The following is a 57,671-nucleotide window of genomic DNA, read 5'->3' on the forward strand; positions in this document are numbered from 1 at the left end:
CGACATGCCAGTAGCAGTGCTGCACCGCGCGGGTCACCGCCACGTAGGCCAGGCGCTGCACTTCTTCCTTCTGCGCCGTATCGAACGGTTGGGCATCCCCGGCCTTGCCCAGACCGGCCTGGCGATACACCTGGTTCTTGTAGGGTGAGCTGGTCATGTACTGGCAGTCACCCAGCATGAACACCGCATCGGCCTGCAAACCCTTGGCACTGTGATAGGTCAGCTGGCGCAGCCGGCGCTGTTCGGCCGGTAGCGCCGCCTCGGCGTGCAGCACGCTTTGCAGGTGCTCGTTCATCAACGCTCGGTCACTGCCCTTGCGGTACAGCATCATGACCGTCTCACCCCGCTGGTAATGCTCGACAAGCGTTTCGCCCAACGCAGCCTCGTCACGGTCGAACACCTTGACCGGCGAGCCGGGCAACTCGGCCGCCGGGCCACTGGCGCGGGCTTTCTTGCCGGCAATCGCCGGGGTGCCCTTGACCAGGTGCTCGGCCGCATCGATCACCTGTTGCTGGCAGCGGTAGTTGTCGACCAGCATCACCCGCGTGTTGGCCGGCGACGGGAACGCCTTGGTGAACTCCATGAAATACCTGGGCGAACTGCCACGCCAACCGTAGATCGATTGCCAGTCGTCACCCACGCACAGCAACGACGAATGCTGCGCATGGCGCCCGGTGTGCATGGCCGGGCCGCGGCGCCGTATTTCAGCGAGGCTGGCACGCAACCAGCTGACGATCTGCGGCGACACGTCCTGAAACTCGTCGATCAGCAGGTGCGCCAGCGGCCGCAGCAACGGATCGGGCAGCAGGTGCAGGTTTTCCGGGTTGTTCTCGCCAAACAGGGCGAACATGCGGTTGTAGCTCATCACCGGCGGCGACTGGTCCAGCAGGTGCGCCTCCAGGGCTTTCCAGTACAGGGCCAGGGCCTCGAAGAACAGCGCGTCGCTATCGCCGGCCGGGAAGCTCATCGCCGCCACTGCCGTGTTCACATCCAGCCCGAGGTTTTCGATGAAACTGGCCGCGGCGACGAATGCATCCAGCAGCGGCGCCGCCGCCAGCTCGCCCTTGACCTTGTATTCGAAACCCGGCCCCGCCACCGCATCACCGGCCAGCGATGCCGCCAGCCGCCGGGCCATGGCGTAGTTGTCGAGCCAGATCAGCGGCCTGTCGCAAAACGCCTGCAGCAAGGTGCGCTTGACCGCCCACTCGCCGCGTACCGCCAGCTTGGCGCCAGGGCGCTGATACTGCGCGCTTTCTGCCGGGTCGAAACCCAACACCACCCATGGCCCACCATTGGCCAGGCGCCCGTGCACATGGAAGCGGCTGCCACGGATCTCGACAGTTTCGCGGCACGGCTCGATGCCCTTGATCGGCCAGGCGCCAGCGGCAAACCACAGGTCCTCGATCACGTCGCACAGTTCTTCGTCGCGCTGGGCGGCAAGCTGGGTTACCTGGGCGCGCTTCTGCACATCAGGGTTGTTCGGGTCCAGTGGCTTGAGTTGCAAGGCTTCACTGCGCAACAGACCGATCAGCTCGGCAAACCGCGGGCTCTCGCCCAACACCTGGCTGTAACATTGGTTCAGCTGCTGACGCTGGGCATCGTTCAGGCGCAGGTCGAACGGGTTGCTGTCGGCCTCGGCCTCGCGCCCGGCAGGCATTTCGGCGCCCAGCGTCTCGAAGGCGCGCACCTGGTCGAAACCCGGCAGGCTGCGTACCAGTGGCAGAATGCGCGAATGAAAGGTACGTACCAGCTCGCGGGCTTGTGGCGGTTGCAGGTTGATCTGCCACAGGGCGAAGACCTGGAGCAGGCGCTTGATGAAATCCTTGCGCGATTCGCGGGTGAAGGTGACCACGGTCATCGCATCCAGCTCGTAGCCCAGATAATGACGCAGCAGCAGGATCCGCAGCACCAGCGAGGTGGACTTGCCCGCCCCGGCCCCGGCCACCACGCAGGTGGACGGCGTGTCGCTGAAAATCAGTTTCCATTGCGCGGCGCTGGGCTGCGCCTCGGCGGGCAGGCGCTGGGCGACATCGGCCTTGAAGCGCTTTTTTAGCTCGGCAGTCAGCGGCAGGCGCCAGTCATCGAACAGCTTGTCATCCTGGCCCGGTACAGCGGCAGTGTCGGGGCGGGTGTCGCGAATCACCAGCACCTGGCGCCCAGCCTCGTACCCCTCCTCCCGCCCACGCTCGAAGCCGTCACGCAAACCTTCGGCGTGGCCATTGCGCTGGCCGGTGGCGTGGCCAAGAAACCAGGATTCGCGGTGCTGCGCTTGCAGGCGGGTCAAGCCACGCCCCAGCAAGCGGGCGACCAGGCGGCGAAACCAGGGCAACTGGGCAGGTGGGGTAAGGTTGGCGGGGGCCTGGGGTTGCTCGTGGGCCACGGTCACTCCGTTGTAAAACCAAATCAGCGGGCATGTTCGCCGCATCGAGAAAAAATCGCCAGCGAATGCTTGCAGATCAGTGGATTAGGCGATGAAACGGGTAAAAACCCGCAGCAAAACACATCGATCATATAGATAGTTTTAAGCCGATATTTACGCTTATTTTCGATCTATCATTGGCGCATCATGGCGTCATTCCACTGATTGAAGGAGCACGACCATGCTGCAACTGCGACCGTTCGACAGCCTCGGCCACGCCAACCACGGCTGGCTCGACGCCCACCACCATTTTTCGTTCGCCGAGTACTACGACCCGGCGCGCATGCACTGGGGCAACCTGCGGGTCTGGAACGATGACCTGATCGCGGCCGGCAGCGGTTTCCCGCCGCACCCGCACCGCGACATGGAAATCATCACCTATGTACGGGAAGGTGCCATCAGTCACCAGGACAGCCTGGGTAACAAAGGCCGTACCGAGGCCGGTGATGTGCAGGTCATGAGTGCCGGTACCGGCATCGTGCACAGCGAGTACAACCTGGAAGACGTCGATACCCGCATCTTCCAGATCTGGATCGTGCCGGAGCGCACCGGTGAAGCGCCGCAGTGGGGTAGCCGGCCGTTTCCCAAAGGTGAGCGTGGCGAAGGCTTCGTGACCCTGGCCAGCGGCCGTGCCGGCGACCAGGACAGCTTGCAGATTCGCACCGATGCGCGCCTGGTGGCTGCCACCCTGAAGGCGGGTGAAACCGCCGAGTACCGCTTCGATAGCGCACGCCGGGGTTACCTGGTGCCGGCCAAGGGCCTGGTGGACGTCAACGGGCTGCGGGCCAATGCACGTGATGGTGTGGCGATCGAACAGGAGGAAGTGCTGCGGGTGACCGCCCTTGAAGACAGCGAGATCGTGCTGGTGGATGTGGCCTGATCGATCGGCCAACGCAGGCCACCTCGTCCGGCTTGCACCGATCTCATCGCCGGCACGCCAGCGCCCACAGTGTCCCGTGCAGGCCAAGATCGACATAAAGCCTGCGCGGCCCCTGTGGGGGCCGCATTACCGGCGATGAGCTGCACAGCAGCCCCATTCCGAACCCGTCTGAGAAACCAGGTGCCTACCCCGGCCATCGCACGGCCAGCATTCTTGTTGGCGCCTGCGCGCTCCCTGCACTAGCGTTGTGCTACCAGCCAGCCCAAACGTTCATGCGGAGCCCCCACCCATCATGCCGGACCTGCGCCCGAACCCCACGCTGCGCCTGGAATACCGTACCGGGCAACCGATTTACCAGGCCTTTCTGGAACACGCCAGCCGCTGCCCCGATGGCACCGCGATCATTGCCGCGCACACCACTTGCAGCTACGCCCAGTTAGAGCAGGTAAGCCGGGGTATTGCCGCCTTCCTGCTTCAGAATATAGATAACACCTCCGATCGCGTGTTGATCGTCGCCGACCGTTGCGCCGCCCTGGTCTACGCCATGCTCGGGTGCCTGCGCGCCGGGCTGGCGTTCAGCGTGGCAGACGCCGCGTACCCTGCCACCCGCATCCAGCAACTCGTCAACACCCTGGCGCCTGCCGTCATCCTGCGCTGTGGCAAGGCCACCGTCGACGCCACGCAGCGCCTCGTCGTACCGGTGCCGGAAGCCCCCGCCGAGGCACTGCACGCGTTCCCCCAAGCGATCGCACTGCCAGCTGTCAGCCCCGAACAACCGGCCTACATCACCTTCACCTCGGGCAGCACCGGCGAGCCCAAGGGCATCATCACTCACCATGCGCCGTTGGTGCACTTTATCGACTGGCATGTGCAGCAGCACGGTTTCACCCAGGCCGACACCTTCTCGCTGCTTTCCGGCCTGGGCCATGACCCGGTGTACCGCGACGTGTTCACCCCCCTGTCGCTAGGCGCAACCATCGCCTGCCCGGCCCCGTCGACCCTGACCGATCCGGCGCAACTGGCCAACTGGATTCACCAACATGCCGTTAGCGTGATTCATCTCACGCCGCCACTGGGCAAGCTGATCCAAACCGGTGCGCAAGCGAATGGCCAGGTATTCGAACAACTGCGCTACCTGTTCTGGGGCGGCGACGCGCTCAACCCGGCGCTTTACCAGCAGATCAGGGTCATCGCGCCGAATGCCGTTAACGTCAATTTCTACGGCACCACCGAAACCCCGCAAGCCATGGCTTTCCATACCCTCGACCCGGCCATGGACACTGCCCGGGTGCCGTTGGGCAAAGGCATCGCCGAGGCACAGTTGCTGGTGGTCAACCCTGCCAATCAGCTGGTCAGCACGGGCGAAACCGGCGAAATCCTGATTCGCAGCCCGTACCTGTCGCTGGGCTACTGGGGCGACCCGGCGCTGACCGAGGCCAAGTTCATCGCCAACCCGTTCAACGGCCTGGCTAGCGACCGTTGCTACCGCACCGGCGACCTGGGCACCTACCTGGCCGATGGCAGCGCCAGCTTCCTGGGCCGTGCGGACAGCCAGGTAAAAATCCGTGGCCATCGGATCGAACTGGCGGAAATCGAGAACACGCTGAACCGCCACCCGCATATCGAGCAATGTGCAGTGCTGGCCAATCACGACAGTGCATCGACCCGCCTGGTGGCCTATTGCGTCGCACGTCAGGCCACCTCCGCTGATGAACTGCGCCAGGCCCTCGCCGGACAACTGCCGGACTACATGGTGCCGGCGCTGTTCATAATGCTCGATGCCCTGCCACTTACCCCTAATGGCAAGCTCGACAAACGCGCCCTTCCCGCGCCATTTGACGACAGCACGGGCCAAACCTTGTCACCGCTGGCGGAAAAACTGAGCTCAGCCTGGGCACGCATCCTTCAGGTACCGCACCTGGATGCAAGGTTGAGTTTTGTCGAGCTTGGCGGCGACTCTTTGTCGTTCGTCCAGGCTTCGCGCGTGCTGGAGGAGCTGATCGGCCACCTTCCGGGCCGTTGGGAAACCCTGCCGGTGTACCAGCTGGCCGAGCTGAGCGCGCCAGCCAAGAGCGCCTGGCGGGTGATGGAAATGCCGGTGTTCATCCGCATGCTCGCCATCATCCTGATCGTGGTCGGCCACCTGAGCGAGCTCGACCACTGGCTGATCGTCGGCGAAACCTCGGTACTGTTCCTGGTCTCTGGCATCAGCCTGGCGCGCTTCCAGCTCAAGGCCATCGAAGAACGCGGCGATGCACGTACGCTGATCAGGTCGCTGGCGGCGATCGTCGTGCCGACGCTGTTGTACACCGCGCTGCTGCAACTGGTGTTCGACCAGCTGCACTGGCAATCACTGCTGCTGGTGGCCAACTGGTTCCCGGTCAACCAGGTTGGCCTGTTCAACTACTGGTACATCGAAGTGCTGGTGCAGATGATCGTGATCATTGGCCTGGTACTGTCGATCAGGCGCGTGCGCCAGCGCGTCAGCGCCGACCCGTTCCGTTGCCTGACCATCGCCGCCTGTGCATTGGTGGCGCTGGATGTGCTGCTCAACCGCTTCGTGTTCGATGCCGGCCCCCTGCTCAACCGGGTACCGCAACATTTCCTGGCGGTCATGGTATTGGGGATGGCCGTTCACCACGCCGATACCATGGCGCGCAAATGGATAGCCAGTGCGGTGGCCGTGCTGGTGGTGGGTGAGCTGGACCTGATGGCGGTGGCCGGTGTTGGCTGGGAGGCCTTCACACGCTATGTCGACATTGCCCTGCCGGCGATGCTGGCGCTTATCTGGTTCCGTTCGCTACCCGTACCCGCGCTGGTGGCCCGGGCGGGTGCGGTGATCGCGTCGTCAACCCTGTATATCTACCTGACACACTTCCAGTTCCAGTCGCTGGCGGACCATTTTTTCCATCACCCGCTGTTCGAGGTCGCCGTGGCCATAACCGGTGGCGTGGCCGTCAGCTATGCCTGGACCACAGCGACGCGCTGGCTGCTCGCACGCATCAATACCGGCAACAAGCCACGCGGCGGTGATGATCCCGTGCAGCGTGCGGCCTGAACCCACCCGTACCGCCGCTAGGAGCGCCCGGCCAATTCAGCCAGCACTTCCGCCGAGGTGGTGACCTGGCGGAAATGGTGCTGCCACAGCTGAATGCCCAATTTGCCCGAGCGGTCCAGCGAAGAACCGACCGTCATATCGGTGACCAGGGTTGGCGTCAGCCCGGCATCGAACAGGGCGAAGCCGGCGGCCAGCACGCAGGTTTCGGTCTGCAGGCCACACACCAGCACACGCTCGACACCCAACTGGCGGATGTACTCGAGCGCTTCGGCGCTCTGCCCGTAGCCATGCTTGACGAACACCTGGTCAGCCTCGACCAGGCTCTCATCCTCGGCTGCCGGGTGCCAGCCGAGCTGCCGATCGAACGGCGTGGCCTGCTCGTCGTGCAACTCGACCGAGGCGATGGTGGGGATGTTCGCCGATAACCGGCGCAGGCCATCGACCAGCCACTCGGGAGGGCTGAAGGTGGACTGGACATCGACGATGAGCAAAACCTGGCGCATGGGCGGATTCCGGCACGGGCAAAAAGCGCGGAGTATAGCGCGCAGCCGCTGCGCGGGTCGCTAGGCACGCCAGGGTAGAATTTCGGCGACTCCTTTCGCGGCAAAAGGGGCTGCTGCGCAGCCCCCCTGCAGTACCCGCAACAGCTAACCCCTGCGCCCCTCAACCGGCCAGGATGAAGTCTGCGGCAGTCACCGTGGTTGCATCCGCCACCCCCACCAAGCGTATGGAGTCGGCAGCACCGATGCTTACCAAGGTGTCCGCCCCCACATCGGCGATGGTCACGCTGGCGCCAAAGGTGGCTGCGGTGATGTTGAGGGCGGTGATATCCAGCCGGTCCTGGCCACCCGCGACAATGGCATCGAAGTTGATGATCAGGTCGTTGCCAAAGCCTGCAGCGAACTGGAACACATCGTTGCCATCGATGGCCATCATGGTGTCGTTACCGGCACCGCCCACCACCGTATCGTTACCCGCCGCACCGTTGAGGAAGTCACTGCCGGCTCCCCCGATCAGGGTGTCGGTACCCACGTCGCCGAACAGGGTGTCGTTACCATCGCCGCCCTGCAGGGTGTCATTGCCGTTGCCGCCATCCAGGCTGTCATCGCCAGTACCCCCCGTCAGGTTATCGTTACCGGCCTCCCCGAGCACCGTGTCGTTGCCGTCACCGGCATCGAGGCTGTCGTCACCCCCGCCTCCGCTCAGTCGGTCAGCACCCAGGCCACCGAACAGCTGATCGTTCCCGGCATCGCCATTGAGGGTATCGTTGCCGGCATTGCCGTTGAGCACATCGTTACCGCCGTCACCGCTGAGCGTGTCATTACCTGCCCCGCCGTTGATGATGTTGGCCAGCCCGTTACCCGTGCCGGCGAAGTTGCTCGCCCCGGTATAGGTCAGGTTGTCGACGTTGGCGGCCATGGTGTGGCTGGCCAGCGTGGTAAGTACAAGGTCCGTACCGGCCCCCGTAGCCTCGACCACCACATCCCCGGCGTCATCCACCACATAGGTGTCGTTGCCCACGCCACCCACCAAGCGGTCGGCACCCACACCGCCGTTCAGGAGGTCGTTGCCCGCCCCACCCGTGAGGGTGTTGGCCAGCGCGTTACCGGTACCGGTAAAGGCGCTGCTGCCGGTATAGGTCAGGTTCTCGACGTTGGCGCCGAGGGTGTAGCTGGCCAGGCTGGTCTGCACCTGGTCGGTGCCGCCGTTGAGAGCCTCGGTGACCGTATCCCCGGCGTTGTCGACCACGAAGGTATCGTTGCCGGCACCGCCGTTCATGGCATCTGCGCCAAGCCCGCCGCTGAGGGTGTCGTTGCCGTCCTCGCCATTGAGGAAGTCGGGGTCGTCACCGCCATTGAGGATGTCGTTGCCAATACCACCGAACAGCTGGTCGCTGCCGCCCAGGCCGTTGAGCGTATCGTTGCCGCCCAAGCCCGAGATCACGTCATTGCCTGCACCACCGGTCAGGGTGTTGGCCGCATTGGTACCGACCAGTACTACACCCGGTGGCACGGTGACTGCGGCGGTCGCCGCCGAGGTCAGCGACTCCAGGGTGCCGAAGCCGTCGGTGTAACGCACGATCACCCGCAGCTGCTGGTTACCCTGGGCGAAGCCGGGGGTGAAGGTGGCCGCCGTAGCCCCGGCAATATTGGCGAAGGTGCCGCCGGTACCTTGCTGCCACTGGAAGCTGAAGGCCCCCAGGCCGTCGATATCGGCAATTGCGCCGGTGAGCGCGGTCAACGTCTGGCCCTGGTCAGGTGTGGTGTCGCTGATCAGCAACGCACCGGTCGGCGCATCGTTGACGTTGGCCACCGGGTCCAGAATGTCGGAGGCGACGCTTTCCTGCACGCCAAAGTCATCCACGTAGCTGACCACCACCCGCATGTTCTGCCCCACTTGCGCCTGGGTCAGGACGAACGTGCTGCTGATGGCGCCGGCGATGTTGACCCATCCGACACCCCGGTTGGACTGCCACTGGAAGGTGAACTGAGGGTTGCTCAGGCCGTCGGCGTCGACGATGGTTGCCGGGTTGGCGGTGAGCGTTTGATTCTGCACCAGCAGCCCGGTCACGGTAGGCCCGGCGCTCGGCGCGCTGTTCGGCGTCGAATCGACGATTTCCAGCGTGCCCTTGGCATCCTGGTACACCGCACGCACGCGGATGTTCAGGCCGGCGACGTCGTCCGTGACGCGGTAGGTCGTACCGGTGACCCGTGTCGCTTCACCAGCGGCCACTACCGTGATGTCTTCATAAACCCCGGAACCCGGCAGCGCCTCCACCTGCCAGTAGTAGGCCACAGGGCCGTTCACCGCACCGGTCGCATTGGTTGCACTGACATTGTCTGCGTCATGCACAGCGAGGTTGCTTACCCTCAGCAGCTGGCCACTGACCGGTGTATCGTCGCGTAGCCCGGTGCTAGCGTCGAGAATCGCCAGGTGGCCGGTGGGGCCGGCGTTGACTGCCGTACCCACGCCAGAGGCCTGCGAACTGTCAGAGAACTGCAGGCGCTCGATGCCGGTCAGGTGGTCGACGCCATCACGCCCGGCCACCAGGTCGGTGACGGTCACCGAGTTGCCATCGACCACCACGCTGTAGTCAGTGGACACCCCAGAGTACACCGCCGTGTCGTAGTGGTCGGTGCCGCTGAGGATCTCTCGCACGATCACCAGCTGGCCCGGCTTGTAGGTGCCATTGAGCATATACGGCACCATCGGCTCCATGCTGTTGAAGCTGGCGATTTCCGGGCCGGTGCCATCAGGGTTGGCGCGTACGCTGATGCGCACGTTCAGCCACTTGTCGCCGTCGAGGATATCGTCGCCACCCCGGCCTTCGAGCAGATCGCTGCCGCTGCCGCCGAGGATGATGTTGCCGCCGTCATAGAAGGTCGCCCCGGCCGCCAGCAGGCCGGCCAGGCCGTCGATCAGGCTGATGTTGGTCAGCACGCTGCCGTTGGCACCTGCAGTAGGCAACGAGGTGGCGTCTTCGCTGTCGCCGCGCAGGAAGTCGCCATGCGCCGAGCCCGACAGGCCTTCCATGATGTCGAAGCGCACCAGCGTCGAAGCGCCCGAACCCGGTACCAGTGGCACATCGAAGAAGCGGTCGCTCATGTCGATGGACACGCCCTGGGCCAAGTCCTTGAAGGTGGCCCAGTCGTAGCCTGAGCCACCAATGTAGCGGTCACCAAACCCCAGGCTGCCGACCATGATGTCGTCGCCGCCTTCACCGTTGAACTTGTCGTTCTCGTTGCCGCCGATGTATACGTCATTACCGATGATCGGGTCGTTGCCGAGCGGGTCGAAGTTGTCGCCAGGCGCGCCGTCCGAGGTGCCCTTCTCGATCCAGTCGTCACCTTCGTTGCCCATGTCCTGCTCGTTGGCCTTGCTGCCGAGGATGAAGTCATTGCCCTGGCCGCCAATGGCTTCGGAGGCATCCTCACCGGTGACGATGAAGTCATTGCCGAAACCGCCGATGATCAGGTTGATGCCATTACCGCCGTGCAACACATCGTTGCCGTCGCCGCCCTGGATGTTGTCGTCACCGCCCATGTCGCTGATGATGTCGTCCCCGGCGCCACCGCGCAGCTGGTCGTTGCCGTCACCCCCCTCGATGCGGTCGTTGCCGGCATCACCCCAGACCGTGTCGTCGCCTTCGCTGGAGACCAGAATATCGTCCCCGTTGGTGCCGCCCAGCACGATGTGCTCGGCACCGGCATAGCGGATGTAGTTAGTGTCTGGCCCAGCCGTCAGCGGGCTGTCGCGGAACACCACCTGCTCGCCGTTTTCGCCCAGCGGGTCGGCGCTGCCAAGGCCCTCGTTGTACTGCTTGGTCTGGTCCAGTTCCAGGTAGAAGCCAGGGTCGGAGAACACCAGGCCTGGCAGGTGGGTAGCTGAGCTGTTGGCCATGATCAGCTTGGCGAACGAGTTGCTTTCCAGCTCGGCGTTCATCGACAGGCCCGCGGTGCGCTCCAGATAGTAGAAGCGGTCGCCGTCCTGCAGTTTCTCCATCTGGTTCTCGAACACAAAGTTGAAGGTGCTGCCGAGCATGCCGCCAAATGGCGCTTTTGCTTCCGCCAGGCCGCCGATCCACAGGTCGATGGCATCGACACCGGTCACGGTAACTGCCTTCAGGTCATCGGCAGTACCCGGTACACCGTCCTTGCCGGGCAGGGTCACGTTGGCCCAGGCGCCGCTGCTGTTGAGGAAGTCCATGCGGTCGGCGGGTGCGCCATCGCCGCCGAATACCAAGGCCATGGCCGCGGCGCGTTTTTCCAGCAGGGTGGTGGCAGCGGTAATGGTGCTGTGGGTGCCGTAGGCCGCGATGAAGTTGATCAGCGACTCTGGATGCTTCAGGTGTTGCACCAGGTCGACCCAGCTGCTGTACGGTTTGAGCTGGGTATCGCCGGTTTGCCCGTAGATTTCCCGGCGCACAGCGTTCAGCGAAGGGATACCGACGTCGCGGCCACGGGCGATGTTGATCGCTGGCAGGTCCAGTGGCAGGCCGAGCAGGTTGTTGCGCAGCGCCTCGGTGACGAACTCGTCGATTTCGTTACCGGCCTGGCGGGTGACCCCGCGCACGATGGCGCTGGTGGCGTCCTCGGGGGTTACGCCACTGGCGGCATAAGCCAGCGGGTTGAGGAAGGCCGCGATCAGCCCCAGTTGCTGGTCGGGGTTGGCGCTGGCCGGGTCCTGGATGACATTGAAGTCGATGTCGAAGCGGTCGACAGTCTCGGTCAGCATCGAGTGGCCAAAGCGGTACACGGTGTGGGCGAACTCGGCCACGATCGAGGCATCGAGGTCGACGTCGTACACCTGGGTCGGGGCAAAGAACAGGTCGACCCGAGGTTGCACGGTGCGGGCGAACTCCTCGAACACCAGGTGCTGGTACTGCATTTCGGTGCCGAACTTGGCCGCCTGGAACAGCCGCTCGCCATTCCACACCAGGGCATCGATCTCGGCCGGGGTGACCGGCAAGGCGCTGACCGGGTTGAGCAGCCACTCGTTGAGGAAGGCCAGGTCACCCGAGTCGAGCACGGTGTCCATGGTCTGCGCCACCAGCCGGTTGTGCTCGGAGTGGAAAATCGCATGCACGGCGGTGAGGCCGATGTTCTCGTTGACCCGGCCGTCACCGGCGATGTAGTGCGCGTCCAGCAGCTCGTTGTCGTAGGCCAGGTTGGCACCGGTCTGCGGGTTGACCGGCACGGCATTGCCGGCAACGTTGTCGGCATCCGGCGCCAGCACGCCGCCACTGAACACCGGCACGGCATTGTGGGCGATGTCGGCAAGGAACTGGTGCCCGGTACGCACGGCGTTGGTCAGGTCGAGCGGTGCCAGCGGGTTGCCTTCGACTTCCTGGTCATCAGCGGTGCCGGCAATACCGTCGAGCCCCTTCATCACCACCATCGGGTAGCCGTTGGGCCCTTTGATGAAGTTGCCGTAGGCGTCGGTGGCCAGCAGCGGCACGTTGTCGACGTCGGCATCGGTCAGGTTGATGCCGAGCAGGTCGCGGGCCTGGGCCTTGACCACCTTCCAGGTGGCCATGCCGCCGATCTCGGTGTCGTCGGCCGTGCCGAACCTGCCATCAGCGCCCAGGTCGCGATTGGTGATCAACCGGCCCGTGGCGACCGGGCCGTCGTCAGTCATTACATACGCGCGCAGGAACACCTGGTGCGAGGGATGCGAGCTGTAGGTCTGGTTCTGGTCGACGAACGGCGTGGTGGTGTTGGTGTGTTCGCGGATGTCGTCGGCGTTGCCAAGGATGCCGTCCGGCCCAGGCAGGTTGGTGGCACGGGTTACCACCATGAAGTTGGTGAAGCCACCCTCCACGTACAGCGGGTCATCCGGTTGCAGCGGGATGTAGATGGTACCGGAGCCGCCCTTGGTGACCAGGTCCAGGCCATGGTCGAAGAACTGCCCGAAGAAGGTCATCCACGCGTTGAACGGCGCAGACAGCCCGGCATCGGCAGCAGTGTTCTCGAACAGGTACACGTCATGGTCGTCGGTGGTGCCGAACTGGCCGTCCATACCTGGGCTGGCGACGATGCGCACGCCATCCTTGAGCACGTCGTCGTTGCCTGCGGCGCCGAAGTTGAGCACGCCATCGGCACCCGGGTCATACGCGGTGGCATAGGCTGCCGGGTTGTTGGAGGTCTGGTCGACGATCAGGTTGCTGATGGTACGTGGCTGCGAATCGAACACCGGCCCGCTGGTCTGCTGGTACGACGAACCCGGGATCGCGGGGGAACCTGGGCCGAAGAACCCGGCTGGCGCACCTTCAGCCGGGTTGAATACCGGGTCGGTCACGCGCGGGAAGACGTTGTCGGCGGCACCGTATTGGGTGTTGTTGTTGCCGTTCAGGTTCATCAGGTTGTTGTTCGAGCCATCCACCGCACGCAGGCCCATGGCTGCGCGGACGTTGGGGATCAGCGAGAGGATGTCCTGCCCGGCGGCATCGGCCTCGGCAATCTTGATTTGCGCGAGGATGAAGTTCAGGTCGGAGCGCACCATGTGCAGGCCGGCACCGCCGTCACTGGCATCCACCACCGGGGTGGCCGCTGTCGGCACCACGGGTGCGCCAGGTTGCACCACGGTGGTAGGCTGCGAGTACAGCACTTCGGTGGTGCCATGGGCATCCTGATAGATCGCCTTGACCCGCAGGCTCAGCCCGGCCAGGTCTGGCGACACCTTGAACGAAGTGCCATCGGCGCTCTGGAAGGCCAGGTCACCGGCCGGCAGCAGGATGATGTCCTGGAACACACCGCTGCCCGGGTCGGCCTCGAACTGCCAGTAGTAAGACACCGACCGGTCGGCGAGCGAGCCAGTCGGGTTGCCCGCACTGATATTGTCGGCGTCGAGCACGGCGGCCACGCTCACCGTCAGCATGTCACCCACGGTAATCGTCCCGCCGTTGCCGTCGAGCAGGGTCGGGCTGCCGGTGGGTTGTGCGTTCACCCCCTCCACCAGTACGCGCTGGCTATCGGCAAACTGCAGACGCTCGATGTGCAACAGGGTATCGACGCCATCGCGGCCGGCCACGGTGTCGGTGACAGTCCAGACGTCATCGGCAACATCGGCGGTGCCCTTGGTGTTCTGGGTCACCACGTACTCGTTCTGTAGCCCAGAGAATGTCGCCGTGTCGAAGGCGGCCCCGCCGGTCGAAGTCCCGGGCAGGATTTCGCGCACAGCCTTGAGTTGGCCGGGGTTGTAAGTGCGGTCAAGCATGAACGGAATCATGTCGGCCATGCTGTCGAAGCTGGCGATTTCCGGGCCGGTGTGGTCGACGTCGCCAGGGGCATACACGGCGATGCGCACGTTGAGCCACTTGTCACCATCGATCAGGTCATCGCCACCCCGGCCTTCGATCAGGTCACTGCCATTGCCGCCGAGCATGATGTTGCCGGTGGCAAAGCCGGTGGTGGGCAGGCCGGCATCGGCCAGGAACTGCTGCAGCCCCCGTATCAGCGCCACGTTGGTCAGCGCACTGCCGGTGGCGCCGCCATGGTTGAGAATGGTCACGGCGTCGACGTCGTCACCCTTGAGCACATCGGCGTAGGCCGAACCGGACACCCCTTCGACCTCGGCGAACCGGTCCAGAATCGATGCAGGCGAAGCGCCCACCGGGTTGAACACGCCAGCGTTCTGGTTAGGTGCGTTGCCATGGGGCTGAGCCAAGGCGGCCAGGCTGAGGTCCACGGTGACACCTACGCGGTCATTCTTGTTGGTGACCCAGTCGAAACCGGACATACCGTCCATTTTGTCTTGGGCATCGCTGCCGACGAAGATATCGTCGCCGCCCTCACCGATCATTTCGTCGAAGCCGCCGCCCCCGACGAAAATGTCGTTGCCAATGACTTCGTCACCCAGCAAGGGCGCGAAGTTGTCGCCAGGTGCGCCGTCCTGGGTACCCTTCTCGATCCAGTCGTCACCTTCGTTCCCGGTAGGTGGCAGGTTGGTCTTGGCGCCGAGGATGAAGTCGTCGCCCAGGCCGCCGAAGGTGGTGCTGATGTCCTCGGTGGTGATGATGAAATCCTGGCCATCGCCACCCAGGATCAGGTTACCGGCAACCCCCATGCTGCCAGCGACGATCACATCGTTGCCGGCGTTGCCTTCCAGGCGGTTGTCGCCGAACGAATCGGTGATGATGTCGTCGCCCGCGCCACCCAGTACCGCGTCGTTGCCGGCGCCGCCTTCGAGCACGTCATCACCGGCATCGCCATAGAGGGTGTCGTCGCCTTCGCTGGAGAGGATGATGTCGTTGCCCGCGGTGCCACCCAGCACCACATGGTCTTCACCGGTGTAATGCAGGAAGTTGCTGTCTGGCCCGACGGTATCGGGGTTGTCGCGGATCACCAATGGGACGATTTCAACCCCGTTGATCTCGATACCCCCAGTGGGGTCGGCCTTGCCGTCGGCGCCCAGCCCGGTGAACTGGTTGGCCTGGTTAACCTCCAGCGTGAACGTGGGAGTGAGGAACACGGTGTTGGACAGGTGGGTGACGTCGGAGTTGGCCATGATCAGCTTGGCGAAGGAGTTGTTTTCCAGCTCCGTACCAAAATTCATGCCCGCCGTGCGCGACAGGTAATAGAAGCGATCACCGTTCTGCAGTGCTTCCAGCTGGGTTTCGAAGACGAAGTTGAAGCTGGAACCGAGCATGCCGCCAAACGGCATTTTCTTCTCGGCCAGGCCGCCGACCCAGAAGTCGATGGCGTCGACCCCGGTCACGGTCACCCCGGCAATGTCGTCGGCGGTGCCGGCGATGCCGTCCGCGCCCGCCAGCGTCACGTTGGCATAGGCACCGGTGCCGTTGAGGAAGTCGAGGCGGTCGAGGGGGGCGCCGTCACCGCCAAGTACCAGTGCCACGGCGGCGGCGCGTTTGGCGGCTTCGGTGGTGGCCCCGGTAATGCTGCTGTGGGTGCCATAGGCGGCAATGAAGTTGATCAGCGACGCCGGGTGCTTGAGGTGGTCGGCAAAGTCGACCCAACTGATGTAGGGCTTGAGCTGGCTGTCGCCGGTGGCGGCATAGAACTCGCGGCGGGCCTCGTTCAGGCTGGGGATGCCGGTATCACGACCGCGGGCGATGTTCAGCGCAGGCAGGTCAAGTGGCAGGCCGAGCAGGTTGTTGCGCAGGGCTTCGGTGACGAACTCGTCGATCTCGTTGCCCACCTGGCGGGTAACGCCGCGGATGATTGCGCCCGCCGCTTCATCGGCCGTGGCGCCACTACCGGCGAACGCCAGCGGGTTGAGAAACGCGGCAATCAGGCCCAACTGCTGGTCGGGGTTGGCCGGGTCGGCAGAAACCGGGTTGAACGCCGGGTCGTAGCGGTCGACGGTTTCGGTCAGCATCGAGTGGCCGAAGCGGTACACCACATGGGCGAACTCGGCGAGGATGGCCGGGTTGATCGAGGTGTCGTAGCCGTTGGGGGCGAGGAACTCATCGATCTGCGGTTGGATGGTGCGGGCGAACTCTTCGAACACCAGGTGCTGGTACTGCATCTCGGTGCCGAACTTGGCGGCCTGGAACAGCCGCTCGCCATCCCAGACCAGCGCGGCGATGCCGGCAGGCGTGGTGGGGATGGCGGTGACGTCGTCGATCAACCACTCATTGAGGAACGCCAGGTCGCCCGCGGCCAGCAGGGTGTCCTTGGTCTGCTGCACCAGGCGGTTGTGCTCGGAGTGGAACACATGGTGCACGGCAGTCAGGCCGATGTTCTCGTTCACCCGGCCGTCACCGGCGATGTAGTGCGCATCGAGCAATTCGTTGTCGTAGGTGAGGTTGTTGCCACCCTGCCCGACCGGCTGTGCGTTGCCCACCAGGGTGTCGGCGTCAGCCTGCAGCACACCCCCAACCACCACGGGCGCGGCATTGTGGGCGATGTCGTCAAGGAAGCCATGCCCGGTGCTCACGGCATTGGCTAGGCTGATCGGCGCATTGCGGTCGCCCTCGACCAGCTGGGTCACATCATCGGCGGTGCCTGCGATGCCATCGGCGCCGTTGTTCACGCGCATGACCACCTGCGGCATGCCGTTGGGTCCACGCAGGAAGTTGCCGTAGGCATCGGTGGCCAGCAGCGGCACGCTGTGCACGTCGGCATCGGTCAGGTTGATACCCAGCAAGTCACGGGCCTGGGCCTTGACCACTGCCCAGGTGGCCATGCCACCGCTTTCGCCGTTGCCATCGTCGGCGGTACCGAACTTGCCATCGGCGCCCAGATCACGGTTGGTGATCAGGCGCCCGGTAGCCACCGGCTCACCTGCCGCGTTGACCGTGTATTCGCGCAGGAACACCTGGTGCGACGGGTGCGAGCTGTAGGTCTGGCTCTGGTCGACAAAGGGCGAGGTGGTGTTGGGCTGGCTATCGTCGGCGGTACCCACCACGCCATCGGCGCCAGCGGTGCGCACGGCGCGGGACAGCACCATGAAGTTGGTCGGGCTGCCAGCCACGAACAGGGGGTCGTCCGGGCGCAGCGGGATGAACACGACGTCGGTGCTGCTCTTGCTGACCAGGTCCAGGCCGTGGTCGAAGAACTGGCCAAAGAAGGTCATCCAGGCGTTGAAGCCGGCGGTCAGCCCGGCGTCTGGCGACACGTTGGGGATGAAGAACACAGGCTTGTCGTCAGCGGTGCCGAACACGCCGTCGATACCAGGGCTCATCACCGGCGCGGCACCGCCGTTGGCCTCGACTGCGGCCGGGTTGTTGGCTGTCTGGTCGACGATCAGGTTGCTGATGGTGCGCGGTTGCGAATCGACGACATTGCCGGTGCCAACATAGTTGGCGCGGTAAGAAGCTTCGAGCAGGCGCAGGAACGAGTTGTCGGCTGCGCCGAACTCGCTCTGTCCGGCGACCAGGTTGTTGTAGCTGCCGTCGACCGTGCGCAGGCCAAAAGGCACCTGGCTGTTGGGCAACAGGTCGCTCAGGCTGGCGCCATCGGCGTGCGCCTCAGCGATGAAGATCTGTTTGAGGATGAATTCAAGGTCCGACTTGCTGAAATTGGCCATTGCAGTTGCCCTCGATCTGTCCGGAGATGACACAGGGCAACAGGGTCCTTCCCGCGCCCAGTCAGTGTTGACGTGCGCAGAATCTGGTTGGGTGTACCGGGCTCAGTAGCCCAGCACTCGTGTGCTGAAACCTCTGGCCTCTTCTTGGCAAGCTGGCACCCCCGTTGCGGGAGGGGCCCTGTAAACCGTGCGCAACAGGTGTAACGCACGTGAATCGATCCCAGCTCGCACAGGGCCCGAATACTTCAGACTAAAGTCGTAGGCCAAAAGCTTGTCAATATTTCGTCAAAAAAATCTCGGCAGATGATAATGCGATGCAACTCACTGTTTTCCTGTGACTTATAAAAAGTTCAAAGTATTTATAGAGCAAAATGATATTACCGAATGTTTCGTTGCAACCTACGCTGCTGCATGTGGGAGCAACGCAGCGTTTTGGCCAATATCGCCATCAGAGCGACCCGCCTGCGAGCCGACCAAGAAGCCACAACTACCGTTTTACGGGGCGCCGCAAGGGCTTCCCGCTTTGTGATGAAGGGAGGCCCCCCGATGGCTAAGCCACCACGCACCCGCTCCGAGCTGGCCGACGTGCTGTTTCGCTTGCGCCGCAGCTTCTACGCCCTAGCCGCCTTCAGCGGCGTGATAAACGTCATGATGTTGACGCCAGCCATCTATATGTTGCAGGTGTACGACCGCGCCCTGGTCAGCCGCAACGTCACGACGTTGGGCATGCTCACCTTGCTGGTGGTCGGGCTGTTCCTGCTGATGTCGGCGCTGGAGATGGTTCGCACCCGGGTGTTGATAAGGGTGGGCAACGGCCTGGACATGAGCCTGAACCGGCGCCTCTTCAGCGCTGCCTTCGAACGCAACCTGAGCCGTGCCGGCGGTAACCCGGCCCAGGCCCTGCAGGACTTGGCGCAGGTTCGGCAGTTTCTCACCGGCAACGGCCTGTTCGCGTTCTTCGACGCCCCCTGGACACCGATCTACCTGCTGGTTTGTTACCTGATCCACCCCTGGCTCGGGCTGGTCACCACGATTGGCTCGCTGATCCTCGTCGGGCTGGCCTACCTCACTGAAAAGGCTACGCAAAAGCCCTTGGCCGAAGCCAACCAGGCAGCCATGTCGTCAGCCAGCTACGCCAACAACAACCTGCGCAACGCCGAAGTGATCGAAGCCATGGGCATGCTGCCGTCAATCGGCAAGCGCTGGTACCAGGGCCACTTGCGCATCCTGCAGATGCAGACCCTGGCCTCCGACCGCGCGGCGCTGATCAGCAGCACCGGGCGCTTCGTGCGCATCACCCTGCAGTCGCTGATCCTCGGCACCGGCGCGCTGCTGGCGATCGAGGGCACGATCACCCCCGGCATGATGATCGCCTGCTCGATCCTGACCGGCCGAGCCCTGGGCCCGGTGGAACAGGTAATCGCCGCGTGGAAGCAACTGCTGGGCTGCCGCCTGGCCTGGGGCAGGCTCAATGACCTGCTGCAGGACTATCCGCAACGGCCACCGAGCATGTCGCTGCAGCGGCCAATGGGCATGCTGGCCGTGGAGAACGTGATCGCCGGCGCCCCTGGCAGCAGCACCAGCATCGTACGCGGGGTGAGCTTCAGCCTGGCCCCGGGTGACAGCCTGGGTGTCATCGGCCCTTCGGCCTCGGGCAAGTCCACCCTCGCCCGCCTGCTGGTAGGTGTGTGGCCGGCCCAGGCCGGCAAGGTGCGCCTGGACGGCGCCGATATCTTCACCTGGAACAAGGCTGAACTGGGCCCGTGGCTGGGCTACCTGCCGCAGGACGTGGAGCTGTTCGAAGGCACCATTGCCGAAAACATCGCCCGCTTTGCCGAGGTGGACAGCGACGCGGTGATCCGTGCCGCCCGCAGCAGCGGTGTACACGACATGATCCTGCGCTTCCCGCAGGGTTACGACACCCGCCTGGCCGCCGATGGCAGCCCATTGTCTGGCGGCCAGAAGCAACGCATCGCGCTGGCCCGCGCCCTGTATGGCGAACCCAACCTGGTGGTGCTGGACGAGCCCAACGCCAACCTCGATGACGTGGGTGAAAAAGCCCTGGTCGATGCCCTGGCCGAGCTCAAGGCACGCGGCGCCACGGTGGTGCTGATTTCCCACCGGCCCAATGTGCTGTGCGCAGTCGACCAGATACTGATGCTGCGCGACGGCGGTGTGCACATGCTTGGCAGCCGCGACGAAGTGTTCGCCGCGCTGCGCAAGGCCGCGGTGATTCCGACAACGGCTGCGGCACCGCTGGCTTCGGTCAAGGTACGGGAGTAACCAACCATGCAGATGACTCAACATGCCGAACTGATCCCCGCCGAGCCCAGCCACCTGATCGACCTGGACGCGGGCCGACCGGTACGCTGGGGCGTATGGCTGGTCATCGCCGGCTTCGGCGGCTTCCTGCTGTGGTCCTGCCTGGCGCCACTGGACGCCGGCGTGGTCGCCACCGGTACGGTCAAGGTCACCAGCAACCGCAAGGCGGTCCAGCACCTGAGCGGGGGCACCGTTGAAGCGATCATGGTGCGCGAAGGTGATGTGGTGAAGAAAGGCCAGGAAGTGGTGCGCCTCGATGCCCTGCGCGCGGTGGCCGAACAAGGCGCTCTCAGCGCCCAGTACATCGTCAGCAAGACCGTGGAAAACCGCCTGGAAGCCGAACGCGATGGCCGCGATACCGTTACGTTCGACCCTGCCCTGCTGGAACACTACGCCAATGACCCACGCTTGCTGGCCGCCATGGACCTGCAACAGCGCCTGCTCGACACCCGCCGCGCGGGCCTGGCCGGCGAACTGAGCATCCTTGAAGAAAACCTCACGGCCTCGGCAGTGCAACTGAAGGGCTTGCAGCAGGTATACGGCGCCCGCGCCTCGCAGATCGGCTTCCTCAATCAGGAACTGCAAGGCACCCGGGTACTGGCCGCCGAAGGTTATGTACCCCGCAACCGCCTGCTGGAGCTGGAGCGCAGCAATGCTGACCTGTCCGCCGGCCAGGCCGAAAACCTCAATAACATTGCCCGGGCGCGCAGCCAGGCGACCGAGATCAAGCTGCGCATCCTGCAGCGCCAGCACGATTACCTGAAGGAGGTGGAGTCGCAACTGACCGATACCGCCAAGGAAAACACCACCTTGGCCGATCGCTTGCGCGCACTGGACTATGAAGTGACCCACACGGTGATCCGCTCGCCGATCGACGGCATGGTCCAGGGCCTGAGCATCGCCACGGTCGGCGGCATCATCCAGCCCGGGGCTAAAATCATGGAAGTGGTGCCCCTCGACCAGCCGCTGCAGGTCGATGCGATGATCCCGGTGCAGGCGATCGACAAGATGGTCCCAGGCCTTGACGTGGACATCGCCTTCCCGGCCTTCAACCATGCGCAGACGCCGAACATTCCCGGCCGGGTAAAGACCATTTCTGCCGACCGGCTGCTCGACGAAGAAAGCAAGCAGCCGTTCTACCTGGCCCAGGTGGAAGTGACGCCGGCCGGCATGGGTTTGCTGGGCAGCAACCACATCCGCCCCGGCATGCCTGCCACCGTCACCATCAAGACCGGCGAGCGCAACCTGCTCAGCTACCTGCTCAAACCAATGCTCGAACGCGTGGACGCCGCGTTCAAGGAGCAATGACATGAAACGCCCGTGCCTGCTGTTGTGCCTGCTGGGAGTTGCCGTACAGGCCAGTGCCATGGACCTGAAGCAAGCCTGGGACCTGTTGCAGTACCAAGGCCCGATCTACCGCGCTGCCGTGCATGAAAAACAAGCCGGTGGCGAAAACCGCGCCATCGGCGAGGCCGGCCTGCTGCCGCAGATCAACGCCGCCGCCTACTTCAACCGGGTCGATGGCAGCCAGCGCCAGAATGGCCAGGACAACGACCTCGACTATGACTCCAAGGGCGCCAACGTGCGCCTGCGCCAGCCGCTGTTCAACAAGCAGAAGATGGCCGAGTACCGCCAGGGCCAGCAACGCGCCGACTACAGCGTGGCAGTGTTCGACGCCAAGAGCCAGGACGCTGCGGTGCGCTTGGCCGACGCTTACTTCGACGTGCTGCTGGCCAGCGAAACCATCACCTTGGCCAAGGCCAAGCTGAACGCTTTCGAAGAACAACTGGCATCGGCGAAGCGGCGCAAGGAGCTGGGCGCCGGCACCATCACCGACGTCGACGAGTCGGTGGCGCGCCGCGACCTGGCCGAGGCCGACCTGATCGACGCCCAGGACAACCTGGTCAACGCCCGGCGCAAGCTGGAGGAATACATAGGGGAAACGCCGCAGGCGTTGACCACCCTGCAGCCGGGCTTCACCACCCCGCCGCTGATGCCGGGCAACCTGCAGGAGTGGCTGGTCAAGGCCCAGGCCGACAGCCCACTGATTCATGCGCGTCGGCACAGCTACGCGCTGGCCGAGGAAGAAGTCAAGCGCGCCCGCGCCGGGCATTACCCCACGCTGGATTTCGTGGCGGGCTACACCGCTGGCAGCAGCCAGTCGATATCCGAGCTGAACCAGCGCAACCACTACAGCTCGATCGGGCTGGAGCTGAACATCCCGCTGTACAGCGGTGGCAGCACCAGCGCCCTGACCCGCCAGGCCAGCGCCAACAGCTCCAAGGCCCTGGACGAACTGGACGCCACCCGTCAGGAGGTGATTTCCGACACTACCCGCGAGTACCGTGGCGTGCAAAGTGGCGCCCTGCGCATTCAGGCACTGGAAAAGGCGGTGGCCTCCAACGAGCGTTCGCTGACCTCGACCCGCAAGGGCTTCAAGGAAGGTGGCACCAGCACCAACTCGGATGTGCTCAATGCCGAGGAGTTGCTGTATGACGCCCGCCATGACCTGTTCGAGGCCAAGCTCAACTACCTGATGTCGCGCCTGCGGCTGGCCTCGTCGGTGGGCAGCCTGGGGGATGATGATATCGAGCAGATCAATGGTTACCTGGGGCCGGAGCTGGTCGTGAGCAACTGATGCCACGCGGGAGGAAGGTGGCTTCCTATACACGGCCGCCCACAGCCACTGCCCAATCAATACGTCAGGTTGTGGTCTATGAGAGCGGCGCGCGGCGCTTACCCCATTTTGTCCTGTTTCAGGCTATGATCGGTCACCCCGCCGCGGACACCCATGCACCATGCCCGTAGACCTCCACGCGCTGTACCCAAGGCTGATCCACCTGATGCTGGACACGGTATTCGTGGTCGACAGGGACAACCAGATCGTCTTCGTCAGTGATGCCTGCGAAGCATTGCTGGGCTACCAGGCCAGCGAGCTGGTCGGCACGCCGATCACCGACTACATGCACCCCGACGACCTCGCCGCCACCCGCGCCTCGATCGTGCGAGTGATGAATGGTCAGCCACACTACGACTTCCGCAACCGCTACATCCGCAAGGATGGCGGCGTGGTGCATATCCTCTGGGCAGCCGGCTGGTCCGATGAGGCCCAGGCGCGTATCGGCGTGGCGCGCGACATCACCGCCCAATACCACGCCGAGGAAGAACTGCGCTTCCTCGCCCATCACGACCCGCTGACCCGGCTGGCCAACCGGGCCATGTTCCATCAGCGGCTGGATACAGCCCTGGCCGCGGCGCGGCGCCACAACCACGCGCTGGCGTTGCTGTTCCTCGATATCAATGACTTCAAGCAGATCAACGACAACTACGGGCACAGCGTGGGCGACCAGGTGCTGTGCACACTGGCCCGGCGCCTGGAAAGCTGCATCGGCGCAGCCGGCACGGTGGCTCGGATGGGTGGCGACGAGTTCACCGTGCTGCTACCCGACTGCCCGTCGCCGGACGCCATCGCCACGCAGGTGCAGCACATTCTGGCGGTCATGGCCGAGCCGCTCGACGCCGAGTTTTCCGGTATCGATGCGCCGACCTGCAGCATTGGCGTAGCGCGCTTCCCTGAAGACGGCAGCGATGCCGACACGCTGCTGCGCCATGCGGACGGGCACATGTACCGGGTCAAGAAGCAGCGCGCTGTGGCAGGCTGAAAGGAGAGGTGCATGCGCAACCCTGAAGACGCTTTGCTCGACAGCTGGCAGCACAACGCCCAAGCCTGGATTGACGCCGTGCGTAGCGGTGCGATCGAGAGCCGGCGGCAAGTTACCGACCAGGCCATCCTGCTGGCGGTCCTTGGCCGCCAGCCTGAACGGGTGCTGGATCTTGGTTGTGGTGAGGGCTGGTTGCTGCGCGCGCTGGGCGCACGGGGAATCGAGGCGGTTGGCGTAGATGGTGACCGCGCATTGGTGGAGGCCGCCCGTGTTGCCGGGTCCGCCAAGGTGTACCTGGCCAGTTATGCGCAATTGGCGGATGCGCAGGTTGATGTCGAAACAGGCTATGACCTGATCTGCGCCAACTTTGCCCTGTTGCAGCAAGACATCATTGCCCTGCTGGCGGCAATGAATGCGTTGCTGGTGCCGGGTGGCGCGCTGGTGATCCAGACCCTCCATCCGTGGGGTGTCGCTGACGGGGATTACCAGGATGGCTGGCGGGAGGAGTCATTCGCCGGGCTGGCCGGGGACTGGCAGGTGATGCCGTGGTACTTCCGCACGCTGAGCAGTTGGCTGACCGCGCTGGACATGGCGGGTTTTCGGTTGGCTGGCTTGCAAGAACCGCAGCACCCGCAAAGTGGGGTGCCGCAGTCGTTGTTACTGGTGGCCGAACGCTCTTGAGCTTACGCAGTCAGAGGACTGGCTTGCGCGCCGCACCACTGCGGGCCTTGGCCATGGCCGCCAGGCGCACCGCGACGTTGGCCGCGCCGTAGCCGGCGTAGCCGCCCTTGCGCTGGATGATCTCGAAGAAGAAACGCTCCTCGAACGGCTCGGTGTACACGTGGAACAGCTCGCCACCTTGGGCATCGCGGTCATAAAGCACGTTGTAGTAAGCCAGCTCGCTGAGGAACTCGTCGTCGAAGTCGAAGCGCGCCGCCAGGTCGTCGTAGTAGTTCAGCGGGATTTCCAGCAGCGGCACACCGGCCAGCTTGGCTCGTGCCACTTCACGGAAGATGTCGTCACAATCGAAGGCGATGTGGTGCACCCCTGAACCGCGATAGCTGGACAACGCATGGGCGATGGCGGTGTTGCGGTTTTCCGAGATATTCAGCGGCAGGCGCAAGGTGCCGCACTGGCTGCGCAAAGCGCGGCTCTTGACCAGGCCATACGGGTCGGGCAGCACCACTTCGTCGTCGGCGGCGAAGTCGAACAAACTCTTGTAGAACAGTACCCAGCTGTCCAGCGATTCGGCCGGCAGCGCCAGGGCCATGTGGTCGATGCGGCGCAGGCCGCCAGTGGCGGTGGCGTTCGAGTCCAGGCTGAAGTCGGTGTCGTACAAGGTATGGCCGGCGGTGCCCTGCTCCACCAGATACAGCAGGCTGCCATCCGGTGCACGTACCGCCGGAACTTCGCACTCGTTAGGGCCAACCAGGCCACGGAATGGTTGGCCACGGTAGGCAGTGGCACGCTTCAGGGCCGCCTGCTGGTCCTTGACCCGCAGGGCGGTGGCGCACAGAGACGGGCCGTGGGCCTCGAAGAAGTTGTGGCCAAACGAATACGGCTCGGCGTTCAGTACGATGTTGATGTCGCCCTGGCGCAGCAGTTGCACTTCTTTGCTGCGGTGTTTCCCCGCTTCGGCAAAGCCCAGGCGCTTCAACCAGCTGCCCAGACGGGCGCCGACGGCCTCGTCGACGGCAAATTCAAGGAACTCGACGCCATCATAGGTGCTGGCCGGTGGCGGAGTGAACAGCACGCCAGGTTCGATCGGGGTGTTTTCCTGTTCCAGGCGCAGGCGAGTTTGTTCCTCAAGGTACAGCAGCGAACGCAGGCCATCGGCGGCGTTCTGCCGCGGCGGCGCGGCGCGGAAGCCGTCGTTGAAGATTTCCAGCGACAGCGGGCCACGGTAGCCAGTGGCGAGGATCGGCGCGAGGAAGCCGGCCATGTCCATTTCACCCTGGCCCGGGAAGCAGCGGAAGTGGCGGCTCCACTCCAGCACATCCATGGCCAGGATCGGCGCGTCGGCCATTTGCACGAAGAAGATCTTGTCGCCGGGGATGTCGCGGATCGCGCTCGGGTCGCCCTTCAACGACAGGGTATGGAAGCTGTCGAGAATCACCCCGAGCGCCGGATGGTCGGCCTGGCGCACCAGGTTCCACACTTGCTGGTAGGTGTTGACGTGGCGGCCCCAGGCCAGCGCTTCGTAACCAATGCGCAGCCCGCGCTTGCCTGCATGCTCGCCGAGCAGGCGCAGGTCGTCGACCAGCAGCTGTTCATCGCCAAGGGCATCGGCCTGGACGTTGCTGCACACCAGCACCAGGTCAGTACCCAGTTCCTGCATCAGGTCGAACTTGCGCTCGGCGCGGTCGAGGTTTTTCTGCAAGCGGTCGCGGCGGCAGCCTTCAAAGTCGCGGAACGGCTGGAACAGGGTGATGGCAATGCCCAGGTCGGCGCACATCTGGCGAACCTGGCGCGGGCTGCCCGCGTAGTAAAGCAGATCGTTTTCGAAGATCTCGACGCCGTCAAAACCGGCGGCGGCGATGGCTTCGAGCTTTTCCGGCAGTGTGCCGCTCAAGGACACGGTAGCGATCGAACGCTGCATGGCGGGAGTTCCTTGTTGTTAGTGAAATACGGTGCCTGACAAGTAAAAACACCTGTCACAGTTTATGGCACGATCGATTATTCGCAGGTAAAGTCGTCGCTTCAATCTCTTTGTACGGAATGGTTAGTTTTGCGTTCGATTATCGCACACAACCCGTTTTAGCGAATTGCCAGTCTACTGGCCCGTGGTCAACATGAACCACAGACGCAGGCACACCGACCGCTGCCTCCTGCCTTGGCAAATACCCCCTGGCGGAACCTGCGCAAACAACAATAACAACGGAGACAACGATGGCTCACTCCAGCTCGCAAGCGAAAAAAGCGACCGCCAGTGGATGGATAGGCTCGGCACTCGAGTACTACGACTTCTTCATCTACGCCCAGGCCGCTGCACTTATTTTCCCGCAGATCTTCTTCCCCAATACCGACCCGAAAATGGCCATCATCGCCTCGCTGGCCACCTATGGGGTGGGCTACCTGGCGCGGCCGGTTGGCGCTTTCGTGCTGGGCCACTGGGGTGACACCCGCGGCCGCAAGAACGTGCTGCTGCTGTGCATGTTCCTGATGGGCCTGTCGACCATGGCCGTCGGCCTGCTGCCGACCTACCACGACATCGGCTTCCTCGCACCGGCCTTGCTGGTGGTGCTGCGCCTGATCCAAGGCTTTGCCGTGGCCGGTGAAATTTCCGGGGCCAGCTCGATGATCATGGAGCATGCGCCATTCGGCCGCAGAGGCTACTACGCCAGCTTTACCCTGCAGGGCGTACAGGCCGGCCAGGTGATGGCAGCCGCGGTATTCCTGCCGCTGGCCTACTTCATGCCAACCGAAGCCTTCAACGACTGGGGCTGGCGCATCCCCTTCCTGATGAGCGCCATCGTGCTGATTGCCGGTTTCATCATCCGCAAGGAAGTGCACGAAACCCCGGCGTTCGTGAAGGAAGAGAAACAGGACAAAGTCGCCAAGTCGCCGATCAGCGAAGCCTTCCGCCACAGCTGGAAGCACATGGTGCTGGTGATGTTCATGGCACTGATGAACGTGATCCCGGTCGTGGCCACCATATTCGGTGCGGCCTACGCGGTGCAGCCTGCCTACGGCATCGGCTTCGACAAGAGCGTGTACCTGTGGATCCCGGTGGTCGGCAACATCGTCGCGGTGCTGGTGATTCCGTTTGTCGGCAACCTGTCGGACAAGATCGGCCGTCGCCCGACCATGATCGCCGGTTGCCTGGGCTCGGGCCTGCTGGCCTTCGTCTACCTGTATGCGATCAGCATCCAGAACGTACCGCTGGCGTTCACCGCCTCGATCGTGATGTGGGGCATGGTCTACCAGGGCTATAACGCGGTGTTCCCAAGCTTCTACCCAGAGCTGTTCCAAACCCGCTACCGGGTTTCGGCCATGGCCATTGCACAGAACATCGGCACCATGCTGACTGCCATGCTGCCGGCGCTGTTCGCCCTGGTTGCACCACCTGGCTCGGAAAACATCCCGCTGGTAATCGGTGGGCTGGCCTTCTTCATCACCTGCGTGTGCGCCCTGGCGGCCTACATTGCTCCGGAAACCCACCGCCTGGCGATGGAAGACCTGGGTAACCCGCAGGCCAAGCCGATGGACAAGGAAGCGTATGAGGCTAGCCGTAAAGGCAGCTTTCAGGCGGTGAGCCACTGATAGATCGCTGGGGCTGCACTGCAGCCCCAGCAACTTCAGCCTTTGGCCACATCCTGCAGACGCGCCCACAACCGCTCGACATCCCCCCGCTCAGTCGGCAAGGCCCCGATCGACACCCGTACCATCCACCGCCCATCCAGCGTCGCCGGTGTCACGTAGGCATCCCCGGACGCATTCAGCCGCTCAGCCCACCCCTTGGTATGCGCATCCAACGCCTCCCCTGCCAGCCCCGCCGGCCGATGGCGAAGGCACAGGGTCTGCAACGGTACCGGCGCCAACACCTCCCACTCCGCCGCAGCCCCGACCTGCTCCGCCAGCCATTGGGCATTCTCCAGGTCACGCCGCAGCCGCGCCTGCAACGCCTCGACGCCCTCGCTACGCAACATGAACCAGAGCTTCAACGCACGGAACCGGCGCCCCAGCGGGATACCCCAGTCACGCAGGTTCTTCACCTCGCCATCCACCGCCGACTGCAGATAGCTGGGGTTGGTGCTCATCACCCGGATCAAGTGCTCTGGGTCACGCACGTAGTAGATCGAGCAGTCGAAGGCCACGCCCAGCCACTTGTGCGCGTTGACCACCACCGAATCGGCCAGTTCGATGCCCTCCCACATCCAGCGGCACTCGGGCAGGATCATTGCCGAACCGGCCATGGCCGAGTCCACATGCAGCCACAGGCCATGGGCCTGGGCGATTTCGCCAATGGGGCGCAGCGGGTCCAGGGCGGTGGTGGTGGTGGTGCCGGTGGTCGCCACCACGGCACATGGCTGATTGCCGGCAGCCAGGTCTTGCTCGATCGCCGCCTGCAAGGCTTCAGGGCGCAGCGCGTAGCGTTCATCGGTTGCAATCAGGCGAATGTTGTCACGACCAAAACCGGCCAGCAGCGCGGCCTTGTCCACCGAGCTATGGGCGTGGGCGCTGACATACACAATCAACGGTTTGGCTTCGGCCTGCAGGCCGCCGCGCACCAGGGCATAGCCGGTGGCGCGCTCACGGGCGCTGATCAGCGCTACCAAGGTGCTGGTCGAGGCGGTGTCCTGGATCACCCCGCTCCATTGGCCAGACAAGCCCAGCAGCTGGCGCAGCCAGTCGAGCGTGGTTTCTTCCAGTTCGCTCAGGGCCGGGCTGGACTGCCACGACAGGCCCAGCACACCCAGGCCTGTGCTGAGGAAGTCCCCCAGCACCGAGGACAGGGTGCCGTTGGAGGGGAAGTAGCCGTAGAAGTCCGGGTGCTGCCAATGGGACAGGCCGGGCATGACCAGGTTGTTGACGTCGTCGAGAATGGCCGCGAAGGGTTCGCCTTGTTGAGGCGCGGTTGCGGGCAAGGCGGCCTTGAGATAGCCAGGTTCGACCTGGGCCATGACCGGGCGTTCGCCCACGGTCTGTCGGTAGTCGGCAATCAGGTCGATCAGCTGGTGGCCATACTGGCGGAATTGTTCGGGGGTCACGCTCGCTCTCCTGTGGGGTACGCATCGCCCCAGTCTAGGCACCTATCCCCAACCGAATAACCCCGCTTCCCGCATAGCTGCTATGGCAAACCCGCATGCCCGCCCTGCACACCAAACTGCGACTGGCGCCACAACTCGAATACCCGGTTACGCAACCAGCGGTGCTCGGCCGAGGCCTGCAGGCGCTGGTGCCACACAACCCAGTACCGCTGGCTGTGGTCGATGAAGCCCAGTGGTCGCCAGGCCAGGTCGTGCAAACGGCTCAGCTGCCGGGCGATGTGCTCGGGGACCGTGGCCACGGCCTGAGTGCTGGCAATCACGTTGACCGTGGCAGAGAAAAACGGCACTTCCAGGCTGACCCGCCGCTGCAGGCCCTGCGCGCGCAGATGGCGGTCGATGAAGCTGTCCTTGTCCCCGCCGCCGGAGATACGCACGTGCTTGTGCGCCAGGTAGTCGGCCTGGCTGAGCGCGGCATGTGCAGTCAGCGGGTGATCGCGGCGCATCAGGCACACGGCGCGGTCCTCGCCCAGCAGGCGCCCGTGCAGGTTGGGCGGTGACTCGTCGAACAACGTGGTCGCCAGGTCGATTTCGCCACTGGCCAGCAAGGCATACTGGCCGGCCTGCCAGGTGCGGTACTCCAGCGATACGCCGGGCGCTTCGTGCTCCAGCGCAGCGACCAGCAACGGCAGCATGTGCTCGGCCACATAGTCCGAGGCCGCCAGGCAGAAGCGCCGCTCGCAGCGGGCCGGGTCGAACACGGCGGGTTGGCGCAGCGCGTGCAGTTCTTCGAGCACTTGCCGCAGCGGCTCGACCAAGGCTTCGGCATGTTCGCTGAGCACGTAGCCACGGCCTTGGCGCACCAGCAAGGGGTCGTCGAAGGCTTCACGCAAGTGCGCCAGCTGGCGGCTCAGGGCCGACTGGCTTACGCCCAGGCGTTCGGCGGCGTGGCTGAGGTTTTTCAGCTGCAGCAGGTGGTCGAGGGTGCGCAGGTGGGCAAGGCTGAGGGAGGCGAAGGTGGGGTTCATGCAGGCTCCCTGCGGTGGAGTTCAAGGGCCTATTCGCGGGCAAGCCCGCTCCCACAGGGTTTTCACCAAGTTCAGCACCGTGAAAACCTGTGGGAGCGGGCTTGCCCACGCATAGGCCGCCAAGCGGCCCCAGCTTTTTAGGCGGTCAGACCCACGTAGACGTTCTGCACGTCATCGTTCTCGTCGATCGCTTCGAGGAACGCTTCCACCTCAGCCAGTGCTTCAGCACTCAGGCTGGCCGCGCTCACCGGATTTTTCGGGGTGTAGCCGATCTTCGCCGAGGTCACGGTGAAGCCGTGCTCCGGCAGGGCCTTCTGCACTGCGTCGAGGTCGGTGGTGTCGGTGATGAACAGAGTCGAGCCCTCTTCTTCACCTTCTTCGAAGTCCTGGGCACCGGCTTCGATGGCAGCCATTTCCGGGTCGGCGTCGCCTTCCGGGGTGGCTTCGATCAGGCCGACATGGTTGAAGTCCCAGGTCACCGAGCCGCTGGCACCCAGCTGGCCCTTGCGGAACAGCACGCGGATTTGCGCGACGGTGCGGTTGACGTTGTCGGTCAGGCACTCGACGATCAGCGGCACTTGGTGCGGCGCGAAGCCTTCATAGCTGACGGCATGGTACTGCACGGCTTCGCCGTCCAGGCCCGCGCCTTTCTTGATCGCACGCTCCAGGGTTTCACGGGTCATCGACGCTTTCTTGGCCTGGACGATGGCCAGGCGCAGGCGCGGGTTCATGTCCGGGTCGGCGCCCGACTTGGCAGCAATCTGAATTTCCTTGGCCAGCTTGCCCATGACCTTGCCCTTGGCGTTGGCAGCTGTTTCTCTATGCTTGGCTTTCCACTGTGCGCCCATGTCGACTCTCTTTGTTTCAGCGGCCGGTTCAGGAAGCGACCGGCCAAAAGTGGGTGCAGTTTATACGCCCTCGGGCATGGGATCGACAAGAAATCTCATCAGCCTTTATCGGCTTTGCCTGCCGCCGCAGCGAAGCGTGCCAAGCGCACATCCAGTCGGCGCGGGCGCAACCCGTGGTCCTCGGCGCGCTCCTTGCGGCGGATGGCATTGCGCACCATCAGCGAACCCAGGTAACGGATCGGCTCTGGCGGGAACAGCCCCAGCGGCCCCTTGACCAGCGGCGAGCGGGTCCACGGGTTGTCCAGCCCCAGTGCCAGCGACGAGAGAATCTGCCCGCCCATGTGGCACGGCCCGACACCGCTGCCGGAGTAGCCAAAGCCGTAGAACACGTTGCCCTGCCCGTCCAGCCGGCCAAAAAAAGGCAGGCCGGTCACCGAGCGGTCCGACGGCCCGTTCCAGCTGGCCGCCAGCGGCACCTCGGCCAGCGCCGGGAAGAACTCGCCCAGGGTTTCGCGCAGCAATGGCCGGTACGGCGAGGGCTGGTCGAATACCGGCAGCATGCGCCCGCCATAGGCAAAGGTGTTGCCGCCCTTGCCCAGCATCAGCCGGCCATCGGAGGTGTTGTGGTAGTAATGCACGAAAATCCGCGAGTCGAGCACGCTGACCCCACTGTCCAGACCGATCTCACGCAGCAGTTCGGGGCACGGTTCGGTGATCACCATGTCGCTGGAAACAATTGCCACGCTGCGCTCGAACTGCGGGAAGGCCCGCGCCATCCACGCATTGAGGCCCAGCACCACGCGGTCGGCGCGCACGCTACCATTGGCCGTGCGCACCTGCACCGGGGCGCCATGCTCCAGCCCGGTCATGGCGGTGCCCTCGAAGATGCGCACGCCACGCTGCAAGGCCACCCGGCGCAGACCGCGCACCAGCTTGCCGGGTTGCACGGTGGCGGCGGCCGGCGAGAACCAGCCTTCCAGGTGCCGCGCCGAACCGGCCAGGCGCTGCACCTGCCCCAGCGGCAGGCGACGGAACGAGTTGATGCCCTTTTGCTCCAGCGCGGCGATCACCGCGTCGGTGCCACCGACCTGGGCGGCATTGGTGGCGGTGTACAACGTGCCGTCCAGGCGGTAATCGCAGTCGATGCCGTTGGCCGCACAGAACGCGCCGATTTCACCGATGCTGCGCTCCGACTCACGTACCAGGCGCACCGCCTCGGCTGCCCCGAACAGCCGTTCGAGGGTGAAGTACTTGGCCGACCAGGACAATGCACAACCACCATTGCGGCCGCTGGCACCGGCACCGCAGATATCGGCCTCGATCAGCACGACATCCAGCGCCGGTACCGCCTCCTTGAGCATCAACGCCGTCCACAGGCCGGTATACCCACCGCCGACGATGCACACATCGCAACGGGCATCGCCTTGCAGCGGCGGGCACACCGCGTCCTCGGTCGATTCCAGGGCCTGTTGTAGCCAGAAGGGTCTCATTCGCTCGCTTTCCTCAGGTACGCAGTGGCTTGATTGCCATGCTGGTGTTCGGCGCCACATCGGTGCTCTGCGGGCTGCTGGCCGGGCGGCTGTTCCAGTGCGGCAGCAGCACCAACGCCGAGAACAGCGCGCAGCCGGCAAACACGATGAACACCGTGACGCCATCGAAATAACCCGGCAGCAGCCCGCCCAGCACCGCCCCCACCGAGCCGCAACCGTTGACGAACCCGGCCGCGGTAGCACCGGCCTTGGCGGTGCCGAAGTCGATGGCGGCGGCGCCGCTGATCATCGAGTCCGGCCCGTAGAGGGTCAGGCCCATGACGAACAGCAGGCATACCACCAGCATGACACTGCCGGTGTGCATGGCCGCCATGAACGCCGCCAGCGTCACGGTCAGCAACACCAGGCTGATCACGCAGGCCGGCATGCGCCGCGCGCCGAACAATTTGTCGGAGGCCAGGCCGATCATGATCGGGCCCAGCAGCCCGGCCAGTTCGAAGGCGGTCGGGATGATCGCGGCGCCCACCTTGCCCACCGAGGGCATCTGCTCGAAGACGATCACCGGGCCCCACAGCAGAATGGCGTAGCGCGCAGGCTTGAGCAGGAAGTACGCCAGGCCCAGGGTCAGGACGGTGCGGTTGCGCAAGATTTCCTTCAACGGCGCCCAAACACTGCACAGGCTGTCGGCCGGTGCCATGCTCTGCGGCTCAGGCTCTACCGCCGGCAGGCCGACGTCTTCAGGCTTGTTGCGCTGCAGGAAGAAGAACAGCACCGCCACCAGCGCAACCACGGCCGCACTGGAGAAGAACGCGGCATGCCAGCTGCCCACCAGGGTGTAGGCCCACCAGCCGGCGAACGGCGAGGCCACCAGGCCGCCGAAGGCATAGCAGGAGCTCCACAGGCCCAGCACCCGCCCACGCTGCGAAGCCGGGAAGAAGCTGCCGATGTTCTTGCACAACCCGGCCCAGCCGGTGGATTGCGCCAGGCCCTGCACCAGCATGCAGGTAGCGAAGATCGGGAAGGTGGCGTAGCTGCCCATCACCACCGCCGCCACTGCCGAAATCAGCAACCCGCCCAGCACCACCACACGCGGGCCGAAACGGTCGGCCAGCATGCCCCAGGTGAACTGGCCCACCGCGTAGGCAGCCAGGTAGATGGCGTCGAGGTTGGCCATGGCGGCCTTGTCGAGCATGAAACCGGGGTCTTCGGCGATGCCCAGTTTGGCCACCGAGAAGGCCTTGCGGGTGAAGTAGAAGGCGGCGTAGGCCAGCCAGGTGATGGCGAAAATCTGCATGCGCCAACGCTTGAACGTGGCTAGGGAATGATTCATGTAAGTCTGACCTCTTGCTTGAGTGTGCCGGCAGAATGTGAAGAAACGCCTGTCTTGTTCTTGTGTTACGCACAGCGATGACGAGGCTGTCATCGGGTCAGGTGGCGCCGGGTGAGCGCCATGGCCCTGGCGGCACTCGTAGTGCCAGCGTCGGGCTGAAATACATGGAAACAGCTGCTGCAAGATAAATAAAATCGATTTATCGTATTTCACACATAAGCCCAGCTTGTTACTGAGGTCGTCATGTCGGTTTCTCACGCTCAACTCAAGGCTTTCCACGCGGTGGCTGTGCACGGCAGCTTTACCCGCGCCGCAGAAAAGCTGTTTCTTACCCAACCTGCGGTGTCCGACCAGGTGCGCAAACTGGAGGAGCGCTTCGGGGTATTGCTGTTCCACCGCAACAAGCGCTCGGTGCAGCTCACCGATCTCGGCGAGCGGCTGCTGGGCATCAGCCAGCGCCTGTTCGCCTGCGAGGCCGAGGCACAGGAGCTGCTGCACGACTCGCGGGCGCTGCACACCGGCAGCCTGGTGCTGGCAGTGGATGCGCCGGTGCATGTGCTGCCGCAGATCGCCCGGTTTTGCCAGCGCTACCCGGGCATCCAGGTGAAGATCGAAACCGGTAACACCGATGAATCACTGGCCCGGCTGTTCAGCTACCAGGCCGACCTGGCCCTGCTGGGGCGGGATGTCGACGATGAGCGCCTGCATTGCCTGCCACTGCGTCGTGACCCGATGGTGGCATTCGTTTCCCACCACCACCCATGGGCCAGCCGCGGCTCGATCAGCCTGGCCGACTTGGACGACACACCACTGGTGCTGCGCGAGCCCGGCTCGGTCACGCGGCAAACGCTGGAAGAAGAGATGCAACGTGCCGGCCTGCGGATCCGCGCAGCGATCCAGGTGGAGGGCCGCGAAGCAGCGCGAGAAGCGGTGGTGGTAGGGATTGGCGTCGGCGTGGTATCGGCGGCCGAGTTCGGTGCCGATGCGCGGGTGTGTGCGTTGCCGATCGTCGATTGCCAGCGGCACTTGACCGAGACCCTGGTGTGCCTGAGTGAGCAGCGTACGCGGCGGGTGGTGGCGACTTTCCTGCAGATGGTCGAGGAAGGGGTGTAGGCCCGATCAAACACCCAACTATGCTGGGATAATCCCAGTCCCCCCGGCACCCAAACCATGCTGTACCGCCTTCTTGCCGACACCCTGGTGCTGTTGCACCTGGCCTTCATCCTGCTGGTGCTGTTCGGCGGCCTGCTGGTGCTGCGCTGGCGCCCTGCCCTGTGGCTGCACCTGCCGGCCCTGGCCTGGGGCCTGGCGGTAGAGTGCCTGCACCTGGGCTGCCCACTGACCACGTGGGAAAATCGCATGCGCAGCGCCGCCGGGGATGCGGGCTACGACGGCGGCTTCGTCGAGCACTACATCTGGCCGTTGATCTACCCCGCCGGCCTGACACCGCCTATCCAGCTCCTGCTGGGCAGCTTCGTGCTCGTGCTCAACCTGGCCATCTACAGCTACGTGGCCTGGCGCTGGCGCCGTCCTAGCGGGTAGCGATCACGAACAGGCGCGGGAACGGCAACAGCACCTTGCCATCGGTGGCCGGCGGGTAGTCGCGCTGCATCGCCTGCAGGTACATCTGCAGGAAGTCGGCCTGCTCCTGCGCGTCCAGCCGGCCCAGGTAAGGGCGCAACGCCGAGCCCTTGAACCATTCCACCACCGCTTCGGCGCCACCCGGCAATGGGTGGTGATAGGTGGTGCGCCACACATCGACCCGGGCACACAGTGGGCTGAGCAGGTCGTAATAGAATGCTGCACCGTGCCGGGGCGGCAGCTGGAAGTCGGCGAATTTTGCCGCCCAAGGCCCTTGGCTGGCAATCTCGCGCAACTGCCGGTGGGCGGGTTCGTCGAGGTTGTCCGGGGTCTGCACGGCCAGGCTGGCGCCTTCGCTGAGCTGGCGCACCAGGTGCGGGTACAGCGAGGCATGGTCAGGTACCCATTGCAGCGAGGCATTGGCCAGGATCAGGTCCTGCGACTCGGGCGCGGACCAGCCGCCGATGTCGCCAATGACCGTGCGTACCCGGGGGATGCACAGGCGTTTGCGTTCGCGGGCTTTGGCGATCATGTCGGGGTCGCTGTCCAGCGCTGTTACCTGGGCATCGGGATAACGTTGCAGCAGCACCTCGGTTGAATTGCCGGGGCCGCAACCCAGGTCGGTGGCGTGGCGTACCGGCCGTGGCGGGATGGCGGCAATCAGGTCGCGTACGGCGCGCGTGCGTTCGTCTTCGAACAGGGAATACTGGTTGGCGGACCAGGCCATGTGCGGCTCCTTTGGACGGGCTATGTGCCTAGCATATGCCATCTGTCGCCCGCTGGGAGGGCTGCGCAAGGGTTACGCCGGAACTGATCACCTCTGCTTGAAGTCAGTCCTTGCATGCGCACATCCCTGAAAACCTACATCGCAATCGCCATCCTGGCCCTGATCGGCGCGGCCGCCCTGCTCGGTTCACCGTGGATGAACCAGCGTTTCCATATGCCCGCAGAAAAAGCCCAGGCCCAACAACGCGAAACGGCCGGGTCCCCGAGGGAGCCGGCCGTTTCCAGACGCGAATGACGCTTAGTGCTGCTTGCTACCAGAGCGAATCTGGTGCACCACACCCATCGCCACCACGACCGCCGCAGCGATGCCGGTGGAGATCACCAGGATCTGGTAGTCAGGCATGAAGGCCATGGTTACCAGCGCCGCCACGATGAAGGCGATCACCAGGTAGGTCAGCCAGGGGAACAGCCACATTTTCAGGCGTACTTCCTTGCCCTCGGCGATCAGCTTGCGGCGCATGCGCAGCTGCGAGAAGGCAATGACCAGGTACACCAGCAGGGCGATCATGCCGGTGGTGTTCATCAGGGTGTCCAGCACGTCTTTCGGGCGCAGGGTTTCGCTGAAGTTGATCAACGCACAGACCACGGCCACGGCGCACGAACCCATGATCGCGTACACCGGCACACCGGTACCGGCGCGGGTGATCTTGAAGAACGACGGCGCGTCGCCACGCTGGGCCAGCGAGAACAGCATGCGCGAGGCAGTGTAGTGGCCGGAGATCAGGCAGCTGCTCACCGAAGTCAGCACCACGAAGTTCATCAGCAGCTCGGCATACGGCACGCCCAGCAGTTCCAGGGTACGGCGGTAGGCGCCATAGCCAGAAACACCCAGGTGCGGGTCGTTCCACGGTACCAGGCAAACGATCAGGAAGATCGAACCGACGTAGAACAGGCACACACGCCAGACCACCGAGTTGGTCGCCTTGACGATCTGCGCGGCCGGGTCCTTGGCTTCGGACGCGGCGATGGTCACGATTTCCGCGCCGAGGAAGGCGAACATCACCCCGAGCAAGGCACCGATCACCGTGGTGATGCCATTGGGCATGAAGCCTTCGGCGGTGAGGTGGCTGATGCCACGCACTTCACCGAATTGCCAGATGTTCATCACGGCAGCAGTACACACGATCAGGAAGCAGACGATCGCGATGACCTTGATCAAGGCGAACCAGAACTCGAACTCACCGTAGTGCTTGACGTTGAAGAAGTTGACGGTGATCAGCAACAGGGTCGTGGCCAGCACGAATACGTTGACGCTCACATCGGGGAAGAAACCATGCAGGATCTTACCCGCCACGTAGGCTTCCCAGGCCATCAGGATGACCCAGTACCACCAGTACAGCCAGCCGATGGTGAAACCGGCCCAACGGCCAATGGCGCGATCGGCGTAAGTGGAGAACGAGCCGGTGTCTGGCGAGGAAGTCGCCATTTCACCCAGCATGCGCATGATCAGCACCACCAGGATGCCGCCCGCCAGGTAGGCCAGGACAGCGGCTGGGCCGGCGCTGTGGATCACGCTGCCGGAACCGACGAACAAGGCGCCGCCAATAACCCCGGCGATCGACATCATCGTCAGGTGGCGCGACTTCAGCGAGGCACTGAGCTTGCTCTCGTGCCCGCTTTTCGCGGTGGTGGTTGTGGATGTTGCGTCCATCAGTTGTGTACCCCGTGCTTCTTTTTATCCAAGGAAAACCGTGAAACCCCGATGGCTGGCGGTTTCACCTGTACATCAGTGCTAATGCGGGCAGGATGGTGTGTGCGAACACACGCAGGCCTTCCATGGCGGCCTGCTGACGCGCCCCAGGGCGACTGCCTGGAGCGAACTGAACATGCTTTATGTGGCGATATCCGACACCTAATGTAAAAATGTCCGACGCAGAGAGCCATGCACAGTGGCATGAAACTCGCACTGCACTGTACAGGTCGCCCATGCAGTACACCCTGCAAACGCCAGGCGATACGCACCCTGAAGGCCCCGAATGTTCGAATTACACCCAGACTCCTCGACCCCGTTGGTGAACCAGATCATCGACGGGTTGCGCGAGGCCATCGACAACCAGACCCTCAAGCCAGGCGCCAAGGTTCCGTCGATCCGCGCCTTTGCCGCGAGCTATTCGGTAAGTACCTTCACCGTGGTCGAGGCCTACGACCGCCTGGTCGCTCAGGGCCTGTTGGTGAGCCGTGGCAATGCCGGGTTCTTCGTCAACCGCGCGGCGGGCGAACTGCTGGAACAGCACAACGCCGAGGCCGACACCACTCGACCAACGTTCAACTCCGAGTGGTACCTGCAACAAATCTTCGAGATCCGCCAGTTGCCCTTCAAACCAGGGTGCGGCTGGCTGCCCAACGACTGGATGTACGAAGACGGCCTGCGCCGCGGCCTGCGCCAGGTGGCTGGCAGCCCGCTGGAACTGTCTGGCTATGGCGACCCCATGGGCCTGCCTGAGCTACGTGCGCTGACCGCGCAGAACCTGCAGCAGGAACTGTCGATCGTCGCCAACCCGGCGCAGTTGATGCTGACCCACGGCGCCAGCCAAGCGCTGGACCTGGCCGCACGCACGCTGGTACGCCCGGGCGACGTGGTGCTGGTGGACGACCCCGGCTACCCCAACCTGATGAGCATTCTGCGTACCCAGGGCGCGACCTTGGTCGGCGTGCCGCGCACCCCGGCCGGCTACGACCTGAACCAGCTGGAACAGTTGCTGACACACCACCGCCCGACCGCGTTTTTCACCCAGCCACACCTGCACAGCCCGACCTGCTCGCGCACCCCGCTGCCGCAGTTGCACCGCTTGCTGCAACTGGCCAGCCAGCACGGCTTCCGCCTGGTAGAGAACAACCTGTACGCCGACATGGTTGCCGAGCCGCAACCGTGCCTGGCCAGCCTCGATCACCTGCAGCAGGTGGTGTACGTGGGCAGCTACTCGAAGAGCATCTCGCCCAACGTGCGGGTCGGCTACATGCTGGCCAACCCTGAATTGATGCAGAAACTGCTGCACCTGAAAATGCGTTCGGGCCTGACCACTTCACAGGTGATGGAGCGTGTGGTGTACGCCGCGATCATCGACGGCCGCTGGCGTAAGCACCTCAAGCGCCTGCGCCAGCGCCTGGCCGAAGCACACCAGGAAGTTGGTCGGCATCTGCATCGATTAGGGTTCGAATTGTTCATCGAATCAGACGAAGGCATGTACATATGGACCCGTCATCCAGCCATCCCCGACAGCGCTGCATTGCTGGACGATGCGCTGGAGAAAGGCATCATGCTTGGGCCTGGGCAGTTGTTCATGGTCGATGCCAAAGCGACCGGGTGGATGCGCTTCAACGTGGCCTTCAGCACCGACCCGGCGATGTGGGAGTTGCTGGAGAAGGTGCTGGTGAAGCATGTGCGACGCGCCGCTCCCTGATGCCGGCCAGCTCGCCCACCCGGCAGCTAACGTCTGCCAGGTAGCGGCCGGCCTGGGCGAGGATGCCGCGCAGAGCGCTATTAGGCATTGCCGATGTGGATATTCACCTGCTGTGGAACAGGGAGCAGCGCTTCAGTCGAGCCGAAGCGGTGTTCATCGAGGCACTACAGGCGCGCGTGGATCAAGCGCCATCAATGCGCCACCCGTCATTTCTGCCAGTAGCCACTTCAACATGACGTAGCCCACTATCGGGCCAGGTAATCAAGAGGCTCCCATCAATGGACTGGCTGATCTTGTTGCATCTGGCAAGCTATGGCACCGCACTGCTCATCATCGCCGCTTTTGCGCTTATCTATGCGACCCGCTCGCAAATCATGCCCTACCACGCGGCGGCCATCGAACGCCCCTGGCACACCTTGGATGCCCGCTTGCAACTGCTGTTGTTAGCCCTGGTACGCCTGGTCGGCTGGGGTTGGCTGGCCATTGCCTGCGCGGGGCTGCTGCTGCTTCACCAAGTGGTTGTGCTACGCGTTCCGCTGCAATTACTGGTGTTGTTACAGGGGTACTGCCTGCTGGCGATCACGCCGATCATCGCGGTGGCTGGCCAGGTAAAACGCCGTAGCAACGGATCACCACCGGTCATGGCCAGCTGGCTAGCCATGATGCTTTGTTGGCTGGGTTTCCTGTTCGGGCTGTTGGCCCGGGCTGGTGCCTGACACGGGAGTGAAGCACATGAAAGACAACCTCTTCTGGCAGATCGTCGCGGGTTTGGTGCCACGGCCTAACGCCGCACGCTTGCTCGGCTGGAACTTCATCAGCCATGAACTGGCAACGCGCGAAGTCAAAGTACAGTTCGATGCATCGGAATCGTTGACCAACCCATTGGGCAAAATCCAGGGCGGGATGCTGACAGCGATGCTCGATGACTGCCTTGGCCCTGCTGTCTATGCAACGTTGGACACCCACGAAATTGCACTGACGGTGAAACTGGCAACCACCTTTGTTCGCCCCGCCTCACCTGGGAACATCATGGGCATTGCCAGGATGTACAGGCGTCGTGGCGCTTATTGCTACGCCAAAGGTGAGCTCAGGGACGGCAATGATCAAACCCTGGTCACGGCGTCGGCCTGTTACAAAGTGGTCAGCCTGGCCAGCACCGGTTACAGGGCGACCTGATACGAAACCTTGGATCCCATTCGCTGGCAAGGTATGCTGGGCGATAGCTAAACGCCATCACTCAGGCAGGCCCGGTGCCTGCCTTCAAGGACGAAGCCTTTGCCCAGCCACCCTACCCGCCATACCATCGCCCGCCAGTGGCAGTTGCTCAAACTGCTGCCGGGTCGCCACCCAGGCATGAGCTCTACCCAGTTGCAGGCGGCGCTGACAACCGTAGGTCATACCACCAGCAAGCGGACTGTCGAACGCGACTTGGTCGAGCTCGCTGCACTGTTCCCACTGCAATGCAACACCAAAGGCATGCCTTACGGCTGGTACTGGCAGCCGGGCCTGAGCCTGGGCGACGCGCAGCAGCTGCAGCCGGACGTGCTGACGCCACCGGCACCGGTTGAACTGCACGCCTGGGTCGATGACGCCCTTGCCAGCCGCCTGAAACAAGCGCCATTGTCCGCAGACATGCAACTCACGCCGCACGCCAGCGGTGGCGCCGCCCTGGTAGCTACCGTCGATGACAACCGGGCGCTGATGGGCTGGCTGCTATCGCATGCCGGCTCGATCCGCGTGCAGGCGCCACAGGCGCTACGTGTGGCGCTGCTCGAACAACTGCGTCGGAGCCTGGCACTGCAAGAGGCGCGCGGCATGTAGGCACGGCCTCGTGTTGCGATGAGAGCGGCTTTTAGCGTGGGTTACGCCGTGCCAGGCAGGCATAGCTCAAGCCAAGCACGCTGAAAGCCAGCACGCCCAGCAGCACCATCAGTTCTCGACTGTAGCGGGCGACCGTGGCCGGAAAACCGATGACCTCGTGGTACACCTGCACATCGGCCACCCCATCGGCATGGCTGATGCCGACCCCGCCCTGGCGGATCTGCGAATAGTCGGCATCGAAGTACACCCACACTTTGCACCTGCCCCCCGGCTCGATCGCCGGAATATCGATCTGCGCGGTGGCGTTCTCCAGCAGCGTGTCGTTGCCGGCAGCATCGCGCACCTGCACCAGGCCTTTGGCCGGCAGGCGGATTTTTACCTCGCGTACCTGCGCGTCACCCGTGTTGTGCAGTTCGACGAGCAAGCCGGTACGGTGGTCGACCAGCCCGGCCTCGAACGGCTTGGCGAACAACTGGGCATAGGGTGCCTGGGCCATCTCGATCAACCGTTCGACCTGGTCGGAGCTCAGCGCGCCCTGGCCGATACTGTTGATTCTCCCCTGCAACTGCTCGTACTTGAGCTGCTCGCTCGCCTTGCTGATACGCTCGCTGAACTGGCTGGGGTAGGTGAGATAGGCATAGGTCAGTGACGCCTCCAGGCGCGGGTTGCCCCTGAATAACGCGTAGGCGGCCAACAGGACCATCAGGCCGATCAGCACGGCGACCAGAAGCTTCCCCACCTTGTCCCAGCTCAATGCGTACTTCCTTCTGTCGTGTTGCAGACGATTAAACCTGCCCAAGGGTGCCAAGTTCGAGGCCCCCAGGCAAGCATGGCCAACTGCGGACGCATTTACACCGGTTCGACATCGGGGTTGCCAAAACGGCTGGCGGGGCGGACGATCAATCACCCCACTTCAGGACGGACACCATGCTACGGATTCTGGGCAGAGCCTCTTCCATCAACGTGCGTAAAGTCCTGTGGGCCTGCGCGGAATTCGAGGTAGCGTTCGAGCGTGAAGACTGGGGCGCAGGCTTCCAGCCGACCGACAGCGCCGAATTCCTGGCGCTGAACCCCAACGCCATGATCCCCGTGATTCAGGATGGCGACTTTACCCTGTGGGAGTCCAACAGCATCATCCGCTACCTGGCCAACCGCTATGGCGCCACGGCTTTTTACCCCGAGGAGGCGCAGGCGCGGGCGAGGATCGACCAGTGGATCGACTGGCAGGCCACGGACCTGAACCGTTCCTGGAGCTACGCCTTCATGTCCCTGGTCAGGCACTCGCCCGCTCACCAAGACCCGCAGGCACTGGCCGCCGGTTGCGCGGACTGGTCGCACTACATGCACATCCTTGACCGCCAGCTAGCCCGCACCGGTGCCTACGTGGCCGGAAGCCAGTTCACCCTGGCCGACATCCCGATCGGCCTGTCGGTAAACCGCTGGTTCGAAACGCCTTTCGAGCACCCGCAGTTGCCGGCCGTGCGGGATTACTACGAACGCCTGAGCGAGCGCCCGGCCTATCACCTGCATGGCCGCAACGGTACGCCGTAACACCTGGACGTGTGACGCAAAGCCGATCGCTTACCCTGTGCGAGCGGCCTTGCGTCGCGATGGCGGGCAAAACTACCACGGCCATGCCGTTCCGTTACGCCGCCACTTGGCCCGGCGCCGCGCCTACCCGCCCGCGCCAGGCAAATAGCAGTACCATCAGTAACCCGACCCCCGCCATCGCCGCCCCTGCCAGGGAAATCGCCGGGTAGCCCAACCCTGCATTGATCACCGCGCCCCCGAGTGCCGCGCCAATTGCATTACCCAGGTTGAACGCGCCAATGTTCACCGCCGATGCCAGGTTGGGTGCGTCCTTGGCCGCTTCCATCACCCGCATCTGCAACGGCGGAACCAGAGCGAAGCTGGCGGCGCCCCAAACCAGGATCGCCAACGCCGTCGGCAGCGACCAGTTCAATACCAGCGGGAACACGAGCAGCACGGCAATCAGCACCGCCAAGGACAGGATCAAGGTGCGATCGATCGAGCGGTCTGCCGCCTTGCCGCCCCACACGTTGCCCAAGGTCAGCCCGACACCGAACAACACCAGCATGGCTGTGACGAAGGTGGTGGAAGCAGCCGCCTCGCTCTGCAGGATCGGCGCAATATAGGTGAACACTGTGAACATCGCGCTCGACCCCACCACGGTCAGTGACAACGCCGCCAGCACTGGCCCACGGCCGAGCACGCGGATTTCGGCCATGGCCCCGTCGCCTTTGGGCGACGGCACATTGGGCAGTGCGTACCAGAGCGTGGTCATCGCTATCAGGCCAAGCCCGGCAATGCCCCAGAACGCCGTGCGCCAGCCCAGCATTTCCCCAAACCAGGTCGCCAGCGGTACGCCGCCGATGGTGGCCAGAGTCAGGCCCATGAACATCGCCGCCACCGCCCCGGCGCGCTTTTCGGGCGGAACCACACTGGCCGCAACGATCGAACCGATGCCAAAGAAGGCGCCGTGGTTCAGCGAAGTGACCACGCGCGCCACCAGCAGGCTGGTGTAGTCGCTGGCCAGGGCAGACATCAGGTTACCCAAGGTGAAGATGGCCATCAGCCCGATCAGCAGGTAACGCCGCGGGATTTTCACCGTGGCCAAGGTCATCAGCGGTGCGCCGATCAGCACGCCGAGGGCATAGGCACTGACCAGCAGCCCGGCAGCAGGGATGGATACGCCAAGGTCGGTGGCGATACTGGGCAACATGCCCATGGGGGCGAACTCGGTGACACCGATGCCGAAGGCACCGATGGCGAGTGCGACCAGGGGTGGATTGATACGCATGGCAAGCTCCTTATCTATGCCGTGAATGCTACGATCTGCGTCGCAGGCGCACTAGAGTGCCTTTTTGCCAATCACCTTTGCTCACGAGGCACAAATGGACGTCAGTGGACGATCTGGAGAGATGGAGGTTTTTGCCAGGGTGGCGCAGGAGGGCAGCCTGTCTGCCGCCGCTCGGGCGCTGGGCCTTACACCCTCGGCAGTCAGCCGTATCCTCGCGCGCACCGAACAGCGCCTGGGCACCCGCCTGCTGTTGCGGACTACCCGGGCGATCACGCTCACGCCCGAAGGTGAGGCGTACCTACTCGGGGCGCGGCGGGTGCTGGCGGACATGCAGGAAGTGGAACAGGCCGTCACCGACCAGGGCGTACCCCGCGGGCGCTTGCGGGTCAGTGCGGCGCTAGGCCATGCCAGGCAGACCGTGGTGCCACTGCTGGCCGCGTTCAGCGCCCGTTACCCGCAGGTGCTCGTCGACCTTAGCCTCAGCGACGAAGTGGCCGACATTCTCGGCGGCCAGGCCGACGTGGCGTTGCGCTTCGGCCGGCTGCCAGACAGCTCGCTGAGTGCCCGCGCCATTGGCGAAACCGGCCAGGTGGTAGTGGCCTCGCCTGAGTACCTGCAGCGCTGTGGTACGCCCCAGGTGCCGGAGGACCTGGCCAGCCACAACTGCTTGCGCTTCAACTTTCGCCGGGCAGCGCCCGACTGGCCATTCCGTCGCGACGGGCAGGTGTTTTGGTTGAAGGTGACCGGCAACATCGAATGCAGCAGCGGCGAAGCCCTGGCGCAGTTGGCCAGGCTGGGTGCCGGCGTGGCGCGCATCGGCACTTTTACCGTCGCGGACGACCTGGCCAGCGGGCGGCTGGTGCCGTTACTGGACGCGTACAACCCTGACGACCGCGAACCGATCCATGCGGTGTTCGTCGGCGGCCCGGCGATGCCGGCTCGGGTACGGGTGTTCGTGGATTTTCTGGTGGAGCAACTGACGGGCCATCAGCGCACTGCTGGGTAGGGGCGGCCAACGTTGCGCAGCAACGTCATGCAGGCCGATGTCGATAAAGGCTTGTTGGGTTATCTTGCCTACTTCACCGTACCGCCAAGGCCAGAACACCATGCGCATTGTCATCCCGGACGATTATCAGGACGTGATTCGTACGCTCGATTGCTTCAGCCGTTTGCACGGGCACGAGGTCAGCGTGCTTCATGAGTGCCAGCCTGCCTCGCTGGACGAACTTGCCCAGCGCTTTGCCGAGGCCGACGCACTGGTGCTCACCCGCGAGCGCACGCGTATCGACGCGGCTTTGCTCGACCGCCTGCCCAGGCTCAAGCTGATCAGCCAGACCGGCAAGGTGTCCAGCCACCTCGACCTGGCCGCCTGCACGGCTCGCGGCATTGCCGTGACAGAGGGGCGCGGCTCGCCGGTGGCGCCTGCGGAACTGGCCTGGACGCTGATCCTCAATGCCCGCCGGCAACTGGTGCCAGCCATCGATGCCTTCCGCCAGGGCCACTGGCAGGTCAACCTGGGCCAGGCGCTGGCAGGCCAGGTACTGGGTATATGGGGTTATGGCAAGATCGGCCAACGCCTGGCGCGGTATGCTCACGCGTTCGACATGCCGGTGCTGGTGTGGGGCAGCGACAGCAGCCGCGCCGCAGCCGAAGCCGATGGCCACCGTGCAGCCCCTTCACGCCAGGCATTTTTTGCCGACGCGGATATCGTCAGCCTGAATCTGCGCCTGTCGGAACAGACGCGGCACGGCGTCACTTTCGATGACCTGTCCTTGATGAAGCCCGACGCCCTGCTGGTGAATGTCAGCCGCGCCGAACTGCTAGCCCCTGGGGCCTTGCTGCAGGCCCTGGACGCAGGGCGCCCAGGCTACGCGGCGGTGGATGTGTACGAGCAGGAGCCGGTGCTCGACCCGGGTCACCCACTACTGCGCCACCCCCGTGTGCTCGCTACGCCGCACCTGGGGTATGTAGAGAAGAACGGCTACGAGCTGTACTTTGGCGATGCCTTCGACAACGTACTGGCATTTTTCGAGGGTGTACCGAAAAACGTTGCCAACCCCGAAGCGCTGGCTCGCAGCTGAACTGACGGACCGACAGGCCTGAGGGCGTTCGTCGTGACGCACGCGTACACTTGCCTTCAGCACAGCTTCAGGAGTTGTTCAATGCCCTACCCTATCGAACAGAAACTGGTCATCGGCGTTGCCTCGAGCGCGCTGTTCGACCTTACCGTCCCCGACGACATCTACCAGACCCAGGGCGTTGAGGCTTACCGTCAGCACCAGCAGCAGAACCTGGATGTGCCATTTCCCAAAGGCGTGGCGTTCCCATTCATTCGCCGCTTCCTGAGCATCAACCAGGCCTTCCCCGACCAGCTGCCCGTGGAGGTGGTGCTGCTCTCGCGCAACTCGCCGGAAACCGGCCTGCGGGTGTTCCGCTCGATCGATCATTACCAGCTGGACATCACCCGCGCAGCGTTCATGTCGGGCCGCTCGCCCTACGAATACATCCCGGCGTTCAATGCTTCACTGTTCCTCAGTGCCAACGAACAGGATGTGCAGAAGGCCATCGACGCCAACTACCCAGCCGGGCGTGTACTGCCCACGCGCATCTACGATGACGAGATCGACACCGAACTGCGCGTGGCATTCGACTTCGATGGCGTGATTGCCGACGATGAAGCGGAGAGTGTGTTCAAGCGCGACAACAACCTGGATGAATTTCAGGAGCACGAACGGGCGCGCAAGGGCATCCCCCACTCGCCCGGGCCATTGGCAGACCTGTATCGCAAGCTCTCGCTCATCCGCATGCTGGAGGACCGTAAGCTGGCCGAGGATCCGGCGTACAAACGGATCCTGCGGATTGCCATTGTCACCGCGCGCAACGCGCCATCGCATGAACGCGTGGTGACCACGCTGAAGGATTGGGGCGTGTCGCCGGACGAATGCTTCTTTCTCGGCGGGATGGAAAAGCCCAGGGTGCTGTCGATCCTGAAGCCGCATGTGTTTTTCGATGACCAGCGCAGCCACCTGCAGTCCCCTGCGGGGGATCTGCCGATGGTGCATGTGCCGTTCGGGGTGGCGAACAGAGGGTGTTCACCTGAGCCAGAACTGCTGCAAGACGACGCATCATCGCCCGCGTCATGAACCGTGGCGCACGCTGTGTGGGCCTGGCGCACGCCGCCAGCGCTACCACCGCCAGCCCAGGTGACGCTGCCAGCAGCAAGCCCCCCCCGCCCGCCGCCAGAATCCGCCCGGCGGCCAACATCCCGGTATAGGCAATGAAGACCGCGCGCCCCGCGTAACCTTTGTCCATCATGCGCCCGGTCAGGAACGAGCCTGCCGCGCCGCCCAGGTTGAACAGGATCTGCACCGCGCCTGCCTGCGGCCGGCTATAGCCCTGCCCGATCAACAACGATGGCAACCAGTTCAGCAGCATGTACAACACGGTGAGCGTGAAGAAGCAGGCCATCTCGGCTGCCTTGGGGCAAACCAAGTCAGCCAATTTGTTATCTCAATTAACTATCATGAAAATTACCTTTCCTTTATCCGGCACAGTTCTCGGCACTGGCGGTGATCGAGCGAAACCCGGGGTTGATGCAAGCAGACCTGGCCCGCTCGCTCTCTTATGGGATATTTCTCAGCAAGGCCGGGGAAGCCTTGCTCAAGGAGCTGAAGCAAATTGCCAGCGACAGCGACCGCGAGGCGACAGCGGCGCTGGATGATGAGGAACGCGGGCAGTTGTTGCGGTTGTTGACGAAGATCTATCAGGATTGAAGTGCCAACCCGCATTGCAACCAAGACGCCAACACTGAGGAGCCAGCGCATGAGCCTGATCCCCAACCTTGCAGACAAGGCCGATGTATTGATTTGCGGTGCCAGCCAGGGCATTGGCCTGGCGCTGTGCAGCGCACTGCTGGCCCGGCGTGATGTTCGCCAGGTGTGGGCGGTATCACGCCACGCCAGCACCAATGAGGCACTACTGGCGCTGGCCAGGGCACATGGCGAACGCATGCGGTTGACGGACTGCGATGCCCGCGATGAAGCAGCGCTCGCAGGCCTGGCACGTGAGGTGGGCCGTGCCTGCGAGCACCTGCACCTGGTCATCAGCACCTTGGGCATACTGCATCAGGACGGCGCCAAAGCCGAAAAGTCGTTGGCCCAGCTGGACCTGGCGGGGTTGCAGGCCGGTTTCGCCACCAATACCTTCGCGCCGATCCTGCTGCTCAAGCATTTGCTGCCCCTGTTGCGCAAACAGCCCGCCACATTCGCCGCACTGTCGGCCAGGGTCGGTTCGATCGGCGACAATCGCCTGGGGGGCTGGTACAGCTATCGTGCGAGCAAGGCGGCGCTGAACCAGTTGCTGCACACGGCGAGCATCGAACTGAAACGCCTCAACCCTGGCGCTACTGTACTGGCGCTGCATCCGGGCACCACCGACACCGCGCTGTCGCGCCCCTTCCAGGGCAACGTACCGGAGGGGAAACTGTTTGACCCGGCGTTTGCCGCGCAGTGCGTGATAGAGCAGGTAGCACGGCTAGGGCCGGCGGAGAGTGGCAGTTTCTGGGGGTGGGACGGCAAGCGGATAACGTGGTGAAGATCAGAACCCTCGGCCGGGCGTGCTGTTGCCACCCGGCCGAGGCAGTGCGTTCCATCGCGGGGGCAGCTTAGCGCGGGCCGCCGCCCTGATGGCCGCCATAGCCACCGCCACCACCACCGTGGCCCCCACCGTGACCACCGCCACCACCCGGCGGCATGAACATCCAGCAACCCGACAAGGCGGATACCAGCGCCGCAACCAGGGCTGCGCGGAAAAGGTGTTTCGACTTCATTGGAACGCTCCACAAGGCTAGATCTGCTGCCCGCCGTTGACCGGTGCGGCAGCGGGCGGATTCTAGAGGTGCGGGATGATGGCACGGGGAAACTTTGCATATCTTTACAGTCACCGCGGCGACCGGGCGACGGGCCGGGCCCCTGGGGGCCATCCTGATCAGAACACCCGGTGCTAGTAACCGGTCATCTCCAGATACCCGCGCCCACCCGAACTCCCGCTCAAGCGCACCGGCCCCTCCCAATACGGGAACCGTGTCTGCATCCACGCCTGCGGCTCCACGGCCTCGGCCTGCACATCCACCCCATGCCCCGGCACCTGCACCCGCCAGCGCACCGGTACGCGCTTACCGTTGCCCTGCCTTGCCCAGGCCAGCGCCTGCAGCTGGATCTGTGCGCCGTGCAACGCAACCACCTCACCCAGCGGCCCAACCCAGGTCCCGGCGCGATAGGCCTCCCCCTGCGCCTCACGCACCTGAAACAGCATCAGCTTGGCGCCACTGTCCAGGTGCAGCGAGAACCAGTCCCAGCCTGCCTGACCGGCTGCCAACGGCTGGCTGCTCCATTCCCGGTCCAGCCAGGCCTGGCCGCTGACCGCGATACACTGGCTGCCGCGCTGAACATCACCCTGCACCTGATAGAAAGGCTGGCTGTAATAATACGAAGCCTGCCCCTTGCCAGACTTCTCGCTGTAGCCCTGCGCCCCATGCAGCACCAGCGGCCGCTCGCTGTGGAGGTGGAGGCGGTAGCGGAAACCCTCACCATCCGCGGTCATTTGCAGGTTGTCGACAGTGTCCGCGCCCTGCAGCGACCAGCCATTGATCCACGCCCGAAAGGGCTCGGCCTGCACCCCGGCCTGGCCGATACCGCCACGCGCCAGGGTTTCAGCCGATTGATGGCCGCCCGGGCCAGTCAACGCCGCGTGCCCCATCCACAGGTTCGGGCTGTTCCAGTCGCCGGTTTCCGGACCGGGGCGCAAGGCTGAGCGAAACAGCGTCCACTGCACGCCCCAGTCACGCCCTTGGGCGTCCTTGAGGTTGGCAGTGATGTACCACCACTCGATGCGAAAGCCATCGTGGGCGCCGTGGTCGCGAGGGAATACCAGGCGATGCTCGCGGCTCACCTGGCTGAACCCGCTCGCCTGCTGCCCAAGCCCGGCATAGCTCTGCGGTGCCGGCTGATCACACCCGCACAGTATCCCGCAGAGCAACAGCCAGGCATTAGGTTTCATCGGCAAACGGCCTCAAGAGTTCGCGCGGCTGGCGACGCGCCAATTGCCACAGCGGCCAGGCACTGGCCAGCAGGCTGGTGAGCAGGCCCAGCAGGGCCAATTGCAGCAATTGCGAGGGGAACACGTAGAGCGGCAAGCGCCAGCCAAATGCCTGCACGTTCACCACCGCGACCAGGCACCAGGCCAGCAGCAGCCCCAACGGGATCGCCAGCAGCACGGTGAGGCCACTGAGCATGAGTGCCTGGCCCAGGCTCAGCCAGACCAGCCGTGCGCGCCGCACGCCCAATGCCCACAGCGGCGCCAACTGGCTCAGCCGGGCCTGGCCAAGGGTCAGCAGGTTGATGAACAGCGCCACACCGGCCACGCCCAGGGTCAGGCTGTTGAGCGCGGCAGTGGCGGCAAACGTACGGTTGAACACATCGGTCGACCAGCGTTTCAGCCGTGCCTGCTCGACCACGCGGCTGTCGTCCAGGTTGAAGCGCCGTTGCAACTCGGCCTTGATGGCTTGCCCATCGTCAGTAAGCAGGTCCACGCTCAACCCTGCCAGGGTTGCGCCTGGCCAATGCTCACGCAGCCAGCGGGCATTGACCAGCACATGCCCTTTGGGGTTGCCGTAGTCGGCGTAGATACCCACGACAGTCAGGGCTGGCGAATGGGGTGCTGGCAATGCAAGGCTGTCGCCCAGTCGCAGTTTCAATCGCCTGGCCAGTTGCTCACTGAGCATCACCGCGTGCCCGCTGGCCAATAGTGCCCAGGCGCGAGGCTGTTGTTCCAGCAACGGCCAGCGGGTTCGATAGACCGGGTTATCGACGATGCCCTGGGCCTGCACCGGCCAGCCTTGCAGCTGCATTTCGCCACGCCAGCCAGGCAGCACCACGCTGACCGCAGGTTGCTGCCCAAGCCACTCGGCCATCTGCAAACCCTGGTCAGTATCGCGTGGAGTCAGGTACAGGTCGGCGGACAGGCGCTGGTCAAGCCAGCCAACAAAGGTCTTGCGAAAACCCTCGGTCATGCTGCCCACGCCAACGCTGGCGGCCAATGCCAGCAACAAGGCCATCAGCGCCAGGCTCAGCGCGGGTAGCTGCTGACGGCTGTCGGCGACGAACCATTGCGCCAATGGCCGACGGCAAAGGCGCGCCAGCCCGGCCAGTACCCGGTCGAGCAACGCTGGCAACAACAGCGCCGCCGCCAACAACAGCGCAGCCAGCATGGCGAAGGCGTTTGGCAGGCTGTCGCCGAGCACGCCACAGCCCAAGGCCAGCAGCAGCAACAGGCCCGCAGCTGATGCCTGACGTTTCAGCCATGGCCCCTGCGCCGCTCGCCAGGCCTGAGGTTGTGCCAGCGCCAGTAACGGTAAACGGGCCGCACGCAATACGCTGCCTACCCCGGCCAGCAATGCCCCCGTCACGCTCACCAGCAACCCCGCCAGCCACCACCCCACGGGCAGGCTCAAGGTGCCCGCGACCTGCGCGCCGTAAAGGCCGCGCAAGCTGGCGGACACATCGGGCAGCAACCAGGCCGCCAGGGCGTAGCCACTGGCCACCCCGGCCAATCCGCCCAGCACGGCGAACAGCCCAAGCTCCAGCGCCAAGGCACACAGCAGGGTGTTCAAGCTCACACCGCAGGCGCGCAGGTTGCGAATCAGCCCCCGCCGCTGCTCCAGCGCCAGGCCGATCGCGGCATGGGTGATGAACAGGCCGACGACGAACGCCAACAGGCCAAGGGCAGTCAGGTTGAGGTGAAAGCTGTCGGTCAGGCGCTGCAAACCGCCGTCGTCTTGCCGGGGTTGCAGTTCAAGGTAAGGCGCGATATTGGCAGGCAACGGCCCTGCGTTGCCTGCCAATAAAAGACGCGACAACTGCCGAGGTGCCTGCAGCAACGCCTGCGCGTGGCCGATATCGACCACGATCACTCCGGGCGCCAGTTCAGGTTGCAGGATCAACGGTGGCAGCGAGTGCCCTTCGCTGTCGTGTGCCACCTGCCCAGCGTTCATGTTCAACTGCCGCAAGGTGTCTGGCCCAACCCAGGCTTGCCCGGGCATGCCGATGAACGCCAGCAGGTCGAATGCCTGTGGCTGCACGCCGGCAACGCTGCTGGCCGGTGGCAGGCTCAACGGCTCGATGCCGATCAATCGCACACTGCGAGTGGGCTCACCAGGCAGGCGCAACCGCCCTTCCAGCACCGGCGTCACCGCCCAGCCCTGACTGCGCAGTTGCACGTACAGCGCCTGGTCAAAGCGCTCGCCATGGCGCGGCAGCAATTGCGCCTGCAGCGGCCCTGCCAGCACCGCGCTGGCCCGAGCGTAGTCGCTGCGTGCCTGGCTGTTCAGTGCCTGCACACCGCTCCACAGCGCCGTGGCCAACCACAGGCCGGTAAAAATGCTGAAGCACTGCACACGATGCCGCCGCCAGTGGCTGAGCAGCGCCAACACCGCCAGCGACAACAGCCTCATCAGCCCTTCCCGGCTTGCACACGGCCGGCGCGCAGATAGCAACGCTGCTGCAAGCGCGCCGCCAGCCGAGGGCTGTGAGTCACCATCAGCACACCGCTGCCGGCTTCGTCGACCAGTTGCAGCAACAGGCTCAACACTTCATCACTGCTGGCTTCATCGAGGCTGCCGGTGGGTTCGTCGGCCAGTAACCAGGCCGGGCGCCCGGCCAATGCCCGGCCGATGGCGACACGTTGCTGCTGGCCACCTGACAGTTGCTCCGGGTAATGCGCGAGCAGCTGCGCCAGGCCCAGGCGGTGCGCCAGGTGAGCGACCCAGGCGGGGTCGTGCCGGTCGGCCAGCCTGGCCTGAAATGCCAGGTTGCTCCCCACGTCCAGGCTGCTGATCAGGTTGTACTGCTGAAACACCAGGCCAATGCCCTGCCGCCGCCACTGTGCCAGCGACGCCTCCGCGCGGCTGTCGAGGGCAACCCCGTCGACCATGATGCGGCCGCTGTCGGCACGGTCCAGCCCCGCTATCAGGTGCAGCAGGGTGCTTTTGCCACTGCCCGACTCGCCCATCAGGGCCAGGCTGCTGCCGCGCGGCAAGCACAGGTCGACGCCTTGCAACACCGGCAGCGGGCCTTGGGGGGTGGGGAAGGATTTGTGGAGGTTTTCGATGGCCAGCATCAAGGGGCCTTGGTGGGTTGGGGATCCCTTAAGCAATAGCAGGTCAGGGCAAGCACACCTGAACGTTTATCTGATTTTGCTCATGCGCACATGATCGCCTTGGGCGCTGGCGTTCTGCGGACAGTCGTTGCCGGGCACGCAGCGTAGTGGCAGGCACAGCCGAAGCGCTACGGGGTTGACCTCAAGGCAATGGATCCATAGCAGTTCCGATAATCGCACAAAGATCTCATAACACGAACAAATGATGTTGACCCGGTCTATTTGTCATGGCTCTAATGGATCCATTAAATAAAAACAAAACCCCGGAGAGCCTCCCCATGTACCCCAAAAATACCTGGTATGTCGCTTGCACCCCCGACGAGATCGCCACCAAGCCTCTGGGCCGACAGATCTGCGGCGAAAAGATCGTGTTCTTCCGCAGCCACGATAATCGCGTAGCGGCCGTGGAGGACTTCTGCCCACACCGTGGCGCGCCGTTGTCGCTGGGCTATGTCGAAGACGGCAACCTGGTCTGTGGCTACCACGGTCTGGTCATGGGTTGCGATGGCAAGACGGTGTCGATGCCGGGCCAGCGGGTACGGGGCTTTCCTTGCAACAAGACCTTCGCTGCGGTCGAGCGCTATGGCTTCATCTGGGTGTGGCCCGGCGACGAGGCCCAGGCCGACCCGGCGTTGATCCCGCACCTGGCATGGGCGGTGAATGATGAGTGGGCCTACAGCGGCGGGCTGTTCCACATCGGTTGCGACTATCGCCTGATGATCGACAACCTGATGGACCTGACCCACGAAACCTATGTGCACGCGTCCAGCATTGGCCAGAAGGAAATCGACGAAGCACCGCCAGTCACCACCGTTACCGGCGACGAAGTAGTTACCGCCCGGTACATGGAGAACATCATGGCCCCGCCGTTCTGGCGCATGGCGTTGCGTGGCAACGGTCTGGCCGATGATGTGCCGGTGGACCGCTGGCAGATATGCCGCTTCACCCCACCCAGCCATGTGCTGATCGAAGTGGGCGTGGCGCATGCGGGCAAGGGTGGCTACCACGCCGACGCGCAGCACAAGGCGTCGAGCATCGTGGTCGACTTCATCACCCCGGAAAGCGACACCTCGATCTGGTACTTCTGGGGCATGGCGCGCAATTTTGCAGCACACGACCAGACCCTCACCGACAACATCCGCGAGGGCCAGGGCAAGATTTTCAGCGAAGACCTGGAGATGCTCGAGCGCCAGCAACAGAACCTGCTGGCCAACCCCGAGCGCAACCTGCTGAAGCTGAACATCGATGCCGGCGGCGTGCAATCGCGCAAGGTGCTGGAGCGGATCATCGCCAAAGAGCGCGCACCGCAGCCACAACTGATCGCCACCAGCGCCACCCCTGCCTGAGGAACTGCCAACATGATCGATGCCGTAGTGGTATCCCGAAACGATGAAGCGCAGGGCATCTGCAGTTTCGAGCTGGCGGCAGCGGACGGCAGCCAGCTACCGGCGTTCAGCGCTGGCGCACACATCGACGTGCACCTGCCCAACGGGCTGGTGCGCCAGTATTCGCTGTGCAACCCCCCTGAAGAACGCCACCGCTACCTGATCGGCGTACTCAACGACCCGGCGTCGCGTGGCGGCTCACGCAGCCTGCACGAGCGGGTGCAGGCCGGCGCGCGGCTGCGCATCAGTGCACCGCGCAACCTGTTCCCGCTGGCCGAGGCCGCGCGGCGCAGCGTGCTGTTTGCCGGGGGCATCGGCATTACCCCGATCCTGTGCATGGCTGAACAGCTGAGCCACGGCGGCCATGACTTCGAGCTGCACTACTGCGCCCGCTCCAGCGAGCGTGCGGCGTTTGTCGAGCGGATGCGCAGCGCGCCGTTTGCCGATCGGCTGTTCGTGCATTTTGACGAGCAGCCGGAAACCGCGCTGGACATCGCCCAGGTACTGGGCAGCCCGCACGGTGATGTGCACCTGTATGTATGCGGGCCAGCCGGGTTCATGCAGCATGTGCTGGGCAGCGCCAAGGAGCTGGGTTGGCAAGAGGCCAACCTGCACCGCGAGTACTTTGCTGCGGCGCCAGTGGATGCACGCAACGACGGTAGCTTCTCGGTGCAGGTCAGCAGTACCGGGCAGGTATTCGAGGTGGGGGCCGACCAGACCGTGGTTCAGGTGCTGGAACAGAACGGTATCGAGATCGCCATGTCGTGCGAGCAAGGCATATGCGGCACCTGCCTGACCGGCGTGTTGCAGGGTACGCCAGACCATCGCGACCTGTTTCTTACCGAGGAGGAGCAAGCCCTGAACGATCAGTTCACGCCCTGCTGCTCACGGTCGAAAACGCCGTTACTGGTGCTCGATATCTGAGCCGGCTTACGAAGCCGGCAGGATGACCTTCATGCCCGCGTCTGGCACTGCGCCGCCGAAGGTTTCGGCGTAACGCAGGGTGGCATTGGCGTGCTCGCGCATGATCGCTTCGGCGCGGGCACCCTGGCGGTTGATCAGGGCATCGAACACCGCGTGGTGCTGCATATGGGCGAAGTTGAAGCGCCGGTATTCACGGACCAGGTCATGGCGGTCCACCGCCAGTGCAGTGACCGAAGCGAATGGCAGGTGATCGTTGCGCGCCAGCGCTACGGCGATGGCCGGGTTGTGGCTGGCTTCGATGATCACGTGGTGAAAGCGCATGTTGAGGTCGTGGTAGGCCTGCAGGTCTTCTTCGGTGACGAAGCCCTTGTCGAACAGTTCGTCGCCATCGACCAGGCACTGTTGCAGCGCCGTGCGTGCCTGTGCGGACAAACCACGTTCCGCAGCCTGGCGTGCAGCCAGGCCTTCCAGTACGCCGCGCACTTCGACCGCACCCGCGATGTCATCGGCGCTGACCGAACGCACCTGAAACCCCCTGCCACCAAAACGCACCAGCAGGCCTTCCTGCTCGAGGGTACGAAACGCCATTCGCACGGGCATGCGCGAGACCCCGAACAGCTCGGCGGTGGGAACTTCCATCAGGCGCTCGCCGGCCGCCAGTTCGCCCGAGGCGATCATCTTGCGCAACGCGACCAACACCATTTGACCGGGCTTGCTCATCCAGGCAGTTTCCAGAAACAGGAGCGGGCATCTTAGCGCAAGCCGGGGCGTTGCTGCTGATCTGTTGGGGTTGGCCAATGGAAGTTGCATGGCTTGTAAGTTGGCGAATGCGAAGACGCCCCTCTCGGCTCAGGCTAGCGACCCAGGCACTTTCAGCGCCCGGCCATGAACAAATCTTCATGATCCACCACAGCGCCCTGATCACGGGGTGCACAGCCCATGCCAGGCCACCACCACTGGGCGCTCGGCTTGAGGCTGCGGGATGTGTTGCGTAGCATCCCCCGCCCGTTCGCGCGCCCGCACGGTCATCGCGAAACCCGTCGAAAAGAGCCCCTGATGCCGCAACCTATCCCTCTCAAGGACCACGAAAAGGAAAAACACCTGGTCAACCGCCGGCTTCTGGCCTGCGCCGCCCTGGTGTTCAGCCTGTGTGCCGTGCTGGTGGGCCGGCTCTATGTGCTGCAAGTGCTGCAGCACGACCAGCAGACCGCCGTGTCGGAAAACAACCGCGTGCACGTGCTACCCATCGCCCCGGAACGCGGGCTGATCTACGACCGCAACGGCGTGGTGCTGGCCGACAACAAGCCCAGCTTCGACCTGACCATGACCCGGGAACGGGCCGGCGGCGACTCGGCCAAGGTACTCGACACCCTGACGCAAGTACTTGGCCTGAGCGAGGACGACCGCAAGCAGTTCGACAAGGACCTGCGCCGTGGTCGCAAGCCGTTCGAGCCGGTGACCCTGATGGTGGGCCTGACTGAAGAGCAAATCGCCTTGGTGGCGG

The 57,671-nt window shown here is 64.1% G+C and carries 41 protein-coding genes and 2 pseudogenes (2 of these 43 running past the window's edge); 24 read left to right on the plus strand and 19 right to left on the minus strand.

Annotation, left to right across the window (positions count from 1 at the left end; translation table 11 throughout):
* Positions 1-2,425: the 5' portion of a UvrD-helicase domain-containing protein gene (locus DMX11_RS08940; protein WP_110744189.1), read on the minus strand. Its footprint begins 92 nt before the window's first position; only the first 2,425 of its 2,517 coding nucleotides appear in the window; its start codon is at positions 2,423-2,425; the stop codon falls past the left edge of the window.
* Between the two features lie 175 nt (positions 2,426-2,600).
* Here DMX11_RS08940 and DMX11_RS08945 point away from each other — a divergent pair, with 175 nt between their 5' ends.
* Together DMX11_RS08945 and DMX11_RS08950 are read left to right on the plus strand one after the other, a co-directional pair.
* Positions 2,601-3,299, plus strand: coding sequence for a pirin family protein (locus DMX11_RS08945; RefSeq protein WP_110744190.1), 699 nt, complete (start codon positions 2,601-2,603; stop codon positions 3,297-3,299).
* A 292-nt stretch (positions 3,300-3,591) separates the two neighbouring features.
* Positions 3,592-6,357 carry an amino acid adenylation domain-containing protein gene (locus tag DMX11_RS08950; RefSeq protein WP_110744191.1) on the plus strand — a complete coding sequence of 922 codons (2,766 nt, stop codon included), beginning with the start codon at positions 3,592-3,594 and terminating at the stop codon, positions 6,355-6,357.
* Positions 6,358-6,374: 17 nt separating this feature from the next.
* Here DMX11_RS08950 and DMX11_RS08955 read toward each other — a convergent pair whose 3' ends face one another.
* Both DMX11_RS08955 and DMX11_RS08960 read right to left on the minus strand, forming a co-directional pair.
* Positions 6,375-6,860, minus strand: a complete 486-nt coding sequence (locus DMX11_RS08955) for an isochorismatase family cysteine hydrolase (RefSeq protein ID WP_110744192.1) — start codon at positions 6,858-6,860, stop codon at positions 6,375-6,377.
* A gap of 160 nt (positions 6,861-7,020) precedes the next feature.
* Positions 7,021-17,847: a peroxidase family protein gene (locus DMX11_RS08960; protein ID WP_110744193.1), complete on the minus strand. Its 10,827-nt coding sequence runs from the start codon at positions 17,845-17,847 to the stop codon at positions 7,021-7,023.
* Positions 17,848-18,393: 546 nt separating this feature from the next.
* Between DMX11_RS08960 and DMX11_RS08965 the strand changes: the two genes are divergently transcribed.
* From DMX11_RS08965 to DMX11_RS08985, 5 genes are all read left to right on the plus strand, one after another.
* Positions 18,394-20,130: a type I secretion system permease/ATPase gene (locus tag DMX11_RS08965; RefSeq protein WP_110744194.1), complete on the plus strand. Its 1,737-nt coding sequence runs from the start codon at positions 18,394-18,396 to the stop codon at positions 20,128-20,130.
* Positions 20,131-20,136: 6 nt separating this feature from the next.
* A complete protein-coding gene (locus DMX11_RS08970; protein ID WP_110744195.1) occupies positions 20,137-21,477 on the plus strand; it encodes an HlyD family type I secretion periplasmic adaptor subunit in 1,341 nt (446 codons plus the stop codon).
* Between the two features lies 1 nt (position 21,478).
* Positions 21,479-22,807, plus strand: coding sequence for a TolC family outer membrane protein (locus DMX11_RS08975; RefSeq protein ID WP_110744196.1), 1,329 nt, complete (start codon positions 21,479-21,481; stop codon positions 22,805-22,807).
* A gap of 160 nt (positions 22,808-22,967) precedes the next feature.
* Positions 22,968-23,831 (plus strand): sensor domain-containing diguanylate cyclase, encoded by an 864-nt coding sequence (locus tag DMX11_RS08980; RefSeq protein ID WP_110744197.1) that lies wholly within the window; start codon positions 22,968-22,970, stop codon positions 23,829-23,831.
* Positions 23,832-23,843: 12 nt separating this feature from the next.
* Complete coding sequence (locus DMX11_RS08985) at positions 23,844-24,512, plus strand: bifunctional 2-polyprenyl-6-hydroxyphenol methylase/3-demethylubiquinol 3-O-methyltransferase UbiG (protein ID WP_110744198.1); 669 nt, start codon at positions 23,844-23,846, stop codon at positions 24,510-24,512.
* 10 nt (positions 24,513-24,522) lie between these two features.
* On the opposite strand, the gene quiC is transcribed toward DMX11_RS08985, so the two are convergent.
* Positions 24,523-26,430 carry a 3-dehydroshikimate dehydratase QuiC gene (quiC, locus tag DMX11_RS08990; protein WP_110744199.1) on the minus strand — a complete coding sequence of 636 codons (1,908 nt, stop codon included), beginning with the start codon at positions 26,428-26,430 and terminating at the stop codon, positions 24,523-24,525.
* Between the two features lie 290 nt (positions 26,431-26,720).
* Between quiC and DMX11_RS08995 the strand changes: the two genes are divergently transcribed.
* Positions 26,721-28,094: an MFS transporter gene (locus tag DMX11_RS08995; RefSeq protein WP_110744200.1), complete on the plus strand. Its 1,374-nt coding sequence runs from the start codon at positions 26,721-26,723 to the stop codon at positions 28,092-28,094.
* A gap of 35 nt (positions 28,095-28,129) precedes the next feature.
* On the opposite strand, the gene DMX11_RS09000 is transcribed toward DMX11_RS08995, so the two are convergent.
* The 5 genes from DMX11_RS09000 to DMX11_RS09020 form a co-directional block, all read right to left on the minus strand.
* Entirely contained in the window at positions 28,130-29,542 is a 1,413-nt protein-coding gene (locus DMX11_RS09000; RefSeq protein WP_110744201.1) for a DOPA decarboxylase, read from the minus strand.
* 80 nt (positions 29,543-29,622) lie between these two features.
* On the minus strand, positions 29,623-30,567 hold the full coding sequence (locus DMX11_RS09005; protein ID WP_110744202.1) for a LysR family transcriptional regulator: 945 nt from the start codon (positions 30,565-30,567) through the stop codon (positions 29,623-29,625).
* 137 nt (positions 30,568-30,704) lie between these two features.
* Entirely contained in the window at positions 30,705-31,415 is a 711-nt protein-coding gene (locus DMX11_RS09010) for a YebC/PmpR family DNA-binding transcriptional regulator (protein WP_110744203.1), read from the minus strand.
* A gap of 98 nt (positions 31,416-31,513) precedes the next feature.
* On the minus strand, positions 31,514-32,905 hold the full coding sequence (locus DMX11_RS09015; RefSeq protein ID WP_110744204.1) for an FAD-dependent oxidoreductase: 1,392 nt from the start codon (positions 32,903-32,905) through the stop codon (positions 31,514-31,516).
* 13 nt (positions 32,906-32,918) lie between these two features.
* Complete coding sequence (locus DMX11_RS09020; RefSeq protein ID WP_110744205.1) at positions 32,919-34,235, minus strand: MFS transporter; 1,317 nt, start codon at positions 34,233-34,235, stop codon at positions 32,919-32,921.
* 243 nt (positions 34,236-34,478) lie between these two features.
* On the opposite strand from DMX11_RS09020, the gene DMX11_RS09025 reads away from it, so the two are divergent.
* Both DMX11_RS09025 and DMX11_RS09030 read left to right on the plus strand, forming a co-directional pair.
* On the plus strand, positions 34,479-35,348 hold the full coding sequence (locus tag DMX11_RS09025; RefSeq protein ID WP_064490792.1) for a LysR substrate-binding domain-containing protein: 870 nt from the start codon (positions 34,479-34,481) through the stop codon (positions 35,346-35,348).
* A 57-nt stretch (positions 35,349-35,405) separates the two neighbouring features.
* A complete protein-coding gene (locus DMX11_RS09030; protein WP_110744206.1) occupies positions 35,406-35,777 on the plus strand; it encodes a DUF2784 domain-containing protein in 372 nt (123 codons plus the stop codon).
* Here DMX11_RS09030 and tam read toward each other — a convergent pair.
* Entirely contained in the window at positions 35,767-36,543 is a 777-nt protein-coding gene (gene tam / locus DMX11_RS09035; protein ID WP_110744207.1) for a trans-aconitate 2-methyltransferase, read from the minus strand. The two genes, DMX11_RS09030 and tam, sit on opposite strands and share 11 nt — an antisense overlap.
* Before the next feature lie 114 nt (positions 36,544-36,657).
* Here tam and DMX11_RS09040 point away from each other — a divergent pair, with 114 nt between their 5' ends.
* Positions 36,658-36,837: a hypothetical protein gene (locus tag DMX11_RS09040; protein WP_110744208.1), complete on the plus strand. Its 180-nt coding sequence runs from the start codon at positions 36,658-36,660 to the stop codon at positions 36,835-36,837.
* 3 nt (positions 36,838-36,840) lie between these two features.
* Here the strand turns inward: DMX11_RS09040 and DMX11_RS09045 are convergent, their stop codons facing one another.
* Entirely contained in the window at positions 36,841-38,253 is a 1,413-nt protein-coding gene (locus DMX11_RS09045; RefSeq protein ID WP_004575400.1) for an amino acid permease, read from the minus strand.
* 325 nt (positions 38,254-38,578) lie between these two features.
* Between DMX11_RS09045 and DMX11_RS09050 the strand changes: the two genes are divergently transcribed.
* The 4 genes from DMX11_RS09050 (at position 38,579) to DMX11_RS09065 (ending at position 41,824) form a co-directional block, all read left to right on the plus strand.
* The gene (locus DMX11_RS09050; RefSeq protein WP_110744209.1) at positions 38,579-40,003 is read left to right on the plus strand and encodes a PLP-dependent aminotransferase family protein; all 1,425 of its coding nucleotides are present in this window, start codon (positions 38,579-38,581) and stop codon (positions 40,001-40,003) included.
* Between the two features lie 278 nt (positions 40,004-40,281).
* On the plus strand, positions 40,282-40,719 hold the full coding sequence (locus tag DMX11_RS09055) for a hypothetical protein (protein ID WP_110744210.1): 438 nt from the start codon (positions 40,282-40,284) through the stop codon (positions 40,717-40,719).
* Positions 40,720-40,735: 16 nt separating this feature from the next.
* Positions 40,736-41,179, plus strand: coding sequence for a PaaI family thioesterase (locus tag DMX11_RS09060; RefSeq protein ID WP_110744211.1), 444 nt, complete (start codon positions 40,736-40,738; stop codon positions 41,177-41,179).
* Between the two features lie 99 nt (positions 41,180-41,278).
* Positions 41,279-41,824 carry a WYL domain-containing protein gene (locus DMX11_RS09065; RefSeq protein WP_110744212.1) on the plus strand — a complete coding sequence of 182 codons (546 nt, stop codon included), beginning with the start codon at positions 41,279-41,281 and terminating at the stop codon, positions 41,822-41,824.
* A gap of 31 nt (positions 41,825-41,855) precedes the next feature.
* On the opposite strand, the gene DMX11_RS09070 is transcribed toward DMX11_RS09065, so the two are convergent.
* Positions 41,856-42,578, minus strand: a complete 723-nt coding sequence (locus tag DMX11_RS09070; protein ID WP_110744213.1) for a hypothetical protein — start codon at positions 42,576-42,578, stop codon at positions 41,856-41,858.
* Between the two features lie 173 nt (positions 42,579-42,751).
* Between DMX11_RS09070 and DMX11_RS09075 the strand changes: the two genes are divergently transcribed.
* Positions 42,752-43,375 (plus strand): glutathione S-transferase family protein, encoded by a 624-nt coding sequence (locus DMX11_RS09075; protein WP_110744214.1) that lies wholly within the window; start codon positions 42,752-42,754, stop codon positions 43,373-43,375.
* A gap of 94 nt (positions 43,376-43,469) precedes the next feature.
* Here the strand turns inward: DMX11_RS09075 and DMX11_RS09080 are convergent, their stop codons facing one another.
* Positions 43,470-44,645, minus strand: a complete 1,176-nt coding sequence (locus DMX11_RS09080) for an MFS transporter (RefSeq protein ID WP_110744215.1) — start codon at positions 44,643-44,645, stop codon at positions 43,470-43,472.
* A gap of 94 nt (positions 44,646-44,739) precedes the next feature.
* On the opposite strand from DMX11_RS09080, the gene DMX11_RS09085 reads away from it, so the two are divergent.
* From DMX11_RS09085 to DMX11_RS09095, 3 genes are all read left to right on the plus strand, one after another.
* The gene (locus DMX11_RS09085) at positions 44,740-45,651 is read left to right on the plus strand and encodes a LysR family transcriptional regulator (protein ID WP_110744216.1); all 912 of its coding nucleotides are present in this window, start codon (positions 44,740-44,742) and stop codon (positions 45,649-45,651) included.
* A gap of 100 nt (positions 45,652-45,751) precedes the next feature.
* Complete coding sequence (locus tag DMX11_RS09090; RefSeq protein ID WP_110744217.1) at positions 45,752-46,726, plus strand: D-2-hydroxyacid dehydrogenase family protein; 975 nt, start codon at positions 45,752-45,754, stop codon at positions 46,724-46,726.
* A gap of 81 nt (positions 46,727-46,807) precedes the next feature.
* Positions 46,808-47,788 (plus strand): 5'-nucleotidase, encoded by a 981-nt coding sequence (locus tag DMX11_RS09095; RefSeq protein ID WP_110744218.1) that lies wholly within the window; start codon positions 46,808-46,810, stop codon positions 47,786-47,788.
* A 31-nt stretch (positions 47,789-47,819) separates the two neighbouring features.
* Here the strand turns inward: DMX11_RS09095 and DMX11_RS26200 are convergent.
* Positions 47,820-48,104 (minus strand): annotated as a pseudogene (locus DMX11_RS26200) (3-(3-hydroxy-phenyl)propionate transporter MhpT); the annotation flags it as partial.
* 80 nt (positions 48,105-48,184) lie between these two features.
* Here DMX11_RS26200 and DMX11_RS09105 point away from each other — a divergent pair.
* Positions 48,185-48,418, plus strand: a pseudogene (locus DMX11_RS09105) (MarR family transcriptional regulator); the annotation flags it as partial.
* 49 nt (positions 48,419-48,467) lie between these two features.
* Positions 48,468-49,238, plus strand: a complete 771-nt coding sequence (locus tag DMX11_RS09110) for an SDR family NAD(P)-dependent oxidoreductase (RefSeq protein WP_110744219.1) — start codon at positions 48,468-48,470, stop codon at positions 49,236-49,238.
* Positions 49,239-49,308: 70 nt separating this feature from the next.
* Here the strand turns inward: DMX11_RS09110 and DMX11_RS26030 are convergent, their stop codons facing one another.
* The 4 genes from DMX11_RS26030 to DMX11_RS09125 all read right to left on the minus strand — a co-directional run bounded on the left by DMX11_RS26030 (position 49,309) and on the right by DMX11_RS09125 (position 53,819).
* The gene (locus DMX11_RS26030; RefSeq protein ID WP_177410723.1) at positions 49,309-49,473 is read right to left on the minus strand and encodes a hypothetical protein; all 165 of its coding nucleotides are present in this window, start codon (positions 49,471-49,473) and stop codon (positions 49,309-49,311) included.
* A 173-nt stretch (positions 49,474-49,646) separates the two neighbouring features.
* Complete coding sequence (locus DMX11_RS09115) at positions 49,647-50,702, minus strand: lipocalin-like domain-containing protein (RefSeq protein WP_110744220.1); 1,056 nt, start codon at positions 50,700-50,702, stop codon at positions 49,647-49,649.
* Positions 50,692-53,154 (minus strand): ABC transporter permease, encoded by a 2,463-nt coding sequence (locus tag DMX11_RS09120; RefSeq protein ID WP_110744221.1) that lies wholly within the window; start codon positions 53,152-53,154, stop codon positions 50,692-50,694. The genes DMX11_RS09115 and DMX11_RS09120 overlap by 11 nt, the downstream gene beginning before the upstream one ends.
* Positions 53,154-53,819 (minus strand): ABC transporter ATP-binding protein, encoded by a 666-nt coding sequence (locus DMX11_RS09125; RefSeq protein ID WP_110744222.1) that lies wholly within the window; start codon positions 53,817-53,819, stop codon positions 53,154-53,156. Before DMX11_RS09125 ends, DMX11_RS09120 begins: the two co-directional genes overlap by 1 nt.
* A gap of 317 nt (positions 53,820-54,136) precedes the next feature.
* Between DMX11_RS09125 and DMX11_RS09130 the strand changes: the two genes are divergently transcribed.
* Positions 54,137-55,204 carry an aromatic ring-hydroxylating dioxygenase subunit alpha gene (locus DMX11_RS09130; protein WP_110744223.1) on the plus strand — a complete coding sequence of 356 codons (1,068 nt, stop codon included), beginning with the start codon at positions 54,137-54,139 and terminating at the stop codon, positions 55,202-55,204.
* Positions 55,205-55,216: 12 nt separating this feature from the next.
* Positions 55,217-56,167: a PDR/VanB family oxidoreductase gene (locus DMX11_RS09135; RefSeq protein WP_110744224.1), complete on the plus strand. Its 951-nt coding sequence runs from the start codon at positions 55,217-55,219 to the stop codon at positions 56,165-56,167.
* Positions 56,168-56,173: 6 nt separating this feature from the next.
* Here DMX11_RS09135 and DMX11_RS09140 read toward each other — a convergent pair whose 3' ends face one another.
* Positions 56,174-56,887: a GntR family transcriptional regulator gene (locus DMX11_RS09140; protein WP_110744225.1), complete on the minus strand. Its 714-nt coding sequence runs from the start codon at positions 56,885-56,887 to the stop codon at positions 56,174-56,176.
* A 336-nt stretch (positions 56,888-57,223) separates the two neighbouring features.
* Between DMX11_RS09140 and mrdA the strand changes: the two genes are divergently transcribed.
* A protein-coding gene (gene mrdA / locus DMX11_RS09145) for a penicillin-binding protein 2 (RefSeq protein WP_110744226.1) crosses the window boundary here: on the plus strand, positions 57,224-57,671 show its 5' end (the start). The gene runs 1,448 nt beyond the window's last position; only the first 448 of its 1,896 coding nucleotides appear in the window; it begins with the start codon at positions 57,224-57,226; the stop codon falls past the right edge of the window.

It is taken from the genome of Pseudomonas sp. LB-090624 (genome assembly GCF_003205205.1).
Taxonomy (GTDB): Bacteria; Pseudomonadota; Gammaproteobacteria; order Pseudomonadales; family Pseudomonadaceae; genus Aquipseudomonas.

What these genes read in the sequence shown, in the direction of transcription:
- DMX11_RS09125 (WP_110744222.1), bottom strand. Translation starts at nt 53,819, where the DNA reads ATGCTGGCCATCGAAAACCTCCACAAATCCTTCCCCACCCCCCAAGGC.
- DMX11_RS09095 (WP_110744218.1), top strand. Translation starts at nt 46,808, where the DNA reads ATGCCCTACCCTATCGAACAGAAACTGGTCATCGGCGTTGCCTCGAGC.
- DMX11_RS09040 (WP_110744208.1), top strand. Translation starts at nt 36,658, where the DNA reads ATGCGCACATCCCTGAAAACCTACATCGCAATCGCCATCCTGGCCCTG.
- DMX11_RS09075 (WP_110744214.1), top strand. Translation starts at nt 42,752, where the DNA reads ATGCTACGGATTCTGGGCAGAGCCTCTTCCATCAACGTGCGTAAAGTC.
- DMX11_RS09115 (WP_110744220.1), bottom strand. Translation starts at nt 50,702, where the DNA reads ATGAAACCTAATGCCTGGCTGTTGCTCTGCGGGATACTGTGCGGGTGT.
- tam (WP_110744207.1), bottom strand. Translation starts at nt 36,543, where the DNA reads ATGGCCTGGTCCGCCAACCAGTATTCCCTGTTCGAAGACGAACGCACG.
- DMX11_RS09045 (WP_004575400.1), bottom strand. Translation starts at nt 38,253, where the DNA reads ATGGACGCAACATCCACAACCACCACCGCGAAAAGCGGGCACGAGAGC.
- DMX11_RS09120 (WP_110744221.1), bottom strand. Translation starts at nt 53,154, where the DNA reads ATGAGGCTGTTGTCGCTGGCGGTGTTGGCGCTGCTCAGCCACTGGCGG.
- DMX11_RS08985 (WP_110744198.1), top strand. Translation starts at nt 23,844, where the DNA reads ATGCGCAACCCTGAAGACGCTTTGCTCGACAGCTGGCAGCACAACGCC.
- DMX11_RS08975 (WP_110744196.1), top strand. Translation starts at nt 21,479, where the DNA reads ATGAAACGCCCGTGCCTGCTGTTGTGCCTGCTGGGAGTTGCCGTACAG.
- DMX11_RS09005 (WP_110744202.1), bottom strand. Translation starts at nt 30,567, where the DNA reads ATGAACCCCACCTTCGCCTCCCTCAGCCTTGCCCACCTGCGCACCCTC.
- DMX11_RS08955 (WP_110744192.1), bottom strand. Translation starts at nt 6,860, where the DNA reads ATGCGCCAGGTTTTGCTCATCGTCGATGTCCAGTCCACCTTCAGCCCT.
- DMX11_RS09110 (WP_110744219.1), top strand. Translation starts at nt 48,468, where the DNA reads ATGAGCCTGATCCCCAACCTTGCAGACAAGGCCGATGTATTGATTTGC.
- DMX11_RS09130 (WP_110744223.1), top strand. Translation starts at nt 54,137, where the DNA reads ATGTACCCCAAAAATACCTGGTATGTCGCTTGCACCCCCGACGAGATC.
- DMX11_RS09080 (WP_110744215.1), bottom strand. Translation starts at nt 44,645, where the DNA reads ATGCGTATCAATCCACCCCTGGTCGCACTCGCCATCGGTGCCTTCGGC.
- DMX11_RS09015 (WP_110744204.1), bottom strand. Translation starts at nt 32,905, where the DNA reads ATGAGACCCTTCTGGCTACAACAGGCCCTGGAATCGACCGAGGACGCG.
- DMX11_RS09085 (WP_110744216.1), top strand. Translation starts at nt 44,740, where the DNA reads ATGGACGTCAGTGGACGATCTGGAGAGATGGAGGTTTTTGCCAGGGTG.
- DMX11_RS08950 (WP_110744191.1), top strand. Translation starts at nt 3,592, where the DNA reads ATGCCGGACCTGCGCCCGAACCCCACGCTGCGCCTGGAATACCGTACC.
- DMX11_RS09135 (WP_110744224.1), top strand. Translation starts at nt 55,217, where the DNA reads ATGATCGATGCCGTAGTGGTATCCCGAAACGATGAAGCGCAGGGCATC.
- DMX11_RS09050 (WP_110744209.1), top strand. Translation starts at nt 38,579, where the DNA reads ATGTTCGAATTACACCCAGACTCCTCGACCCCGTTGGTGAACCAGATC.
- DMX11_RS09010 (WP_110744203.1), bottom strand. Translation starts at nt 31,415, where the DNA reads ATGGGCGCACAGTGGAAAGCCAAGCATAGAGAAACAGCTGCCAACGCC.
- quiC (WP_110744199.1), bottom strand. Translation starts at nt 26,430, where the DNA reads ATGCAGCGTTCGATCGCTACCGTGTCCTTGAGCGGCACACTGCCGGAA.
- DMX11_RS09090 (WP_110744217.1), top strand. Translation starts at nt 45,752, where the DNA reads ATGCGCATTGTCATCCCGGACGATTATCAGGACGTGATTCGTACGCTC.
- DMX11_RS09030 (WP_110744206.1), top strand. Translation starts at nt 35,406, where the DNA reads ATGCTGTACCGCCTTCTTGCCGACACCCTGGTGCTGTTGCACCTGGCC.
- DMX11_RS09060 (WP_110744211.1), top strand. Translation starts at nt 40,736, where the DNA reads ATGAAAGACAACCTCTTCTGGCAGATCGTCGCGGGTTTGGTGCCACGG.
- DMX11_RS08995 (WP_110744200.1), top strand. Translation starts at nt 26,721, where the DNA reads ATGGCTCACTCCAGCTCGCAAGCGAAAAAAGCGACCGCCAGTGGATGG.
- DMX11_RS09140 (WP_110744225.1), bottom strand. Translation starts at nt 56,887, where the DNA reads ATGAGCAAGCCCGGTCAAATGGTGTTGGTCGCGTTGCGCAAGATGATC.
- DMX11_RS26030 (WP_177410723.1), bottom strand. Translation starts at nt 49,473, where the DNA reads ATGAAGTCGAAACACCTTTTCCGCGCAGCCCTGGTTGCGGCGCTGGTA.
- DMX11_RS09055 (WP_110744210.1), top strand. Translation starts at nt 40,282, where the DNA reads ATGGACTGGCTGATCTTGTTGCATCTGGCAAGCTATGGCACCGCACTG.
- DMX11_RS08945 (WP_110744190.1), top strand. Translation starts at nt 2,601, where the DNA reads ATGCTGCAACTGCGACCGTTCGACAGCCTCGGCCACGCCAACCACGGC.
- DMX11_RS09025 (WP_064490792.1), top strand. Translation starts at nt 34,479, where the DNA reads ATGTCGGTTTCTCACGCTCAACTCAAGGCTTTCCACGCGGTGGCTGTG.
- DMX11_RS08965 (WP_110744194.1), top strand. Translation starts at nt 18,394, where the DNA reads ATGGCTAAGCCACCACGCACCCGCTCCGAGCTGGCCGACGTGCTGTTT.
- DMX11_RS08960 (WP_110744193.1), bottom strand. Translation starts at nt 17,847, where the DNA reads ATGGCCAATTTCAGCAAGTCGGACCTTGAATTCATCCTCAAACAGATC.
- DMX11_RS08980 (WP_110744197.1), top strand. Translation starts at nt 22,968, where the DNA reads ATGCCCGTAGACCTCCACGCGCTGTACCCAAGGCTGATCCACCTGATG.
- DMX11_RS09020 (WP_110744205.1), bottom strand. Translation starts at nt 34,235, where the DNA reads ATGAATCATTCCCTAGCCACGTTCAAGCGTTGGCGCATGCAGATTTTC.
- DMX11_RS08970 (WP_110744195.1), top strand. Translation starts at nt 20,137, where the DNA reads ATGCAGATGACTCAACATGCCGAACTGATCCCCGCCGAGCCCAGCCAC.